The 56695-nt window shown below is 71.4% G+C and carries 51 protein-coding genes and 7 tRNA genes (1 of these 58 running past the window's edge); 39 read left to right on the top strand and 19 right to left on the bottom strand.

What is annotated here, in order from left to right; all coding sequences use genetic code 11:
- A protein-coding gene (cobA, locus tag ACH4S8_RS30115; protein WP_398399510.1) for a uroporphyrinogen-III C-methyltransferase crosses the window boundary here: on the top strand, positions 1-876 show its 3' portion. The gene continues 357 nt to the left of window position 1, outside the view; the window shows 876 of its 1233 coding nt (coding positions 358-1233); its start codon lies beyond the left edge, outside the window; its stop codon occupies positions 874-876.
- Positions 877-940: 64 nt separating this feature from the next.
- Positions 941-1759, top strand: a complete 819-nt coding sequence (locus ACH4S8_RS30110; RefSeq protein ID WP_389403078.1) for a TrmH family RNA methyltransferase — start codon at positions 941-943, stop codon at positions 1757-1759.
- 102 nt (positions 1760-1861) lie between these two features.
- Here the strand turns inward: ACH4S8_RS30110 and ACH4S8_RS30105 are convergent, their stop codons facing one another.
- Positions 1862-3166 carry a serine/threonine-protein kinase gene (locus ACH4S8_RS30105; protein WP_398399736.1) on the bottom strand — a complete coding sequence of 435 codons (1305 nt, stop codon included), beginning with the start codon at positions 3164-3166 and terminating at the stop codon, positions 1862-1864.
- Positions 3167-3362: 196 nt separating this feature from the next.
- Between ACH4S8_RS30105 and ACH4S8_RS30100 the strand changes: the two genes are divergently transcribed.
- From ACH4S8_RS30100 to ACH4S8_RS30085, 4 genes are all read left to right on the top strand, one after another.
- Entirely contained in the window at positions 3363-3596 is a 234-nt protein-coding gene (locus tag ACH4S8_RS30100) for a hypothetical protein (protein WP_326788867.1), read from the top strand.
- A 241-nt stretch (positions 3597-3837) separates the two neighbouring features.
- A complete protein-coding gene (locus tag ACH4S8_RS30095) occupies positions 3838-4044 on the top strand; it encodes a hypothetical protein (RefSeq protein ID WP_398399507.1) in 207 nt (68 codons plus the stop codon).
- A gap of 535 nt (positions 4045-4579) precedes the next feature.
- A complete protein-coding gene (locus ACH4S8_RS30090) occupies positions 4580-5539 on the top strand; it encodes a phosphotransferase (RefSeq protein WP_398399505.1) in 960 nt (319 codons plus the stop codon).
- 74 nt (positions 5540-5613) lie between these two features.
- Positions 5614-5925 carry a zf-TFIIB domain-containing protein gene (locus ACH4S8_RS30085; protein WP_398399503.1) on the top strand — a complete coding sequence of 104 codons (312 nt, stop codon included), beginning with the start codon at positions 5614-5616 and terminating at the stop codon, positions 5923-5925.
- Positions 5926-6053: 128 nt separating this feature from the next.
- On the opposite strand, the gene ACH4S8_RS30080 is transcribed toward ACH4S8_RS30085, so the two are convergent.
- From ACH4S8_RS30080 to ACH4S8_RS30060, 5 genes are all read right to left on the bottom strand, one after another.
- Positions 6054-6128: transfer RNA gene (locus ACH4S8_RS30080), tRNA-Val, on the bottom strand.
- 40 nt (positions 6129-6168) lie between these two features.
- Positions 6169-6240: transfer RNA gene (locus ACH4S8_RS30075), tRNA-Val, on the bottom strand.
- A 34-nt stretch (positions 6241-6274) separates the two neighbouring features.
- A tRNA-Val gene (locus ACH4S8_RS30070) sits at positions 6275-6346 on the bottom strand.
- 1 nt (position 6347) lies between these two features.
- A tRNA-Cys gene (locus ACH4S8_RS30065) sits at positions 6348-6421 on the bottom strand.
- 37 nt (positions 6422-6458) lie between these two features.
- Positions 6459-6531: transfer RNA gene (locus ACH4S8_RS30060), tRNA-Gly, on the bottom strand.
- Positions 6532-6687: 156 nt separating this feature from the next.
- On the opposite strand from ACH4S8_RS30060, the gene ACH4S8_RS30055 reads away from it, so the two are divergent.
- The 3 genes from ACH4S8_RS30055 to ACH4S8_RS30045 all read left to right on the top strand — a co-directional run bounded on the left by ACH4S8_RS30055 (position 6688) and on the right by ACH4S8_RS30045 (position 9563).
- Positions 6688-7734 carry a chorismate-binding protein gene (locus tag ACH4S8_RS30055; RefSeq protein ID WP_398399501.1) on the top strand — a complete coding sequence of 349 codons (1047 nt, stop codon included), beginning with the start codon at positions 6688-6690 and terminating at the stop codon, positions 7732-7734.
- Positions 7735-7821: 87 nt separating this feature from the next.
- A complete protein-coding gene (locus ACH4S8_RS30050; RefSeq protein ID WP_398399498.1) occupies positions 7822-8643 on the top strand; it encodes an aminotransferase class IV in 822 nt (273 codons plus the stop codon).
- A 95-nt stretch (positions 8644-8738) separates the two neighbouring features.
- Positions 8739-9563: a GNAT family N-acetyltransferase gene (locus tag ACH4S8_RS30045; RefSeq protein ID WP_398399496.1), complete on the top strand. Its 825-nt coding sequence runs from the start codon at positions 8739-8741 to the stop codon at positions 9561-9563.
- An 85-nt stretch (positions 9564-9648) separates the two neighbouring features.
- Here the strand turns inward: ACH4S8_RS30045 and ACH4S8_RS30040 are convergent, their stop codons facing one another.
- Positions 9649-10179, bottom strand: a complete 531-nt coding sequence (locus ACH4S8_RS30040; RefSeq protein ID WP_398399494.1) for a DsbA family protein — start codon at positions 10177-10179, stop codon at positions 9649-9651.
- A 172-nt stretch (positions 10180-10351) separates the two neighbouring features.
- Here ACH4S8_RS30040 and ACH4S8_RS30035 point away from each other — a divergent pair, with 172 nt between their 5' ends.
- Both ACH4S8_RS30035 and ACH4S8_RS30030 read left to right on the top strand, forming a co-directional pair.
- Complete coding sequence (locus tag ACH4S8_RS30035) at positions 10352-10798, top strand: hypothetical protein (RefSeq protein ID WP_398399492.1); 447 nt, start codon at positions 10352-10354, stop codon at positions 10796-10798.
- A 155-nt stretch (positions 10799-10953) separates the two neighbouring features.
- The gene (locus ACH4S8_RS30030) at positions 10954-11106 is read left to right on the top strand and encodes a hypothetical protein (RefSeq protein WP_398399490.1); all 153 of its coding nucleotides are present in this window, start codon (positions 10954-10956) and stop codon (positions 11104-11106) included.
- Between the two features lie 60 nt (positions 11107-11166).
- Here ACH4S8_RS30030 and ACH4S8_RS30025 read toward each other — a convergent pair whose 3' ends face one another.
- Both ACH4S8_RS30025 and ACH4S8_RS30020 read right to left on the bottom strand, forming a co-directional pair.
- On the bottom strand, positions 11167-11724 hold the full coding sequence (locus ACH4S8_RS30025; RefSeq protein WP_398399488.1) for a CGNR zinc finger domain-containing protein: 558 nt from the start codon (positions 11722-11724) through the stop codon (positions 11167-11169).
- Between the two features lie 473 nt (positions 11725-12197).
- The gene (locus ACH4S8_RS30020) at positions 12198-12611 is read right to left on the bottom strand and encodes an SsgA family sporulation/cell division regulator (protein WP_003959770.1); all 414 of its coding nucleotides are present in this window, start codon (positions 12609-12611) and stop codon (positions 12198-12200) included.
- A 191-nt stretch (positions 12612-12802) separates the two neighbouring features.
- Here ACH4S8_RS30020 and ACH4S8_RS30015 point away from each other — a divergent pair, with 191 nt between their 5' ends.
- The gene (locus tag ACH4S8_RS30015; RefSeq protein WP_398399486.1) at positions 12803-13237 is read left to right on the top strand and encodes a TIGR02611 family protein; all 435 of its coding nucleotides are present in this window, start codon (positions 12803-12805) and stop codon (positions 13235-13237) included.
- Positions 13238-13340: 103 nt separating this feature from the next.
- Positions 13341-13412: transfer RNA gene (locus ACH4S8_RS30010), tRNA-Val, on the top strand.
- A 1784-nt stretch (positions 13413-15196) separates the two neighbouring features.
- Here the strand turns inward: ACH4S8_RS30010 and ACH4S8_RS30005 are convergent.
- On the bottom strand, positions 15197-17620 hold the full coding sequence (locus ACH4S8_RS30005; protein WP_398399484.1) for an SCO7613 C-terminal domain-containing membrane protein: 2424 nt from the start codon (positions 17618-17620) through the stop codon (positions 15197-15199).
- A gap of 123 nt (positions 17621-17743) precedes the next feature.
- On the opposite strand from ACH4S8_RS30005, the gene ACH4S8_RS30000 reads away from it, so the two are divergent.
- Both ACH4S8_RS30000 and ACH4S8_RS29995 read left to right on the top strand, forming a co-directional pair.
- Positions 17744-18190, top strand: coding sequence for an SRPBCC family protein (locus ACH4S8_RS30000; RefSeq protein ID WP_398399482.1), 447 nt, complete (start codon positions 17744-17746; stop codon positions 18188-18190).
- A gap of 39 nt (positions 18191-18229) precedes the next feature.
- Positions 18230-18301 (top strand) — tRNA-Val (locus ACH4S8_RS29995).
- A gap of 82 nt (positions 18302-18383) precedes the next feature.
- Here ACH4S8_RS29995 and ACH4S8_RS29990 read toward each other — a convergent pair.
- Entirely contained in the window at positions 18384-19109 is a 726-nt protein-coding gene (locus ACH4S8_RS29990) for a 3'-5' exonuclease (protein WP_398399480.1), read from the bottom strand.
- A gap of 170 nt (positions 19110-19279) precedes the next feature.
- Here ACH4S8_RS29990 and ACH4S8_RS29985 point away from each other — a divergent pair, with 170 nt between their 5' ends.
- From ACH4S8_RS29985 to thrS, 3 genes are all read left to right on the top strand, one after another.
- Complete coding sequence (locus ACH4S8_RS29985) at positions 19280-19846, top strand: DUF4365 domain-containing protein (protein ID WP_351541617.1); 567 nt, start codon at positions 19280-19282, stop codon at positions 19844-19846.
- Positions 19843-21060: a hypothetical protein gene (locus ACH4S8_RS29980; RefSeq protein WP_398399477.1), complete on the top strand. Its 1218-nt coding sequence runs from the start codon at positions 19843-19845 to the stop codon at positions 21058-21060. The genes ACH4S8_RS29985 and ACH4S8_RS29980 overlap by 4 nt, the downstream gene beginning before the upstream one ends.
- Positions 21061-21231: 171 nt before the next feature.
- Complete coding sequence (thrS, locus tag ACH4S8_RS29975) at positions 21232-23208, top strand: threonine--tRNA ligase (RefSeq protein WP_398399475.1); 1977 nt, start codon at positions 21232-21234, stop codon at positions 23206-23208.
- 40 nt (positions 23209-23248) lie between these two features.
- Here the strand turns inward: thrS and ACH4S8_RS29970 are convergent, their stop codons facing one another.
- Entirely contained in the window at positions 23249-23908 is a 660-nt protein-coding gene (locus ACH4S8_RS29970) for a potassium channel family protein (RefSeq protein ID WP_398399473.1), read from the bottom strand.
- Between the two features lie 67 nt (positions 23909-23975).
- On the opposite strand from ACH4S8_RS29970, the gene ACH4S8_RS29965 reads away from it, so the two are divergent.
- Complete coding sequence (locus tag ACH4S8_RS29965) at positions 23976-24536, top strand: HIT domain-containing protein (RefSeq protein WP_103547824.1); 561 nt, start codon at positions 23976-23978, stop codon at positions 24534-24536.
- Positions 24537-24617: 81 nt separating this feature from the next.
- On the opposite strand, the gene ACH4S8_RS29960 is transcribed toward ACH4S8_RS29965, so the two are convergent.
- Complete coding sequence (locus tag ACH4S8_RS29960; protein ID WP_398399470.1) at positions 24618-26285, bottom strand: hypothetical protein; 1668 nt, start codon at positions 26283-26285, stop codon at positions 24618-24620.
- A 178-nt stretch (positions 26286-26463) separates the two neighbouring features.
- Entirely contained in the window at positions 26464-28659 is a 2196-nt protein-coding gene (locus tag ACH4S8_RS29955; protein WP_398399468.1) for an elongation factor G-like protein EF-G2, read from the bottom strand.
- A gap of 218 nt (positions 28660-28877) precedes the next feature.
- On the opposite strand from ACH4S8_RS29955, the gene pgsA reads away from it, so the two are divergent.
- From pgsA to ACH4S8_RS29880, 15 genes are all read left to right on the top strand, one after another.
- Positions 28878-29600, top strand: a complete 723-nt coding sequence (gene pgsA, locus ACH4S8_RS29950; RefSeq protein WP_339135355.1) for a phosphatidylinositol phosphate synthase — start codon at positions 28878-28880, stop codon at positions 29598-29600.
- On the top strand, positions 29597-30556 hold the full coding sequence (locus ACH4S8_RS29945) for a phosphatidylinositol mannoside acyltransferase (RefSeq protein ID WP_398399467.1): 960 nt from the start codon (positions 29597-29599) through the stop codon (positions 30554-30556). The genes pgsA and ACH4S8_RS29945 overlap by 4 nt, the downstream gene beginning before the upstream one ends.
- Entirely contained in the window at positions 30553-31713 is a 1161-nt protein-coding gene (locus ACH4S8_RS29940) for a glycosyltransferase family 4 protein (protein WP_398399465.1), read from the top strand. Before ACH4S8_RS29945 ends, ACH4S8_RS29940 begins: the two co-directional genes overlap by 4 nt.
- 543 nt (positions 31714-32256) lie before the next feature.
- Complete coding sequence (locus ACH4S8_RS29935) at positions 32257-32802, top strand: hypothetical protein (protein ID WP_398399463.1); 546 nt, start codon at positions 32257-32259, stop codon at positions 32800-32802.
- A 188-nt stretch (positions 32803-32990) separates the two neighbouring features.
- Positions 32991-33839 carry a pyridoxal 5'-phosphate synthase lyase subunit PdxS gene (pdxS, locus tag ACH4S8_RS29930; RefSeq protein WP_245173337.1) on the top strand — a complete coding sequence of 283 codons (849 nt, stop codon included), beginning with the start codon at positions 32991-32993 and terminating at the stop codon, positions 33837-33839.
- Positions 33840-33843: 4 nt separating this feature from the next.
- The gene (gene pdxT / locus ACH4S8_RS29925; protein ID WP_398399461.1) at positions 33844-34449 is read left to right on the top strand and encodes a pyridoxal 5'-phosphate synthase glutaminase subunit PdxT; all 606 of its coding nucleotides are present in this window, start codon (positions 33844-33846) and stop codon (positions 34447-34449) included.
- 76 nt (positions 34450-34525) lie between these two features.
- The gene (locus ACH4S8_RS29920; protein WP_386603110.1) at positions 34526-35278 is read left to right on the top strand and encodes a YebC/PmpR family DNA-binding transcriptional regulator; all 753 of its coding nucleotides are present in this window, start codon (positions 34526-34528) and stop codon (positions 35276-35278) included.
- A 140-nt stretch (positions 35279-35418) separates the two neighbouring features.
- Positions 35419-36015: a crossover junction endodeoxyribonuclease RuvC gene (ruvC, locus tag ACH4S8_RS29915; RefSeq protein WP_398399458.1), complete on the top strand. Its 597-nt coding sequence runs from the start codon at positions 35419-35421 to the stop codon at positions 36013-36015.
- Positions 36012-36623: a Holliday junction branch migration protein RuvA gene (gene ruvA / locus ACH4S8_RS29910; RefSeq protein ID WP_398399456.1), complete on the top strand. Its 612-nt coding sequence runs from the start codon at positions 36012-36014 to the stop codon at positions 36621-36623. The genes ruvC and ruvA overlap by 4 nt, the downstream gene beginning before the upstream one ends.
- A gap of 97 nt (positions 36624-36720) precedes the next feature.
- Positions 36721-37815 carry a Holliday junction branch migration DNA helicase RuvB gene (gene ruvB / locus ACH4S8_RS29905; RefSeq protein ID WP_398399454.1) on the top strand — a complete coding sequence of 365 codons (1095 nt, stop codon included), beginning with the start codon at positions 36721-36723 and terminating at the stop codon, positions 37813-37815.
- Between the two features lie 164 nt (positions 37816-37979).
- Positions 37980-38498: a preprotein translocase subunit YajC gene (gene yajC / locus ACH4S8_RS29900; RefSeq protein WP_398399452.1), complete on the top strand. Its 519-nt coding sequence runs from the start codon at positions 37980-37982 to the stop codon at positions 38496-38498.
- A 141-nt stretch (positions 38499-38639) separates the two neighbouring features.
- A complete protein-coding gene (gene secD, locus ACH4S8_RS29895) occupies positions 38640-40418 on the top strand; it encodes a protein translocase subunit SecD (RefSeq protein ID WP_398399450.1) in 1779 nt (592 codons plus the stop codon).
- A 1-nt stretch (position 40419) separates the two neighbouring features.
- Entirely contained in the window at positions 40420-41538 is a 1119-nt protein-coding gene (gene secF / locus ACH4S8_RS29890) for a protein translocase subunit SecF (RefSeq protein ID WP_398399448.1), read from the top strand.
- Positions 41535-42074 carry an adenine phosphoribosyltransferase gene (locus tag ACH4S8_RS29885; RefSeq protein WP_398399446.1) on the top strand — a complete coding sequence of 180 codons (540 nt, stop codon included), beginning with the start codon at positions 41535-41537 and terminating at the stop codon, positions 42072-42074. Before secF ends, ACH4S8_RS29885 begins: the two co-directional genes overlap by 4 nt.
- A gap of 230 nt (positions 42075-42304) precedes the next feature.
- Positions 42305-44869 (top strand): RelA/SpoT family protein, encoded by a 2565-nt coding sequence (locus ACH4S8_RS29880; RefSeq protein ID WP_398399444.1) that lies wholly within the window; start codon positions 42305-42307, stop codon positions 44867-44869.
- A gap of 103 nt (positions 44870-44972) precedes the next feature.
- Here ACH4S8_RS29880 and ACH4S8_RS29875 read toward each other — a convergent pair whose 3' ends face one another.
- Both ACH4S8_RS29875 and ACH4S8_RS29870 read right to left on the bottom strand, forming a co-directional pair.
- Entirely contained in the window at positions 44973-46202 is a 1230-nt protein-coding gene (locus tag ACH4S8_RS29875; RefSeq protein ID WP_398399442.1) for a DUF349 domain-containing protein, read from the bottom strand.
- A 135-nt stretch (positions 46203-46337) separates the two neighbouring features.
- Positions 46338-47159: a peptidylprolyl isomerase gene (locus ACH4S8_RS29870; RefSeq protein WP_398399440.1), complete on the bottom strand. Its 822-nt coding sequence runs from the start codon at positions 47157-47159 to the stop codon at positions 46338-46340.
- Positions 47160-47339: 180 nt separating this feature from the next.
- On the opposite strand from ACH4S8_RS29870, the gene ACH4S8_RS29865 reads away from it, so the two are divergent.
- Positions 47340-48053 (top strand): MBL fold metallo-hydrolase, encoded by a 714-nt coding sequence (locus tag ACH4S8_RS29865; RefSeq protein ID WP_398399438.1) that lies wholly within the window; start codon positions 47340-47342, stop codon positions 48051-48053.
- Between the two features lie 10 nt (positions 48054-48063).
- Positions 48064-49326, top strand: coding sequence for a histidine--tRNA ligase (gene hisS, locus ACH4S8_RS29860; protein WP_339128192.1), 1263 nt, complete (start codon positions 48064-48066; stop codon positions 49324-49326).
- 198 nt (positions 49327-49524) lie between these two features.
- Here hisS and ACH4S8_RS29855 read toward each other — a convergent pair whose 3' ends face one another.
- Both ACH4S8_RS29855 and ACH4S8_RS29850 read right to left on the bottom strand, forming a co-directional pair.
- Positions 49525-50370, bottom strand: coding sequence for an ABC transporter permease (locus ACH4S8_RS29855; RefSeq protein WP_398399435.1), 846 nt, complete (start codon positions 50368-50370; stop codon positions 49525-49527).
- Positions 50367-51233, bottom strand: coding sequence for an ABC transporter ATP-binding protein (locus tag ACH4S8_RS29850; protein WP_398399433.1), 867 nt, complete (start codon positions 51231-51233; stop codon positions 50367-50369). Before ACH4S8_RS29850 ends, ACH4S8_RS29855 begins: the two co-directional genes overlap by 4 nt.
- Before the next feature lie 139 nt (positions 51234-51372).
- On the opposite strand from ACH4S8_RS29850, the gene ACH4S8_RS29845 reads away from it, so the two are divergent.
- From ACH4S8_RS29845 to rpsD, 3 genes are all read left to right on the top strand, one after another.
- Positions 51373-52011: a vitamin K epoxide reductase family protein gene (locus tag ACH4S8_RS29845; protein WP_398399431.1), complete on the top strand. Its 639-nt coding sequence runs from the start codon at positions 51373-51375 to the stop codon at positions 52009-52011.
- Positions 52012-52097: 86 nt separating this feature from the next.
- Positions 52098-53453 carry a replication-associated recombination protein A gene (locus ACH4S8_RS29840; protein WP_398399429.1) on the top strand — a complete coding sequence of 452 codons (1356 nt, stop codon included), beginning with the start codon at positions 52098-52100 and terminating at the stop codon, positions 53451-53453.
- A 340-nt stretch (positions 53454-53793) separates the two neighbouring features.
- Positions 53794-54408 (top strand): 30S ribosomal protein S4, encoded by a 615-nt coding sequence (gene rpsD, locus ACH4S8_RS29835; protein WP_037621164.1) that lies wholly within the window; start codon positions 53794-53796, stop codon positions 54406-54408.
- Between the two features lie 39 nt (positions 54409-54447).
- On the opposite strand, the gene ACH4S8_RS29830 is transcribed toward rpsD, so the two are convergent.
- A complete protein-coding gene (locus tag ACH4S8_RS29830) occupies positions 54448-56616 on the bottom strand; it encodes an ATP-binding protein (RefSeq protein WP_398399426.1) in 2169 nt (722 codons plus the stop codon).
- Positions 56617-56695 lie beyond the last annotated feature (79 nt).

The raw sequence follows: 56695 nt of genomic DNA, 5'->3' as shown, positions 1-56695 counted from the left end.
GGCCACAGCGAGGGCGTGACCGTCGCCGTCCTCACCACCGACGCCAAGGGCCGCGACCCCCGCCACACCGCCGCCATCCGCGACGCCGTGGTCGAGGGACTGCGCGACGGCACGCTCGTCGCGCCGCACCACCGCACCCGTACCCCCGGCGTCGCCCTCGTCGGCGGCGGCCCCGGCGACCCCGATCTGATCACCGTCCGCGGACGCCGGCTGCTGGCCGAGGCCGACGTGGTCATCGCCGACCGCCTCGGCCCCCGCGACCTGCTCGCCGAACTCCCGCCGCACGTCGAGGTGATCGACGCGGCGAAGATCCCGTACGGCCGGTTCATGGCCCAGGAGGCCATCAACAACGCGCTCATCGAGCACGCGAAGCAGGGCAAGTCCGTCGTCCGGCTGAAGGGCGGCGACCCGTTCGTCTTCGGCCGTGGCATGGAGGAGGCCCAGGCGCTCGCCGAGGCGGGCATCGCCTGCACGGTCGTCCCCGGCATCTCCAGCTCGATCTCGGTGCCGGGCGCCGCCGGAATCCCGGTCACCCACCGGGGCGTCGCGCACGAGTTCACCGTGGTCAGCGGTCATGTCGCCCCCGACGACGAGCGCTCCCTCGTCGACTGGCCCGCGCTCGCCCGGCTGCGCGGCACCCTCGTCGTCCTCATGGGCGTCGACAAGATCGGCAGGATCGCCGACACGCTCGTGGCGCACGGCAAGCCGGCCGACACCCCCGTCGCCCTGGTCCAGGAGGGCACCACCGCAGCTCAGCGCCGCGTCGACGCCACCCTGGCCACCGTCGCCGAGACCGTCCGTACCGAGGACGTGCGGCCGCCCGCGGTCATCGTCATCGGCGAGGTCGTGGACGTCGGCCCCGGACTTCCCGAGTAACCACGGGTAACCCAACCCGTTCCCAGCCGTTGGCACCGCACCCAGGACAAGGCAGTATCACCCTGTGGCCGATCTCATCACCGTCGACAACCCCGACGACCCGCGTCTGCGCGACTACACGGGCCTGACCGACGTGGAACTGCGCCGCAAGCGCGAACCCGCCGAGGGCCTGTTCATCGCCGAGGGCGAGAAGGTCATCAGACGGGCCAAGGACGCCGGCTACGAGATGCGCTCGATGCTGCTGTCCGCCAAGTGGGTCGACGTCATGCGCGACGTCATCGACGAACTCCCGGCACCCGTCTACGCGGTCAGCCCCGAGCTCGCCGAGCAGGTCACCGGCTATCACGTCCACCGGGGAGCGCTCGCCTCGATGCAGCGCAAGCCGCTGCCCACGGCCGAGGAACTGCTGCGGACCGCGCGCCGGGTCGTCGTCATGGAGTCGGTCAACGACCACACGAACATCGGCGCCATCTTCCGTTCCGCCGCCGCCCTCGGCATGGACGCGGTGCTGCTCTCCCCGGACTGCGCCGACCCGCTCTACCGCCGCTCGGTGAAGGTCTCGATGGGCGCGGTGTTCTCGGTTCCGTACGCCCGTCTCGACACCTGGCCCAAGGGCCTGGAGTCGGTGCGCGACGCCGGGTTCAACCTGCTCGCCCTCACCCCGGACGAGAAGGCGAGGTCCCTCGACGAGGCGGCCCCGCACAAGATGGACCGGGTCGCCCTGATGCTCGGCGCCGAGGGCGACGGGCTGTCCACCCGCGCCCTGATGGCGGCCGACGAATGGGTCCGCATCCCGATGGCCCACGGCGTCGACTCCCTGAACGTCGGCGCGGCGGCCGCGGTCGCCTTCTACGCGGTGGCGACGGGCCGTCCCGAGAGCTGAGAGCCGTGCTTCCGGGGGCGCCGTGACGGGGCGCACTCCGGGGACGGACCGGGGGTCGCGCCGACTGGTGCCTGTCGCGGCCGGGGCCTGTCCGGCGAATTCCTAGGGCAGTGCCCCGGCCGCCGACTGTTCCTGGTGCACGACCTTGCGCGGGGTGTCGTCGAGCCCGCGGGACGGCCCCTGGCACCCCTGGGCCGCCGCGATGCCGAGCGCGACCAGCAGCGTCACCACCACGAACACGAAGAGCCGCTGGCGCAGCAGCCGCGGATTGGCGGGCCTGCGGCCCGCTCCGGTGGCGCGCGGACCGGGCCGTCCGGTGCCGCTGCGGGGAGCTGGCCTGTTCCCGGTGCGGCCGGTGTTGCGGGCGGGTGCCGGACGCGATCCCGACCGCGATCCGCCGTTCGTCCCGCCGGTGCGCGGCGGAGGAGTGGTCCCCCGCGGCGGAGGAGTGGCTCCTCGCGGCGGGGGAGTGGTCCCCGGCCGCCGTTGGGTGCGCTGCTCGGCGTACTGCTCGGCCAGGCGTCCCGTCGGCCGGTCCGGGTCCGAGCGCGGCGCGGGCGGCCGCGTGTCCACCATGCCCTGGGCCTCGCGGGCCGCGATCTCCTTCAGCCGCAGGGACAGTTGGAGGGTGCTGGGCCGCTCCTCGGGGTCCTTCGCCAGACAGGCGCGGACGAGCGGTGCGAGCGCGTCCGGAACCCCGTGCAGATGCGGCTCCTCGTGGACCACGCGGTAGAGCATCACCTCGGAGCTTCCCTGGCCGAAGGGCGAGTCCTGGGTCGCCGCGTACGCGAGCGTGGCCCCGAGCGCGAACACGTCCGTGGCCGGGGTGACGGCGACGCCGCGCACCTGCTCCGGCGCCAGGAAGCCCGGGGAGCCGACCGCGGTGCCGACATGGGTGAGCGTGCTCGCCCCGGTCGCCCACGCGATGCCGAAGTCGATGATCCGCGGCCCCTTCGGGGACAGCAGGATGTTGGACGGCTTGAGGTCGCGGTGGACCACCCCGGCCTCGTGCACCGCGACCAGCCCCTCGGAGAGGGCGGCACCGACGGCGGCCACGTCGGCGGCCGACAGCGGCCCCTCCTCGGCGACCTTGTCGTGCAGGGAGGGGCCGGGCACGTACTGCGTGGCGAACCACGGCCGGTCCGCCTCCAGGTCGGCGGCGACGAGCCGTGCCGTGCAGCCGCCCCTGATCCGCCGTGCCGCCGAGACCTCGCGTGCGAACCGGGAACGGAACTCCTGATCCTCCGCCAGATCAGGCCGGATCACTTTCAGTGCGACCCGCTGGCCACGCCGGTCGGAGCCCAGGTAGACCACACCCATGCCCCCCGCGCCGAGCCGTCGGTGAAGCCTGAACGAGCCGACGACACGCGGGTCCTCGCGCCTCAGGCGCATCATCGCCATGTCCATCCCCGCTGCCCGGTCCGTTTGACGAGCCACAGCTTACGTTTCCGCGGCCGGGTGCGCGCAGAGGCCGCGCCCTCTCGTCCCGATCGATTGTCAGTGCCGGGTGGGAAACTTGAGAGGTGGTCAGGGAGCGTGCGAACAACGCCTTCTTGACCTGCTCTTGATCCCAACCATCCATCGCTGAAGGGGGATTGAGCCCGTGAGGGGTGACCGCGTGGAGATAGTCGTGGACGCAGGGGACACGACGCGTACGTACGAGGTGGTGGCGAGCAGGGCGGGCCGCCGGGTGGAGACGGCGGTGCGCCGAGGTGTGGTGGAAGTGAGCGAAGTCACTCGAAACGGAACAGTGGTACGGACCGCCCGCTTCATGGCGACTCGGGTGCTGGCACTCGTCGAACAGCCGGTCCCCCGGGAGGACAGTTCGGAACAGTAGGGGCGCATCGGACGTCCCCTCGGGGAAGACCCTGAGACCCGGGCCCCCGTCTCCACCCACGGTAGTACTCGGCAGGTCACGGCTCATCCTCCGGGAGGCCCGGCAATCGGTACGAGGGCATGACGACCCGACGTCGTCGCGCGCCTAGATTTGAGGTCAAGCGGCGGGTGCAGCACTCGTCCCCCGAGGTCAGACACCCGCCGCTGCCAGGCACCAGAGAATCTCGGTCAGGAGAGGGACCATGGCCCACACGGCACCGCGGACGGAGCTCCGCGCGCAGGGACGCAGGGCGTACGCCGCCGCGTTCGGCACCCGTCAGGGTCAGCGCCACCCCTTGGTGGCGACAGCGATGGTCCTTCCTCTGGCGGCCCTGCTCGTGGTCGTCTTCGGCGGCTGGGACGCGGTGGTCACACAGGCGTCGTCCGTGGGCGTGATGCTGGGGCGCTGAGCGGCGCCCCAGGCCCGGAAGAGCGGTCCGGGCGGGGACATCCGGCCATGAAACCCCGTGGGGACGGGGGTGCGGCGGACGGCAGGAAGATGCCCGCGCAGCTGGGGAGCTGCGCGGGCATCTCTTTTGCCGGGGGCGGAGCGCCGTCCGGGGCGACGAGTGCGCAGGTACGACGACGCCCCGGTACGGGTGCCGGGTGGTGCAGCCGTGGCGCGGATCTGCCACGGGGCGGGGTGTCTCGCGCCGGCCGACGTGACCGCGGCCGCCGTCGACGGCCGCGGTGTCACGGTGCCGGCCGTCTGACGCCGGTGTCCCGGGGCCGGGGCGCGATTCTGTCCTGAGGGGTGCCTCGGGGCGGCTCTTCAGGGTGCGGCGCCTGCGACGCCCGGCTGCCGCTGTCGCTGCGGCAGCGTCGGGGTGCCGGGGTGCCGGGTGTCCGGGGTCGGCTTCGGCTGCGTACTCTCACCGGCAGGTGTCCGGCAGACGTTCTCGTCGGCAGCGTCGTACCGCCCCGTCGTGCAGCCCAGGGAGATCCGTGACCGTACCCAGCCTGCTGCCCGCGCTCACCGCCGCCGCGCGCGCGGCGGCTCACCCGGCGACGGCTGTGCCCGGCCCCCGCGGAGCCTGCCCCTGCGGCGCCGAGGACGCCCTCCTCGCGGACCGCGACGACGGCACCGTGGTCCGCCACGGCGACATCGTCGCCAAGGCCCACGCCCCGGACACGGAACCCCGCGGGCTCGCTCTCCGGGTCTCCGTGGCCACGAGCCTCCCCGGCGTCCTCCTGCCGCCGCTCGACCCCGCCCCGGCCGGTCTCCTCGGCCGCCGGGTGACCCTCTGGCCCTACGGCGCTCCCGTCGACCCCGACACTCCGGACGCGGCTCCCTGGGAGGAGACCGCGAACCTGCTGGCCCGACTGCACCGCGCTCCCGTCCCGGACGGGCTGCCGCCCATGCGGGGTCCGGTCAAGGCCGCCCGCGCACTGGCCAGGCTGCGCGCGGCCGGCCCGCACCCGGCCGCCGCCCCGGTCCTGCGCGCCTGGGCCGCCCTGCCCGCCTGGGCACGGGCCGAGGCCCCGATGCCGGACACCACGACCCTGTGCCACGGCGACCTGCACCTCGGCCAGCTCGTACGCCATCCCGCGCCGGACGGTCCCTGGCTCCTCATCGACGTCGACGACCTCGGCGTCGGCGACCCGGCCTGGGACCTGGCCCGCCCCGCCGCCTGGTACGCCTGCGGGCTGCTGCCGCCCGACGAGTGGCTCCGTTTCCTGACCGCCTACCGGGACGCGGGCGGCCCGGCCGTTCCCGCCGACGGCGATCCCTGGCCCGCCCTGGACGTCGCGGCCCGCGCCCTCACCGTGCAGACCGCGGCCCTCGCGGTCGCCAAGTCCGCCGCCGCGGAAGAGCCGTTGGACGAGGTGCAGCAGGCCGTGGTCGACGCCTGTGACCGAATGAGTGCCCTCCCGGCCGAGTTGACCCGAGGTTCGGCGACGTAGGGTGCAACCGACCGAGGCCGGGCAGTGTCTGTCCTGGCGGAAGCAGTACCGACCGGCGAGGAGTTGAGCCGAGCATGCAGTGTCCGAAATGTCATGCGCCGATGCACACGTACAACCGCAATGGCGTCCAGATCGAGCAGTGCAGCGGCTGCCGAGGGATCTTTCTCGACTACGGCGAGCTGGAGGCACTGACCCGCGTGGAGGCGCAGTGGTCCCAGCCCGCGCCGCCCCCGGGCGCGCCGCAGGCCTATCCGTCCGCCCCGGCCCCCGCGTGGGGCGCCCCGCAGCACGGTGGCCACGGAGGCGGTCACTACGGCGGTCATGGCGGTCACCACGGCGGTCACCACGGCCACAAGAGCTTCGGCCACATGCTCTTCTCGTCCTGAACGGCCCGAAGGGGCTCCTCCCGGGCGGAGGGGCCCCTTCGGCCGCAGAACGTCCTGGGAACAACGTCTTGAGAACGACGTCCCGGGAACGACGAAGCCCCCGGTCGTGAGACGACCGGGGGCTTTGCTGGTGCGCGATACTGGGATTGAACCAGTGACCTCTTCCGTGTCAGGGAAGCGCTCTCCCGCTGAGCTAATCGCGCAGGTCACGAGGCCGGAGCCACGCTTGCTGCTGGTACTGCGTGCGCGATACTGGGATTGAACCAGTGACCTCTTCCGTGTCAGGGAAGCGCTCTCCCGCTGAGCTAATCGCGCGGGGATCCTTGTGGATCAGGTCCATGCGGACCAGTGGACGATACTGGGATTGAACCAGTGACCTCTTCCGTGTCAGGGAAGCGCTCTCCCGCTGAGCTAATCGTCCTTGGAGGTGGAGACGGGATTTGAACCCGTGTAGACGGCTTTGCAGGCCGTTGCCTCGCCTCTCGGCCACTCCACCAGGAGTGCGGGTTCGGGAAGATCCCCCACTTCCTGCGAGCGGACGACCAGGTTCGAACTGGCGACCTCAACCTTGGCAAGGTTGCGCTCTACCAACTGAGCTACGTCCGCTTGTCGGTTCCGTTTCGCTTGCGCGTCCCGGCGACGAGTTGAACTCTAGCGGATTCCCGGGCCAGCACAAAAACGCGTTTGCGCAGCGTGCTGCGGTCTGTCCGCCCGAGGACATGGCCAGGGCACTCGGAGGACACCCGCCCTAGACTCGTCTGCGTGCTCGACCTCCCTCCTCTCGCCCGCTTCGGCGGCCTCGTCGCGACCGGTCTCCTCGATGTCACCAGCGATCCCGCGGCCCTGGACTCGACCGGCTTCTGGGCCGTCTCGGCCGACTTCGAAGGGCGTCTGACCTGCGCCCGCTTCCGGGACGTACGAGAGGAGCCGGTACCCGCCCCGGTGCCCGGACGGTGGCACGGGCCGGCGGCCGGTGACTGGACGTCGTCCCTCGACCGCGCCGCGTACACGGCCGGAGTGCGGCGCATCCGGGAGCACATCGCGGCCGGCGAGGTCTACCAGGCGAACCTCTGCCGCGTGCTCTCCGCGCCCGTCCCGGCCGACGCCGACGTCGACGCGCTGACCGCCCTGCTGGCGCGCGGCAACCCGGCGCCGTATGCCGGAACGATTCGGCTGCCGGAGCACGGCGTCGAGATAGCCACCGCCTCCCCGGAACTCTTCGTGCGCCGCGCGGGCCGTTCTGTCGAGTCGGGCCCGATCAAGGGCACCGGACGCACCGAGGCGGATCTCCTGGACAAGGACTACGCCGAGAACGTGATGATCGTCGACCTCGTCCGCAACGACATCGGCCAGGTCTGCGCCACCGGCACCGTGACCGTGCCCGACCTGTGCGTCGTCGAGAAGCACCCGGGGCTCGTCCACCTCGTCTCCACCGTCAGCGGCGAACTGCGCGAGGACGTCGGCTGGCCCGGCCTGCTGGCCGCGGCCTTCCCGCCCGGCTCCGTCACCGGCGCCCCGAAGTCCAGCGCCCTGCGGATCATCGAGGCCCTGGAGACCGCGCCGCGCGGTCCGTACTGCGGAGGCGTCGGCTGGGTCGACGCCGACCGCGGCACCGGCGAGCTGGCCGTGGGCATCCGTACCTTCTGGATCGACCGCGCCGACGGCGTCCTGCGCTTCGGCACGGGGGCCGGCATCACCTGGGGGTCCGACCCCGAGGGGGAGTGGCGGGAGACCGAGCTGAAGGCGTCCCGGCTGCTCGCGGTAGCGTCGGGAACGTACGACGCGGGTGACGGGACCCTCACGGACTGACCCGGTTTCGGGGACGGCGCGGGGACCGGGGCCGGAACGCCGTGCCGGACGACGCGTCCGGCACATTCACATGCGAGGTAGTGACCAGTGAAGCTTTGGCTCGACGGAGTGCTGCAGGACATCGAGGCCGCCCGCGTCTCCGTCTTCGACCACGGGCTGACCGTGGGGGACGGCATCTTCGAGACCGTGAAGGCGGTCGACGGCCGCCCCTTCGCGCTGACCCGCCACCTCGACCGACTGGCCCGTTCGGCGCGCGGCCTCGGTCTGCCCGAGCCCGACGCCGACGAGGTGCGCCGCGCCTGCGCCGCCGTCCTCGACGCCAATCCGATGCCGCTCGGCCGCCTCCGCATCACCTACACCGGTGGTCACGGCCCGCTCGGTTCCGACCGCGGGGAGCACGGTCCGACCCTCGTCGTCGCGCTCGGCGCGTCGGACCCGCGTCCCGACTCCACGGCCGTCGTCACCGTCCCCTGGACCCGCAACGAGCGCGGCGCCCTGACCGGCCTGAAGACGACCTCGTACGCCGAGAACGTCGTCGCCCTGGCCCGCGCGCGTGAACACGGCGCGTCCGAGGCGCTGTTCACGAACACGGTCGGCCAACTCTGCGAGGGCACCGGGTCGAACGTCTTCGTCGTCCTCGACGGTGAGATCCACACCCCGCCCGTCGCCTCCGGCTGCCTCGCCGGCATCACCCGTGCCCTCGCGGTCGAATGGACCGGTGCCAAGGAGACGGACCTGCCGCTGGACGTCCTGGAGCGCGCCGACGAGATCTTCCTGACCTCCACCCTGCGCGACGTCCAGGCCGTGCACCGGGTCGACGCCCGTGAACTGCCGGGCGCGCCGGGCCCGGTGACCGCCAAGGCGATGCGCGTCTTCGACGAGCGGGCCGGGGACGACCTCGATCCCTGACGGGCTCGGGAGCCCACCGGTTCGGGAGCCCGCCGGCCCCGGATCGCGGGGTAATTCGGCTGACGACGGGCGCGTCAGCGGGTACAACACCCCTGATGACCACGACCCTGCGGCCGACCGAGCCGCTTCACCGCGCCGCCGACGGGACCCTCTCGCGCCGCTACCGGGTGTGCGTGAACAGCCGTCCCGTCGGCCGGGTACACCTCACGACGGAACCCGGCTCGGGGCCGCCCGCCGCCAGGATCCACGAGCTCGGCATCGACGAACCGGACCGTGGCCGCGGCCGGGGCACCGTGGCCGCGCTGGCGGCCGAGGAGGTGGCCCGGGGCTGGGGCTGCCGGCAGATCGAGGTGACCGTTCCCGCGGAGGCCGCGGCAGCCCTGGGGCTCACCAGGGCGCTCGGTTACGTCCTGCGCAACCGCATCATGGAGAAGACGCTCGGCGGCCCCGCGCTCGTCCTGCCCCCGGGCAGCGCCGACCGTCCCATGACCCAGGGCGAGTACGAGATCTGGGACCGGGCGGGCAGACGGCACTACGCCGAGGACTGGATCCGGCGCGGCGTACCGGAGGCCGAGGCGCGCGCCAAGGCGGACCGCGACTTCGGCGGCGCGCTGCCGCAGGGCCCGGCCACCGCGAACATGTGGCTGAGCGTCCTGGAAGACGAGGGCGTCCCCGTGGGCGACCTCTGGCTGGGGCGCCGGAGCGGACACGCCTTCGTCTACGACGTCCAGGTCCGCGCCGACCAGCGCGGGCGGGGACACGGCCGCACGCTCATGCGGCTCGCCGAGGCCCGGGCGACGGCCGCCGGACTGGACCGCATCGCCCTCAACGTCTTCGCGGGCAACACCCCGGCCGAACGGCTCTACGAGTCGCTCGGCTACGAGACGACGGAGTACCACCTGTACAAGACGCTGCTTTAGCCGGGATCGCGCTGTCTCGGCCGAGGTGCTGCTGCGGCCGAGGCGCTCGGGCGGCCGGGAGCCGGCCGTCGTGGAACCGGACGGGTCAGCCCTGTTCGGCGAGCAGCCGGTCGGCGATCTCCTCGATCCGCTTGCGCAGCCCCTCCTGGCTCTTGCCGCCGTCCAGGCGCTCACCGCCGATGACGTACGTCGGGGTGCCGGTGACGCCGATCGCCTTGCCCTCGGCCTGGTCCGCGTCGACGATCAGGATGTGCCGTCCGTCGATCAGGGCCGTGTCGAACTCCTCGGCGTCCAGGCCGAGTTCCCGCGCGACCTCGAGGAGGAAGGCCTCGCCCCCGCGGTTCAGCTCCTCGACGCGGCCGAGTACGGCCTCGACGTACGGCCAGGCGGCACCCTGCTCGGCGGCCTCCTCGGCGGCCTGCGCCGCGGCGAAGGCGTGCTTGTTCTTCTCCAGGGGGAAGTGCCGCAGCCGCAGCTCCAGGTGGTCGCCGTGGCGTGCGCGCAGCGCGCGGAGGTCGGCGAGAGCGTCACGGCAGTCCGGGCACTGGAGATCGCACCAGACGTCCAGGACGACGGGGGCCGGGCGGGCGCTGGAGGAGGCGGAGGAGTCGCTCATGGGATCCAGTCTCCCAGCCGGGCGAGGGTGCGACGCCACCGGGACCTGAGGAGGACGGCTACCCCGAGATGTCCCTGAGGTCTGCCCGGACCGTGGCATACCGGGCATCGGGCGGTGCAGGATGGAAGGAACGAGGAACCGTGTCGCACCGAGCCCCGCCTGGAGGACCGGAATGATCGCAGAGACCGTCTGCTCCGCCGTCTCCGTCGCCGGCCTGGGCATCGCAGCGGTGACGGCGTACCGCAAGCGTTTCCTGGCGGCAGCCCGGATCGCCGCCTACTCCCTGGTGCCGATCGGTCTGGTCATGACCGGGGTGGTCGGCTGGCTGGCCGACACCGCGTTCAGTCCGACCGCGTGGGCCGGCTTCGTGGTGCTCGGTGGCGCCTGGGCGCTGTTCATGATCACCCGTGCCGTGGAGCGGCGCGGCGGCGGGACCCGGAAGGAACGCAGGGCGGCGAAGGCCGCCGCGCAGCGCGAGGCGGCGGCTCCCGCGGCTTCGGCCCCGTCGCTGGGCCAGGGCTCCGGCCTCGCCGCCCGACCTGCGGCGACACCGCGGGCGGCGGGCTCCGGGGACGACTTCAGCGACATCGAGGCCATCCTGAAGAAGCACGGCATATGAACGGCATAAGCGACACAAGATCGCATGTCTGACACCGGGAACGCGCGGAACCGTTCACGTTCGAGCGTGCCCGTCACATCATCCAGCGAACTCCCGTATATTCCGGGCGTGTTGATCGCGGAGCGGGCGCGCTCTGCGTCATCATCGCCCGCGAGATGCTGGACACAACAACGAGCGACACCGCTGCTCCGTCCGAGGAGCGGCGCGGTTGTCTCTTCGCGCTCTCCCAGCCGCCGCTGATGATCTTCCTTGCGGTGATCGGCTGTCTGCTGCTCATGGCTTCGCTGCACGACCTGCTGCTGCTCTGAGCTGTACACGGAGCCCCTGGCGCCACCCGCCGAGGGCTCCGTCGGTCCGGCCGAGGCGGGTCAGCCCGCGGCTTCCTTGCGGCGCGCCCGGTAGGCGGCCACATGGAGCCGGTTCCCGCAGGTGCGGCTGTCGCAGTAGCGGCGGGAGCGGTTGCGGGAGAGATCGACGAAGGCCCGTCGGCAGTCCGGAGCCTCGCAGCGCCGCAGTCGGTCCTGTTCTCCGGCGACCACGAAGAAGGCCAGCGCCATCCCGCAGTCGGCAGCGAGATGGTCGGCGACCGAGGCGCCCGGCGCGAAGTAGTGGACGTGCCAGTCGTAGCCGTCGTGGTCCGTCAGCCGGGGCGTCGTGCCGGCGGCCGCGACCAGTTCGTTGATGAGCGAGGCGGCGGCACGCGGATCGTCGGCGGCGAAGATCCCGGCGAACAGGCCGCGAACGTTCCGTACGGCCGCGAGATCGCGTTCCGACAGCACCCCGACATCGCTGATCTCGTGCTTTCGTACGAAATCGGCGAGTGACGGCACATCGGCGAGCCCGTCCGCCGTCTCGTCCTCCGGTGCGGTGTTCACCAGATCCACCACGGCGTCGAGCGCGCACCGGGTGTCGTGGGTGATCAGCACGTTTCGCTCCCTGGCCTGGGGGTCGGGCGAGGGCGCCCGCCCGATGCTGGCCGATGGTAGTGGCTTCCCGGCGCGACGGAGACGGGCGAGGGGGTGCGGGGGCCGGGAGCGCGGGCTCGGGAGGAAGGGGCGAGGAGGGGGTGAGGAGCGAGTGGGGGTGGGCGTGGAGGAGGGGCAGGGGTGGGTGCGGGGGAGGGGCAGGGGCGCGTGGGGGTGTGCCCGGGGGAGGGGCGGAGGCGCGTGGGGGTGTGCCCGGGGGAGGGCACGGGCGAGTGGGTGGTGCGGCCGGCCGTGGGGGAGGTGTCGCAGGTGGGGTGATCAGGCGGGCCATGGGGTTGGCTGCCGGGGGACGTGCGGCGGCGCCGTCACCGCGAACCCTCCGCGGTGTCGGCGCCGCCGCCTTCCCTGTGCGGTTGTCTGAGCCCGAGCCGTCTCCCCGAGTGGACGGCGCCGGGCGGCTCTGTCGTGACGCGTCAGCTCTCGGCCAGGATGTGTGAGAGCTCCGTGTCGAGATCGAAGTGCCGGTGTTCCGTGCCGGGCGGCACGGCTGCGTCCGTTCGCTTCAGGAATGACTCCAGGGCCCTCGCGGGGGCTTCGAGCAGGGCTTCACCCTCCGGAGAGCTCAGGGCGATGCATACGACGCCCTGGCCGTGGCTTCGGGACGGCCAGACTCGGACGTCGCCGGTACCGGTGGGCCGGTGGAGGCCCTCGGCGAGGAGGTCGCGGGCGAACACCCACTCGACGGTTTCCTCGGCTCCGGTGTGGAAGGTGGCGTGCACGGCATAGGGATCGGCCGTGTCATACCGCAGTCCTGCGGGTACAGGCAGTGAGGACTCGCTCGACACAACGAGGCGCAGGTGCAGCTCGCAGCTGACCGTGGTGTTCATAAGCGCCAGGGCCTTTCGCTCAGTGTGCGCTCGGGGATTCGCACGTCGGCGAAATCGACATGCCACCTACGGTGCCGTTGTAAACCCCTCTGAGGGTTTTGCATGTCTTTATGTAACTCATCCGGCCGAGGGCGCGTTCTCCGGATAGGGCCATTCCGGTGACTGGTTTCTCTCGGGTAGGGTTTGGTCGTATGAATACGGGGAGTGACGAGACGGGCGAGGTCGCCACGACGGACGACGGGGCGGGGAATGAGCGAGCGCTCGGTTCGCGGGCGCCCCAATTCATCAGGGCCCGCCGTGCACTGCACGTGAGCTGGCAGGTGGGTGTTTTCGTCGTCGGGCTCGCGGTGGTCGTCGCGGGCGTGGTCATGCTTCCGCTGCCGGGACCCGGCTGGCTGGTGATCTTCGGCGGCATGGCGATCTGGGCGACCGAGTTCGTCTGGGCCCAGCTGGTGCTCCGCTGGACGAAGCGCAAGGTCACCGAGGCGACGCAGCGGGCGCTCGATCCCAAGGTCCGGCGCCGCAACATCGTTCTCACCGTCGTCGGCCTCGTGATCGTCGCCGTTCTGGTCGGTGTGTATCTCTGGAAGTTCGGCTTCGTGATGCCCTGGAGCATCTCGCAGTGACGAGTCCGGGTGGGGTGCTCCCGGAGTGGCTCCAGGGCGGTCGCGGGCCGTCCCCGCTGGTCGAAGGCACTCCCTGACATGGGGTAATGTTCTTCCTGCGCCCGGGCGATTAGCTCAGCGGGAGAGCGCTTCGTTCACACCGAAGAGGTCACTGGTTCGAACCCAGTATCGCCCACACGTAGGAAAGACGGCTCCGGTCCACGACATCGTGGACCGGAGCCGTTCTCGTTGTGCGTCGGCGCTCGCGCCGGCGTCACCGGGGTCGGGTTCGGCGTCGGCGTCGGCGTCGGTGCGGGTTCGGGTGCGGTGCGGGTTCGGGTGCGGTCCGGGGAGTGGGTCGGGGCCGTGCTGGTACATCCGCCCGCATCCGAACGGATCCCACCGGCGATTCGAGGCGGGCGTGGCTGATGATCCGTCCGGCCTGCGGGCATCTGATGTACCGGCACGGCCCCTCCCGCGCGTACCCGACTGCGGGTGTGTCGCGGTGGCCGACCATGGCAGCCCCGTCCGGGGAGACCTGGCCCCTCCGGTCCGTCCTTCGGGCTAGGGGCAATGTTCAGCCCCTCCGGCGTTTGAGGAGCGGGGTCCGGGGCGGAGCCCCCGGATCGGGTAGGGGCGAACGAAGGTTTTGCCAGGGCGGTCGTCGGCGGTTGAAGGGGGGTAGGGGTGCGCGCCGGGGTGAGCCGGGGCGGGTGTCGGTCGGGGTGGCAGGGTTCGGTCTCCGGTGGGGCTCGGCCTGTCGGGCCCGAACGTCAACGGCCGCCCCCTCACGCTCCGTTCCCTCCACCCCTGCCGACACCCCGTCAGCCCCCCTCGCGGCAGTACATTTTCGGCCGCGCTCCGGACCTGCTCCGCCGCCCGGGAAACGTTCGGCCGGTCGGTCGCGGGGGCTCGACCTGCGTACTCCTGTGCGATTGCGTCGGAAGGTCGCGGAGGCCGCCGCGACGGGATCCGAGCGCCGCGCATCCGTTCCTGCCGCGACCACCGGCTGCGGTGGGAGCGGAAGGGGTGCCGGGGGCGGGACGGTGACGATCCGTTACGCCTGGTGGGGTGCGGACGAACGGGTGAAGCGGACCGACCGGTTCATCGGGCTCTTCGGGAAGAAGTGGCCGAAGACCAAGACGCAGGCGGACTTCCAGGATTACGTGGCCTTCTGGGAGAACTTCAGGACCCGGGCCGTGGGCGGAAATCCACCGGACGCATTCCGGAACACCGTCGGATTTCTGCGGAAGTACGACAAACGAGGGATCTGCTCGGCCTCAAGTCCCAGATGGATGCCGGAAATCTCGGCCTGGGAAATTTCCGCGCCGGGTGGAGAAGGCCGGCCGGGTCGGCGGAAAGCAGTTCGGAATTCCGGTCGGACCCGACACCGTGCCGCTCGTCGTCGACGAGAAGGTGTTCGAGAGGGTGGGCATCGAGCCGAGCAGGGCTGGACCTGGGACGAGTGCTTCGCCGCGTTCGAAGAAGACTCACGACACGCAGAACGTGGCGGGCGGCACCGGGTACTCCGGCAACATGTACCCGTACGGCCTCTGCCTTCGGCGGAACGGCAAAGCGTTCTTCACGAAGGACGGACTCGGTTTCGGCGAGGCCGATCTGACGGAGTGGTGGACCGATGGTCACAACCGTGTGAAGGCCGGCATCACGACCGATCTCGAGCGGGTCGAACAGGACGGGCCGAAGTCCTCCCTCTCGGCGGGACACACGGCCTCCGAGTTCACGTGGGACGACTTCACGGTCCGTTATACGGCCGAGTGCGACGGAGGTTACGGTCCGGCGCCGATCCCGATCATGGGTTATGACCGCGGGATCGACGCCACCGTCGAGCAGTTCGACGCGTTCAAGCACTCCGGCACGCCAGCAAGGCCGTCGCACGGTACGAGCAGGATGTCGCCGCGGCCCCCGCCCTCGGGCCGCGGCGGCCGTCGCCGTCGAGGGAGCGTCGGCGGTCACCGTCCGCTAGTCCATCCTTCCCAGCACCTCCCGCACCCGCCGTGCGTCACGGATCCGCTGCTCGTAGGTGGCACCCAGTGCGAGCAGCAGCAGACCGGCGAGTGCGGGAGGCGCCCAGCGCGGGAGCGCGTCCACCATCTGCACGATGTACGGGGCGAGTTCGTGCAGGGCGTCCAGGACGAGCACGGCGCCGCCGAGCACCAGCGGAGCCTGCAGTCGGTGCCGGGCGCCCAGCAGGGTCACGGCGAGCGCCGCCGCGCCCAGCAGCAGCGGACGCTGCCACCGGCCGTCGCCCCATGCCGCGAGCAGGCTCGGCGCGAGCGTCACGGACAGGCCCGGCGCGTACGCCGTCCACGACGACACCGAGGCGTCCGAACGGCGCCGGTACGCGCCCAGCAGCAGGGCCGCGGCGGTCACCGGCAGCGTGTACGCCTCCGGGGAGCCGACACCCCAGGAGGCGAGGCGCACCCAGGAGGCGAGCACGAACAGGGCGGTGGCCGCGTATCCGGCGGGGCGCCGGTCCTCCCGTACGGCCGTGCCCGCGGCGATCACACCGCACAGGGCCAGGACCGTGGCCAGCGCGGCCGGTTCGGCCACCGCGAGCCCGATGGCGAGCAGCCCGGCGACGGCACCGGCGATCTCGATCGACACCGTCGTCGGACCGTCCTCGGCGCGCGCGGCGAGCAGCGCGGCGGCCACGGGCACGACCAGCACGAGCAGCGCCGTGTGCCAGGGCTCCAGACCGAGCCGGGCGCCCGTCGCGACGGCGAGGGCCGTCGCGTACGCCAGGGCCGCGGGCGCCGCGACCGGGCCGAGGCCGGGGCGCGGGGCGGCCGCCGCGAACAGCGCGGTCAGTGCGGCGAACACGGTCAGGGTCGCGCTCTGGGAGGCGAGCGCGAGGAAGGCGAGGCTGACGGACGTGATCAGGGACAGGATCCGCGCCGTCAGGGGAGAGCCGGTCCGGTGGGCGTACCCGAGCAGGGCCGCCGTGGTGAGTCCCTGGGCGGACAGTGCGACCGCGTAGGGAAGTTCGAGGGCCGCCGGGAGGACGAGCACCGTCGCCCACGCCAGGGTCAGCGCGCAGGCCAGGGCGTGCGGACGCCACGCGGCGGCGCGGACGGCCACCACCAGGGCCGCGGCGACGAGGGCGAGCACGAGCGGTGCCGTGACCGCGTCCTGGGGCCAGGGCAGGCCGTTCGTCACCGCGTCCCGCGCGTTCGCCGGAACACCGGACCAGACGGAGTCCACCCGGCCGACCGGCCCCAGCAGGGAGATCGCGACCACGGGCAGGGCCCAGGCCGCGGCGAGGGCGCCCACGCAGCCCGAGGCCAGGGTGAGCCCGCGACGCACCGCAGCGGGCAGGCCCGTGCCGGCGACGGCCAGGAGGGCGATACCGCACACCAGATGACCGGGGACCGTCCATTCGCCCGGCAGGGACACGCGCAGCACCCCGCCGATCGCCGCGACGCCGACGAGTCCCCCGGCGGTCGTGAGGCCCGTCGCGGTGGCCGTCGTGAGACCCGGCTTCGGGGCGTTCCACGCGGCCGTCAGCGCGATCGACGCGGCGAGGAGGAGGAGCGCCGCCGCACGGGCGGCGGCGCCCGGGCCGGCCGCCGCCCAGGACAGGCAGCCGGCGGCGAAGGTGCCCCAGCCGCCCATGCCGTACGCCCCGACGGCGGCGACGGCACGGACGGGCTGCAGGCGCACGGGCAGGCGCAGGGCGAGCACGGCGTCGAGCGCGGCCGTGACCAGCAGGGCGGCCGTGACGGCGCTCGCGCCCGCGGAGGCGGCCACCGCCCACAGGAGCAGCGGCAGCTGCGCGGCGACCACGGCGGCGGGCAGCGGAAGCCGAGGCGACGGACGCTCACCGGCGTCGGCGTCGGCGTCGGCGTCGGCCGTCCGGACCGGTGCGCCCAGCGCGATTCCGTACGCCGCCCACACCGCGGCCAGCGCCGCCGAGGCGAGCGCCGCGTAGCCGACGCCGTCCGTGCGGGGGAGCGCGACCGCGTACAGCGCGTACGCGTCCAGGACCGTCAGCACGAGGCCGATCCCCGCCAGCGCCTCGGCCGTCGAGCGCAGCCCGCGCCGCAGCAGGGGCACGGGCGCGCCGAGCGCGGCCAGCGTCACCGCGCCGAGCACCAGCGACCGCCCCGTGATCCCCAGGTGCCCCCAGCCGACCAGGGTGAACGCGATCGCGGCGACGGCCAGCAGGACGCCGCCGAGGAGCAGAAGCGCGTTCTGCACGCCGGGCGCGGAGGCCTCGGGCCGCCGGGGTCCGGGTGCCGGGGCCGTGGTCCGTACGGGCGTCGGCCGGAGCATGTGGACCAGCCAGGCGCGGCGGGTCAGCAACACGGCCCGGCGCGCGTCGAGTTGCCGCAATTCGGCGTCGAGGAGCCGCAACTCCTCGGCCGGGGACGGGATCTGGGTCATGCTCCGGAGTGTGGTCCGGGTCACGCCTCCCGGACATGAGTGCGGGTACTCACGTCGTACTCATCCCGGGGACACGCGAGATCGGTACTTCCGCCGCCTCCGCCCCGTGGGCACACTCGGCCCATGGACTGGACCCACTACCGATTCCGCACCGTGTGGGAGCTGCCCGCGCCGCCCGCGCACGTCTACACGGTCCTGGAGCAGGCCGAGACCTACCCGCTCTGGTGGCCCCAGGTGCGCGAGGTGACCCCCGTCGACGAACACGGCGGCGTCATCCGGATCCGCTCGGTCCTGCCGTACGACATCACCGTCACCGCCCGCGCGGTACGCCGGGACCCGGCGGCCGGCGTCCTGGAGATCGGGATGTCGGGCGATCTCGACGGCTGGGCACGCTGGACCTGCGCGGCGGCCGGTCCGGGAACCCGCGCCCGCTACGACCAGGAAGTGCACGTCACCAAGCCCCTGCTGCGGCGGCTGGCGGTGCCGGGGCGCCCCTTCTTCCGCGCCAACCACGCCCTGATGATGCGCTCGGGACGGCGCGGACTGCAGGCTCGTCTCGAAGCGGTTTGAACCCCACCCGCCGGGACCTGTATTGTTCAGTCCGTTCCCGGGCGATTAGCTCAGTGGGAGAGCGCTTCGTTCACACCGAAGAGGTCACTGGTTCGAACCCAGTATCGCCCACCCGGAGGAGACCGGTCCGTCGCAGACGGACCGGTTTTTCGTTGTGCCCCGACGCCGTCGCGCCCGGTCAGGCCCCGCCCCGTCAGGCCGCCGCCGGAAGGTCCGGGCGCAGCGGCCACGCCGGATCCACCGCCTCCGGCGAACCGCTGCGCGCGAACCAGGCCTGCAGCCCGCGCGCCTGTGCCGCGTGCCACACCGCCTGGAGCGTGTGCAGCTCGGACGGCGACAGCCGCTCCAGCCGGGCCGAGAAGCGGCGCCCCACCGCACGCACGACCTCCAGCGAGGCGAGCGCGTCGGCGGCCGCGTCGTGCGCGCCCTCCAGTGCCACCTCGTAGTGCGCGCACAGATCGGTCAGGGTGCGGCGGCCCTTGCGATAGCGGTCCAGATGCTTGTCGAGGACGCGGGGATCGAGCACGCGCAGCGACGCCGACTCGAACCAGCGGTCGAGGGACGAGGCGCGATGTCTGCGCAACTCCCGGTCCAGCAGCGTCAGATCGAACGGGGCGTTCATCACCACCAGCGGCCGGCCCGCCGCGGCCTGTTCACTCAGTTCCCGCGCTATCTCCTCCATGACGGGCGACGGCCAGCGGCCGTTGCGCTGCAGATGTTCGTCCGTGAGCCCGTGCACCGCCGTCGCCCCCGCGGGCACCGGCACTCCCGGGTTCACCAGCCACCGGGTCACCCGCGGACGGGAACCCGGGGCGTCCTGGACGACGACGGCGGCCGACACGATCCGGTCGGTCTCGACGTCCACGCCCGTTGTCTCCGTGTCGAACGCGGCCAAAGGGCCCTCGTACCAGCACGTCATACGTACACAACTCCTCGTTCACCCACGGCAGCTGACGCGCCGTCTTCTGCCTGTTTGGTGATACCCGGGCTGTTTGCGGCGTACGCCGGTAGGAGACAACAGAGGTACGGGTCTTTGCAGTTCAGCGACCCGTCGCGGGGATACACCAAGCCTGGAAGGCTGTTGGACTCATGGCACTCGCGCAGCCCGAACGGGGCGGGCTGCTGCCCCAGCGGACGGCACCCCATCGCGGATCGCTCGCCACCACCGCCTGCATGGAGACGTTGCAGGTGGGCTACCTGCACGCCGTCGCGGCGGCCGCCGGCTGTTCGCTGTCCCAGCCGTTTCCCGACAACGGCATCGACTGGCACGTCAGCCACAGCGCCCCCGGGCACACGGTCGACGACGAAGTCACCATCAAGGTGCAGCTCAAGTGCACGTACCAGATCCCGCCCGACCCCCCGGGGCCCGCCTTCTCCTTCACGCTCGACAACGAGCACCTGGCGAAGCTCGCGCGCACCCCGGTCTCGGTGCACAAGATCCTGGTCGTCATGCTCGTGCCCAGATCCCAGGACGACTGGCTGCGGGCCAGCCACGACCGGCTCGATCTGCGGCACTGCTGTTACTGGATCAACCTCGCCGGGCATGCCATCACGGGCCGGCGCCGGACCACCGTCCGCATCCCGACGGCCCGGATCTTCGACGACCGGGCCCTGTGCGAGATCATGACGCGGGTCGGGACGGGAGGCAGACCATGACACACCGCCCCATCGACGAGCTCCTCCGGCCGGTCGGGCCGCACCCTGCCGAAGCCTTCTGGAACGATCCGCCGGCCCCCGAGCAGGTGGACCCGGTCGTTCTCGGCGCGCTGCTGCGGCGGCACGGCTGGCAGCGCCGCGGGGGAGCGGCCGGACGGTACGGCCGCTGGACCCCACCCGGGCCCGGGGGCGGCGGCACCAGCCTGCTGGTGCCGGAGAACCGGGCCTTCCCCGACAGCGACGACCTTTTGGGCGAGGCGCTCGTCGCGCTCTCCCGCAGCGCCTCCCCGTCCGCACGCGACGTCCTTCTCGCCCTCGCCGTGCCCAGCGACGAGATCCACTGGTGGCGCGATGTGCCGACCGGCCCGGTGGGCGCGGCGCCCTGGACCGTCGAGGAGCAGACGCGCGGGGCCGCCCGCCAGATGCTCCTCGCCGGCGCGCTCGCCGCACGCGCGCGTGCCGGCTACTACGGCGCCCGCCACCGCAGGGCCGCCACCGCCTCTCTGGAGAACGTCCTGGTCGGCGCGGAACCGGGCGGCCGCGGCCTCACCGCCTTCGTGCCCGTCACCACGGGCCGGCCGCTCGCCGTACGCCTGCACGAGGCGCTGTGCGCCGCCCGCGAGGCCATCGACTACCAGCGGGCCACCGGCGGCATGGACGCCTTCGACGCGGCCGTGGAGGCGGGCGTCAGTCATGAACTGATGGAAGCCCTGGTGGCCCTCGTCCGGGGCACCGAGGGGGCCCGGATCACCGTCGAGTGGTCACCCGCCGCGGGCGTCCCCGAGGGCGGTGCGAACCCCGCCGAGCCCGTCGAGTTCTCGCCCGGCGATCTGCCCGTGCTGCGCGAGGCCGGGGCCCGGTACCTGCGCGAGGAGCCCTCCGTGCCGGTGCGGCTCACCGGCGCCGTGGTCCGGATGCGCCGATCGGGCCCGCGCGGGCCGGGCACGGTACGGCTGCGGGTCATCGCGGGCGCCGAGGTCCCGCACGTCCGGACGACCCTCGACGAGGAGGCGTACCGGATAGCGGGCCAGGCCCATCTCGTCGGGCTGCCGGTCCGGGTGCACGGCCGCCTGGAGAGCCGCGGCGGCTTCCGCAGGCTCACGGACGCCACCGGTGTCGTCCCCGTCCAGGTGGACGAGGCCGAGCGGGACCGGCTGATGAAGTCGCTCCAGGAGAATCTGGACTTCTTCGAGGAGGCGTGCAGCGAGGACTGAGGTGCGCGTGCGGGGAGGGCCTGCCGGGTGGGCCCGGGGGTGCCTGCCGGGTGGACCGGGGCGGGGTTGTCCACAACCGTTTCGCGGAGGGGACCCCGGGCTCGGTAGGATTCGGGGCATTGCCATGCCATCCCGTATGTGGTGTGGGACCCCTTCAGTCAGGAGAGACCGGTGTCAGACGTCCGTGTGATCATCCAACGCGATTCCGAGCGGGAAGAACGCGTGGTGACGACGGGCACTACGGCCGCCGACCTCTTCCCCGGCGAGCGCACCGTCGTCGCGGCCCGTGTGGCGGGCGAGCTGAAGGACCTCGCGTACGAGGTGAAGGACGGCGAGGAGGTCGAGCCGGTCGAGATCTCCTCCGAGGACGGCCTGAACATCCTGCGCCACTCCACCGCGCACGTGATGGCCCAGGCCGTGCAGGAGCTCTTCCCCGAGGCCAAGCTGGGCATCGGCCCGCCGGTCAAGGACGGCTTCTACTACGACTTCGACGTGGAGAGGCCCTTCACGCCCGAGGACCTCAAGGCCGTCGAGAAGAAGATGCAGGAGATCCAGCGGCGCGGGCAGCGCTTCTCCCGCCGCGTCGTCACCGACGAGGACGCCCGCGAGGAGCTCGCGGCCGAGCCGTACAAGCTGGAGCTCATCGGCATCAAGGGCGCCGCCTCCACGGACGACGGCGCGAACGTCGAGGTGGGCGGCGGCGAGCTGACCATCTACGACAACCTCGACGCCAAGACCGGTGAGCTGTGCTGGAAGGACCTCTGCCGCGGTCCCCACCTGCCCACCACCCGCAACATCCCGGCCTTCAAGCTGATGCGCAACGCCGCCGCCTACTGGCGCGGCAGCGAGAAGAACCCGATGCTCCAGCGCATCTACGGCACCGCCTGGCCCTCGAAGGAGGAGCTGAAGGCGCACCTGGACTTCCTCGCCGAGGCCGAGAAGCGCGACCACCGCAAGCTGGGCAACGAGCTGGACCTGTTCTCCATCCCGGACCAGATCGGCTCCGGCCTCGCCGTCTTCCACCCCAAGGGCGGCATCATCCGCCGGGTCATGGAGGACTACTCGCGCCGCCGGCACGAGGAGGAGGGCTACGAGTTCGTCTACACCCCGCACGCCACCAAGGGGAAGCTCTTCGAGACCTCGGGCCACCTGGACTGGTACGCCGACGGCATGTACCCGCCCATGCAGCTCGACGAGGGCGTGGACTACTACCTCAAGCCCATGAACTGCCCGATGCACAACCTGATCTTCGACGCGCGCGGCCGTTCGTACCGTGAACTCCCGCTGCGCCTGTTCGAGTTCGGAACGGTGTACCGGTACGAGAAGTCGGGCGTCGTGCACGGCCTGACCCGTGCCCGGGGCTTCACGCAGGACGACGCGCACATCTACTGCACCAAGGAGCAGATGGCGGACGAGCTCGACAAGACGCTCACCTTCGTCCTGAACCTGCTGCGCGACTACGGCCTCACCGACTTCTATCTCGAGCTGTCCACCAAGGACCCGGAGAAGTTCGTCGGCTCGGACGAGATCTGGGAGGAGGCCACCGAGACGCTGCGGCAGGTCGCCGAGAAGCAGGGTCTCCCGCTGGTCCCGGACCCGGGCGGCGCCGCCTTCTACGGCCCGAAGATCTCCGTGCAGGCCAAGGACGCCATCGGCCGCACCTGGCAGATGTCGACCGTGCAGCTCGACTTCAACCTGCCCGAGCGCTTCGACCTGGAGTACACCGGCCCCGACGGCTCCAAGCAGCGCCCGGTCATGATCCACCGCGCGCTCTTCGGCTCCATCGAGCGGTTCTTCGCCGTGCTGCTGGAGCACTACGCGGGCGCGTTCCCGGCGTGGCTGGCGCCCGTCCAGGCGATCGGCATCCCGATCGGCGACGCGCACGTGGAGTACCTGCAGAAGTTCGCCGCCGAGGCCAAGAAGCAGGGCCTGCGCGTCGAGGTCGACGCCTCCTCGGACCGGATGCAGAAGAAGATCCGCAACGCGCAGAAGCAGAAGGTGCCCTTCATGGTCATCGCGGGCGACGAGGACATGGCGGCCGGTGCCGTCTCCTTCCGCTACCGCGACGGCTCGCAGGAGAACGGCATCCCCCTCGACGAGGCCATCGCCAAGATCGCGAAGGTCGTCGAGGAGCGCACCCAGATCTGATCGGTCGCCGCCGGGACCGAGCCCGAAGCCCCCGGGAAGCTCAGCTTCCCGGGGGCTTCACGTCGTCGCCCTCGCGCGCGAACACCTGCAGCAGCCAGGAGGAGAACGACCCCGTCACCGCGCCGAGCAGCCCCAGGCCGCACGCCATCATGGCGACCGCGATCGTCCGCCCCATCGGGGTCACCGGTGTCACGTCCCCGTAGCCGACCGTCGCGAGCGTGGAGGCGGCCCACCACACCGAGTCGCCGAAGGTGACGATCGTCGCGTGCGGCGCCTGGTACTCGGCCTGGTAGACGGCGAGGGCACCCGAGAAGCCGAGCAGCAGGACCGAGATGCTCGCGTAGAAGATCACCCGTGCGTACAGCGCGAGCCGGGGCTCTCCGCGGCGCCGCAGCACGGCGTCGTAGAGCTTGACGACCCTCAGCGGCCGCAGGAGCGGCAGGACGAGGACCACGGTGTCCAGCACATGACGCCGGACGAACCGCCGGCCCTGTCCGCTCAGCCGCCAGCGCACCACGTAGTCGACGAGGAACGCCGCCCAGGTGGCCATGATCACCGTGAGGCAGACATCGCGTCCGCCCGGAGGCAGATCGTGCGCCAGGACGTGGACCGCGTACGCGGCGAGGAACAGCAGCGACCCGACCGCCAGTGGTACCTCCGTGCGGTGCTCCCAGCGGGTCATCGGGCTGTCGTCGTCCATGGCCACAGCTTGGCCGCAGGCTCCTTTGCCCGGTACCCGCCGACACGCCGCGAACGGGCGAAGCAATATGCTGCAACACATGACGAGTGAGCCGGAGCAGCAGATCGGAGTGGGAACGCAGGACGCGTTCCAGCGCCTGTGGACCCCCCACCGGATGGCTTACATCCAGGGTGAGAACAAGCCCACCGGCCCGGGGGCCGACGACGGTTGTCCGTTCTGCTCGATACCGGCCAAGTCCGACGAGGACGGGCTGATCGTGAGGCGCGGGGAGCACGTGTACGCGGTGCTCAACCTCTACCCGTACAACGGCGGGCACCTCATGGTCGTGCCCTACCGGCACGTCGCGGACTACACGGACCTCACCGGGCCGGAGACCGCCGAACTCGGTGAGCTGACCAAGCAGGCCATGACCGCCCTGCGCACCGCCTCCGGCGCCCATGGCTTCAACATCGGCATGAACCAGGGAACCGTCGCGGGCGCCGGCATCGCCGCCCATCTGCACCAGCACATCGTGCCGCGCTGGGGCGGCGACACCAACTTCATGCCGGTCGTCGGTCACACCAAGGTCCTGCCGCAGCTCCTCGCGGACACCCGCAAGATGCTGGCGGAAGCCTGGCCCACCGCGTAACCGCGTCCGGGGCGCCCCACCGGGCGCCCCGGCGTCCGTCCGCCCGTCTGTCCGCTCGTCCGGGGTCCGGCGGCCGTGCGGCTACGCGTCGTACACGTCGGCCTTGCGCGGCGCGGGGTCCTGCACCGCCGTGCTGAGGAACGCCGAGCGGTTGCCGAACTTCTCCGTGTCGACGCCGTTCTCCTCCAGGACCTTGAGCGCCGCCGAGTGCACCACGCGCAGCACGGGCGTGGCGGCCCGCAGCGCGTCGTCCGCCATGAAACGGTGCCGCCACGGCTGGTCGGCCCAGGAGTGCCGCAGCCCGAAGGGCTCGGGCAGCCCCAGACTTCCGCCGAGCCAGTTCAGCAGCGGCGGATACCAGGTGAGGGGCGCCCGCGCCGCGAGCCGCACGACCTCGTCCGCGGTGACCAGCGGCAGGCTCACCTTGCGGGTCTCCCAGAACTTGACGGTCTTCGCGACCTCCTTGGTGGGAGCCTCCGGCTTGCTGGTGAACAGCGGGTTCACCGGCCCCAGGGCGTGCCCGGTCACCTCGATGCGCAGCGTCTGGTGCAGCACGGTCACCGTGATCATCATGGTGATGATCAACTGGCCGTCCCAGAGCGTCCACTGGACCCCGAGGTAGTGCCGGTCCCCGCTGCCGAACTGCTGCTTGTTGCAGATGTCCTGCACTGCGTGCGTCTTGATCGTGTACGCGTCCACGTCCGTGCCGCCCGGCCGGGACACCGCGGTCGCCTTCTCGCCGATCGGGGTGACGACCCAGTGCTTTATCGAAGGCGCGGGAAAACCACCGGTGTTGAGCGGACCGCGCTCCAGCATGCGCAGCTGGTCGTGGATGTTGCGGATGACGTCCCAGCTGCGGAACGGGTGGATCTCCTTCTTCGCGTCCAGCGCCACGAGATCCTCGGCGAGCTGCCAGCTGCCCCAGCGGGTGCCCATGCCGAGTATGCCCTTGGGGCCCGCGTAGAAGACCGAGTTGGACTGCTGCTCCGCGGTGAGCCGGGCGAGCGACTGGCGCAGCTGCTCCGCCGCCGTCTCACCGGGACTGCCGGGGACCGCCTCGGGAATCTTGGCACCGATGCCGCCGCCCGACAGCAGGCTGTCCCAGCGTTCGCGCAGATCCTTGGCGGTGCGCTCGCAGATCTGCTTCGCCCACAGCCAGCCGACGACCGGGAGGACCACGGCGGCGCGCGCGTACCAGGCCCAGAAGCCCGTGAACGGCATGCGGATGAGGAAGAGGACGGCCAGGGCGCCGACGGCGAACAGGAGAGTGGTGCCGAGCGCCGAGCCCCGCTTGTCGGTGCGCTTGGCGATCTGCGTACGGATCTGGAAGACCATCAGCCACACCAGCAGCCCCGGCAGGAACAGCAGCCCGCACAGCACCATGACGGCCGACAGCCAATTGTCGCGCTCCCGGCGGATGTTGGTGGCCGCGAGACAGTGCTCCACGATGACCTGCGGCTCCGTGCCGAAGGACTGGATGAGCGGAGCGCGGCCCGCGCCCAGCATCCGGGCCGTGACGGCACCCGCGAAGGCCTCACCGAGATTCGGCGCGAACAGCTTGATCCGCCCGGCCTTCACCGTGGACTGGTGCCATTCGTTGTCGGCCTTGAGGATCTCCTCGACCGGACTGTCGCGGTACGCCGCCGAGGCGAGGGCGAAGGTCGCCGCCGTCTGCCCCGCGGTGCCCGTGAGCGGCACCTGCGCCCCGGGAGTGAAATCGAAACCGTCGAATGCCACTTCCGCCCCCATCGCCGCCGCACCCGCTCCTGCGGCCTTCCCGACTTCGGTGTCCCGCACACCTGTTGATCAGGTCTTCGTCTTGATCAGTTCTCAGAGTATCGGCCGCGGCCGACATTCGTCGGTGGACGGCCGAAGCCGCCCACCGACGGATGAAACCCCCGGCGAAGTGTCCGAGGCCTCCCGGTCCTCAGGTACCCGCCTCCTGTTCGCGGAGCCGCTCGGCGATGTGCTGCGGCATGGGTTCGTGCCGCGCGTAGGACCGGTCGAAGCGCGCGGTGCCGTGCGAGACGGACCGCAGGTCGACGGCGTACCGCCCGATCTCGATCTCCGGCACCTCGGCACGGACGAGCGTGCGCCCGCCGGCCGCCTGCTCGGTGCCGACCACCCGGCCGCGCCGTCCCGACAGGTCGCTCATCACCGGGCCCACGTAGTCGTCGCCGACCAGCACGGTCACCTCCGCCACCGGCTCCAGGAGATGGATCACGGCGTCGCGGGCCGCCTCGCGCAGCGCGAGCGCGCCCGCCGTCTGGAACGCGGCGTCGGAGGAGTCCACCGAGTGCGCCTTGCCGTCGACGAGGGTGACCCGTACGTCGATGAGCGGATAGCCGGCGACCACGCCCTTGGCCGCCTGGGCGCGCACCCCCTTCTCCACGGAGGGGATGAACTGCCGGGGCACGGCGCCCCCGACGACCTTGTCCACGAACTCGATGCCCGAGCCGTTCGGCAGCGGTTCCACCTCGATCTCGCAGATCGCGAACTGGCCGTGCCCACCGGACTGTTTGACATGGCGGCCGCGTCCGGTGGACGGGTCGGCGAACGTCTCGCGCAGGGAGACCTTGTGCGGGACCACGTCGACCTGCACGCCGTACCGGTTGCGCAGCCGCTCCAGGGCGACGTCCGCGTGCGCCTCGCCCAGGCACCACAGGACGACCTGATGGGTGTTCTGGTTCTGCTCCAGGCGCATCGTGGGGTCCTCGGCCACCAGCCGGCCGAGGCCCTGGGAGAGCTTGTCCTCGTCCGCCTTGCTGTGCGCCTCGATGGCGAGCGGGAGCAGCGGGTCGGGCATCTGCCACGGCTCCATGAGCAGCGGGTCGTCCTTGGCCGAGAGGGTGTCCCCGGTCTCGGCGCGGTTCAGCTTCGCCACACTGGCGAGGTCGCCCGCGATGCAGTGCGTGAGAGCACGCTGCTGTTTGCCGAACGGCGCGGACAGGGCGCCGATCCGCTCGTCGACGTCGTGGTCCTCGTGCCCGCGGTCGGTCAGCCCGTGCCCGGAGACGTGCACCGTCGCGTCGGGGCGCAGGGTCCCGGAGAAGACCCGGACCAGCGAGACCCGGCCCACGTACGGGTCGGACGCGGTCTTCACGACCTCCGCGACCAGGGGTCCGTCCGGGTCGCAGGCCTTCACCTCGCGCGGCGCGCCGTCCGGTGTGGTCACGGTGGGCGCCGGGCGTTCCAGCGGGGTGGGGAAGCCGCCCGTGACCAGTTCGAGGAGCTCGACCGTGCCGAGACCCTGCCGGGCTCCCTCGGCGGCGGGCGCGGCGGCCAGCACCGGGAAGAAGCGCCCGCGGGCCACGGCCCGTTCGAGGTCCTGCACGAGTGTCGTGAGGTCGATCTTCTCGCCGCCGAGGTAGCGGTCCATGAGGGTCTCGTCCTCGCTCTCGGCGATGATCCCCTCGATCAGCCGGTTGCGGGCCGCCTCGATGAGCGGCTGCTGCTCGGGCCCCGGATCCGCCTCCTTGCGCTCCCCGGAGGAGTAGTCGAACAGCTGCTGGGTGAGCAGTCCGATCAGACCGGTCACGGGCGCGTGCCCGTCCGGTGCCGCGGTGCCGTGCAGTGGCAGGTACAGCGGCAGTACGGCGTCGGGGTCGTCCCCGCCGAACGCCTGCGCACAGACCGCGGTCATCTCCTCGAAGTCCGACCGGGCCGATTCGAGGTGGGTGATCACGATGGCCCGGGGCATGCCGACGGCCGCGCACTCCTCCCACAGCATCCGGGTCGAGCCGTCCACCCCGTCCGCGGCCGAGACGACGAAGAGGGCCGCGTCCGCCGCTCGCAGACCGGCCCTCAGTTCGCCGACGAAGTCGGCGTATCCGGGGGTGTCGAGAAGGTTGATCTTGAACCCGTCCCAGTCGACGGGTACCAGGGAGAGCTGCACCGAACGCTGCTGCCGGTGCTCGATCTCGTCGTAGTCGGAGACGGTGCCGCCGTCCTCCACGCGGCCCGCCCGGTTCACCGCTCCCGCTGTCAGCGCGAGAGCCTCCACCAATGTCGTCTTGCCGGATCCGCTGTGGCCGACCAGCACCACATTCCGTACGGACGCGGGGTGGTCGGCCGCCGTAGCCCTGCCGGCGGCTCCGGGGTGTGCATTCGCCTTGTCGCCCATGGCCTTGCCTCCCGTGCACGGTGAGGTCTCTGTGGGCGCGGGACATGCCGGGCCGCGTGCGATGGCGGCTCCGGTGACGCCCGCGGTGTCTTCGAGCTTCGCACTCGCGTCACTGTGCGTCCATACAGGGGACGCGATCGTGCCGTGACACCGGCGGCATCCGGTCGTGACACGGGGTGCGGGTGCCCGACCATCGCACAAGCGCACGCGTGGCTACGATGGGCCAGCCGACGGCCAGCAGGGGCCGCCCGGCGACACCGACCCTCGGGAAGGCCATGCTGAACAAGTACGCGCGTGCATTCTTCACGCGTGTCCTCACACCGTTCGCCGCGTTTCTCGTCCGTCGGGGGGTGAGCCCCGACACGGTCACCCTCCTGGGCACGGCCGGAGTCATGGCGGGCGCGCTGGTCTTCTTCCCCCGGGGAGAGTTCTTCTGGGGAACGATCGTCATCACGCTGTTCGTGTTCTCCGACCTGGTCGACGGGAACATGGCACGCCAGCTCGGCCGCTCCAGCCGCTGGGGCGCCTTCCTGGACTCCACGCTCGACCGGGTCGCCGACGGCGCGATCTTCGGTGGCTTCGCGCTCTGGTACGCGGGCAACGGCGACGACAACGTGCTGTGCGCCGTCTCGATCTTCTGTCTCGCCAGCGGCCAGGTGGTGTCGTACACCAAGGCCCGCGGTGAGTCGATCGGTCTGCCGGTCGCGGTCAACGGACTCGTCGAGCGCGCCGAGCGGCTGGTGATCTCACTGGTCGCGGCCGGTCTCGCGGGCCTGCACACGTTCGGTGTGCCCGGCATCCAGGTGCTGCTGCCCATCGCGCTGTGGATCGTCGCCGTCGGCAGCCTCGTCACGCTGATCCAGCGCGTCGTCACCGTCCGCCGGGAGGCCGCCGAGGCGGACGCCGCGGTCGCCGCCCAGAGCAGCGAGGCCACCTCGTGACCAGCCTGCGGGAGCGGCTGGTCGACGGTGCGTACGCCCTGGGCTGGAGCACCGTCAAGAAACTCCCCGAGCCGGTCGCCGTGCGCCTCGGCCGCACGATCGCCGACATCGCCTGGAAGCGGCGCGGCAAGGGGGTCCAACGGCTGGAGAGCAACTACGCGCGCGTGGTGCCCGACGCGACCCCCGAGCGGCTCGCGGAGTTGTCCAGGGCGGGCATGCGCTCGTACCTGCGCTACTGGATGGAGTCGTTCCGGCTTCCCGCGTGGAGCGAGGAGCGGGTGGCGGGCGGCTTCGAGGTCAAGGACGTGCACCGCCTCACCGACGGCATCGCCTCCGACCGGGGCGTCATCCTGGCGCTGCCGCACATGGCGAACTGGGACCTCGCGGGCGCCTGGGTCACCACCGGCCTGAAGACGCCGTTCACGACCGTCGCCGAGCGTCTGAAACCCGAGTCGCTGTACGACCGTTTCGTCGCCTACCGCGAGGGCCTCGGCATGGAGGTGCTGCCGCACAGCGGCGGTGCCGCGTTCGGCACGCTGGCCCGGCGGCTGCGCGACGGAGGACTGATCTGCCTGGTCGCCGAACGGGACCTGTCCGCCTCGGGCGTCGAGGTGGAGTTCTTCGGCGAGACGACCCGGATGCCCGCGGGACCGGCCCTGCTCGCCCAGCAGACCGGCGCCCTCCTGCTGCCCGTGACGCTCTGGTACGACGACTCGCCCGTGATGCGCGGCCAGGTGCATCCGCCCGTCGAGGTCCCCGAGTCAGGCAGTCGTGCCGAGAAGACGTCTGTCATGACACAGGCGCTGGCCGACGCCTTCGCCGACGGCATCGCCGAGCACCCGGAGGACTGGCACATGTTGCAGCGTTTGTGGCTCAAGGACCTCGACGCCGGGAAGGCTCCCCGTGAGGGGTCCGGCACACAGGATCCCGAGAAGCCCGAGAAGAGGGCCTCGTGAGGATCGGCATCGTCTGCCCCTACTCCTGGGACGTTCCGGGCGGCGTCCAGTTCCACATCCGCGACCTGGCCGAACATCTCATCGGCCTGGGGCACGAGGTCTCCGTCCTCGCCCCCGCGGACGACGACACGCCCCTGCCGCCGTACGTCGTCTCGGCGGGCCGCGCGGTCCCCGTCCCGTACAACGGTTCGGTGGCGCGGCTGAACTTCGGCTTCCTGTCGGCGGCCCGGGTGCGGCGCTGGCTGCACGACGGCACCTTCGACGTGGTCCACATCCACGAGCCGTCCTCGCCGTCGCTGGGCCTGCTCACCTGCTGGGCGGCGCAGGGCCCGATCGTCGCGACCTTCCACACGTCGAACCCGCGCTCCAGGGCGATGGTCGCCGCGTACTCCATCCTCCAGGCCGCCCTGGAGAAGATCAGCGCGCGGATCGCCGTGAGCGAGTACGCCCGGCGCACCCTGGTCGAGCACCTCGGCGGTGACGCGGTCGTCATCCCGAACGGCGTCGACGTCGACTTCTTCGCCCGTGCCAAGCCCAAGCCCGAGTGGCAGGGCGACACCATCGGCTTCATCGGCCGCATCGACGAGCCGCGCAAGGGCCTGCCGGTGCTCATGAAGGCGCTGCCCAAGATCCTCGCCGAGCGCCCGCAGACGCGACTGCTGGTCGCCGGGCGCGGCGACGAGAAGGAGGCGGTGGAGTCGCTGCCCGCCGAGATGCGCTCGCGCGTCGAGTTCCTCGGCATGGTCAGCGACGAGGACAAGGCCCGGCTCCTGCGCAGCGTCGACCTGTACGTCGCGCCCAACACCGGCGGCGAGAGCTTCGGGATCATCCTGGTCGAGGCGATGTCCGCCGGGGCGCCCGTGCTCGCCGCGGATCTCGACGCGTTCGCCCAGGTCCTCGACCAGGGCTCCGCTGGTGAGCTGTTCGCCAACGAGGACGCGGACGACCTGGCCGCCGCCGCGCTGCGCCTGCTTGCCGACCCGGAGCGCCGGGCCGCACTGCGCGATCGGGGCAGCGAGCACGTACGGCGCTTCGACTGGTCGACGGTCGGCGCGGACATCCTGTCGGTGTACGAGACGGTGACGGACGGCGCCGCCGCGGTGGCCACGGACGAGCGCACCGGCTTCCGCGCCCGCTTCGGCCTGGCCCGCGACTGACCCTCAGGGGGCCCACCGGCGACTGCCTGCGGGCTCGCCGGCGACGGGCGCCCCTCGCTCGGGCTCCGCTGCCCCGGGGGTGCCCACCTCGCGGGCTGCGGGCCGACGCGCTGTCGGGTGCCGGGGGTCCGTGCGTCCGGGGACGGGGGAGTCGGCCCCGCGGGGGAAGTTCCGCGAGCCTCACCGCCGGGCCGTGTCGGCCCGGTGCCGCGCCCGCGTGGTCCCGGAGGCTGGTCGGCGCGGCCCGCGGCCCGCGCCCTCGTGCACGGGCCGCCGCGCAACCTGCTCTCCCCGCGCGGGGAGCGTCGCATCGGCCACGCGCGCGTGCCACGGCGAAAGGGACCGTCCCCGCGCGCGGGGGACGCCGTCGGCCCTCCCGGCCGGACGCCCTTGGTCCCGGCGCGTGGAGAATGGCCGGAACACGAGGGTCCGGTCCCGTCCGTCCGGCGGTGGCGCCGCGAGCGGCCGGGTCCCCGGCGGGGCGGCTCACGGCGTGCGCGGGCCCCGGCGGACCGGCGACGCGCACGGGTAGCCTTGCGGCCCGTGACCGCAACCCTCATCTGGATCCTCGTCGGCCTCGTCGCGATCGGCCTCTACCTGAGCTGGACCGCCGGGCGTCTCGACCGGCTGCACGCCCGTATCGACGCGGCCCGCGCCGCTCTCGACGCGCAGTTGCTGCGCCGGGCCTCCGTGGCGCAGGAACTGGCCACCTCCGGAGTGCTCGACCCGGCGGCCTCGATCGTGCTCTACGAAGCGGCGCACGCGGCCCGGCAGGCCGAGGAGGAGCAGCGCGAGGTGGCCGAGAGCGACCTGAGCCAGGCCCTGCGGGCGGTGTTCGGGGAGGCACAGCAGGTCGAGGCGGTGCGCGAGGTGCCCGGCGGCGAGGAGGCGGCCGGCGAGCTGGCCCAGGCCGTACGCCGGGTGCCGATGGCGCGGCGCTTCCACAACGACGCCGTACGCGCCGCCCGCGCCCTGCGTCGGCACCGCAAGGTCCGCTGGTTCCGCCTCGCGGGCCACGCCCCGTTCCCGATGGCCTTCGAGATGGACGACGAGCCCCCCGTGGCCCTGGCCGACCGCCCGACGAACTGACGCGCGCCGGCGGACCGGAACGAAAACGAGCCACCGCCTCCCCATTGGCCCTTGCAGTGGACTGGTCGCTTCGCGTTTCCTCGGAGCTGCACAAATCCCCTTCCCCCGAGCGAGGTCAACCCGTGTCCAGCACCCTCTCCAACTCCGCCGAGAACACCGCCGTCGGTACCGCCCGCGTCAAGCGCGGCATGGCCGAGCAGCTCAAGGGCGGCGTGATCATGGACGTGGTCAACGCCGAGCAGGCGAAGATCGCCGAGGACGCAGGCGCCGTTGCCGTCATGGCCCTGGAGCGGGTCCCCGCCGACATCCGCAAGGACGGCGGCGTCGCCCGGATGTCGGACCCGAACATGATCGAGGAGATCATCGAGGCGGTCTCCATCCCGGTGATGGCCAAGTCCCGCATCGGCCACTTCGTCGAGGCCCAGGTCCTGCAGTCCCTCGGCGTCGACTACATCGACGAGTCCGAGGTCCTCACCCCGGCCGACGAGGTCAACCACTCCGACAAGTTCGCGTTCACCACCCCCTTCGTCTGCGGTGCCACCAACCTGGGCGAGGCCCTGCGCCGCATCGCGGAGGGCGCGGCCATGATCCGCTCCAAGGGCGAGGCCGGCACCGGCAACGTCGTCGAGGCCGTCCGCCACCTGCGCCAGATCAAGAACGAGATCGCCCGTCTGCGCGGCTTCGACAACAACGAGCTGTACGCCGCCGCCAAGGACCTGCGTGCCCCGTACGAGCTGGTCAAGGAGGTCGCCGAGCTCGGCAAGCTCCCGGTCGTCCTGTTCTCCGCCGGTGGTGTCGCCACCCCCGCCGACGCCGCGCTCATGCGCCAGCTCGGCGCCGAGGGCGTCTTCGTCGGCTCCGGCATCTTCAAGTCCGGCGACCCGGCCAAGCGCGCCGCCGCCATCGTGAAGGCGACCACCTTCTACGACGACCCGAAGATCATCGCGGACGCGTCCCGCAACCTCGGCGAGGCCATGGTCGGCATCAACTGCGACACCCTCCCCGAGACCGAGCGCTACGCCAACCGCGGCTGGTAGTCACATGAGCACTCCTGTCATCGGTGTCCTGGCTCTCCAGGGCGACGTACGGGAACACCTCATCGCCCTGGCCGCGGCGGACGCCGTGGCCAGGCCGGTGCGGCGGCCCGAGGAACTCGCCGAGATCGACGGTCTGGTCATACCCGGCGGCGAGTCCACCACCATCTCCAAGCTGGCCGTCCTCTTCGGAGTGATGGAGCCGCTGCGCGCGCGGGTCCGCGAGGGACTGCCCGTCTACGGCACCTGTGCGGGCATGATCATGCTCGCCGACAAGATCCTCGACCCGCGTTCGGGCCAGGAGACCATCGGCGGCATCGACATGATCGTGCGCCGCAACGCCTTCGGACGTCAGAACGAGTCCTTCGAGGCGGCGGTCGACGTCGAGGGCGTCGAGGGCGATCCTGTAGAGGGCGTCTTCATCCGCGCCCCCTGGGTCGAGTCCGTGGGCGCCGAGGCCGAGGTGCTCGCCGAGCACGGCGGCCACATCGTCGCCGTACGCCAGGGAAACGCGCTCGCCACGTCGTTCCACCCGGAACTGACGGGCGACCACCGTGTGCACGGGCTGTTCGTCGACATGGTGCGCGCGAACCGGACACCGGCGTCCTTGTAGGATCTGTGGGGTCTTCCCAGGCTTCCGAAGCCTGGGGGAGTCCGTACAGGTTGGGTTACGCGAAGGAGACAGGCAGATGTCCGGCCACTCTAAATGGGCTACGACGAAGCACAAGAAGGCCGTGATCGACGCCAAGCGCGGCAAGCTCTTCGCGAAGATGATCAAGAACATCGAGGTCGCGGCCCGCACCGGTGGCGCCGACGTGTCCGGCAACCCGACGCTGTTCGACGCCATCCAGAAGGCGAAGAAGAGCTCGGTCCCGAACAAGAACATCGACTCCGCGGTCAAGCGCGGCGCCGGTCTCGAAGCCGGTGGCGCCGACTACGAGACGATCATGTACGAGGGTTACGGCCCGAACGGTGTCGCCGTGCTCATCGAGTGCCTCACCGACAACCGCAACCGCGCCGCCTCCGACGTGCGTGTCGCCATGACCCGCAACGGCGGGAGCATGGCCGACCCCGGCTCCGTGTCGTACCTCTTCAACCGCAAGGGCGTCATCGTCGTCCCCAAGGGTGAGCTGACCGAGGACGACGTCCTCGGTGCCGTCCTCGACGCGGGCGCCGAGGAGGTCAACGACCTCGGTGAGAGCTTCGAGGTCCTCTCCGAAGCCACCGACCTGGTCGCGGTGCGCACCGCGCTCCAGGAGGCCGGCATCGACTACGACTCCGCCGACGCCAACTTCGTCCCGACCATGCAGGTCGAGCTCGACGAGGAGGGCGCCCGGAAGATCTTCAAGCTGATCGACGCGCTGGAGGACAGCGACGACGTGCAGAACGTCTTCGCCAACTTCGACGTCAGCGACGAGGTCATGGAGAAGGTCGACGCCTGATCCGAGGGCTTGCTCGACGCGACGGGCCGACGGGCCGACGGGACACCCCCGTCGGCCCGTCGCTCTGTCAGTGGCACCCGATAGCCTGCATGAACCGGGAAGACCCCCGGTGACGACCGGCGAGATCGAAGGAGGCCCGGGTGCGGGTGCTGGGTGTTGACCCCGGGCTGACCCGGTGCGGTGTCGGGGTGGTGGAAGGAGTCGCCGGCCGGCCCTTGACCATGCTCGGCGTCGGAGTCGTACGCACCCCCGCGGACGCCGAGCTGGGCCTGCGCCTGGTCGCCGTCGAACAGGGCATAGAGCAATGGCTCGACGAGTACGAACCCGAGTACGTCGCCGTGGAGCGGGTGTTCAGCCAGCACAACGTCCGGACCGTGATGGGCACCGCCCAGGCCAGCGCCGTCGCCATGCTCTGCGCGGCCCGGCGCGGCATCCCCGTCGCGCTGCACACCCCGAGCGAGGTCAAGGCCGCCGTCACCGGCAGCGGACGCGCGGACAAGGCCCAGGTCGGCGCCATGGTCACCCGTCTGCTCCGGCTCTCCGCGCCTCCGAAGCCCGCCGACGCGGCGGACGCCCTCGCGCTCGCCATCTGCCACATCTGGCGCGCCCCCGCCCAGAACAGACTCCAGCAGGCCGCCGCGCGGATCGGGCCCGACCGGGCCGTCGCGCAGAACAGACTCCAGCGGGCCGCGGCCGCGCACGCCCCGCACCCGGCATCGAAAGGCCGTACCGCATGATCGCCTTCGTCAGCGGCCCGGTCGCCGCCCTCGCCCCCGACTCCGTGGTGGTCGAGGTCGGCGGCATCGGCATCGCCGTCCAGTGCTCGCCCAACACGCTCTCCGGGCTCCGCACGGGCCAACAGGCCAAGCTCGCCACCTCCCTCGTCGTCCGCGAGGACTCGCTCACGCTCTACGGCTTCGCCGACGACGACGAGCGCCAGGTCTTCGAGCTGCTCCAGACCGCGAGCGGAGTCGGCCCGCGCCTCGCCCAGGCGATGCTCGCCGTGCACAGCCCCGACGCCCTGCGCCGCGCCGTGTCCACCGGTGACGAGAAGGCCCTCATCGCCGTCCCCGGCATCGGCAAGAAGGGGGCCCAGAAGCTGCTGCTGGACCTCAAGGACCGGCTCGGGGAGCCGCTCGGCCCCGGCGGCCCGGCCATCGGCACGGCCGTCACCGCGAGCTGGCGCGACCAGCTGCACGCCGCGCTCGTCGGCCTCGGGTACGCGACCCGCGAGGCCGACGAGGCCGTCGCCGCCGTCGCCCCGCAGGCCGAGGCCGCCGAGGGGACCCCGCAGGTCGGCCAGCTCCTCAGAGCGGCCCTGCAGACCCTGAACCGAGCACGCTGAACGGCCCCGGCCCCCGGGCCGGGCGCGCGCCCCGGAGCGGCCCGGGTCCGCCGGACCGCCGACCGCCCCACCACCACGAGACCACGAGGCACCACCGATGAACTGGGACGACACGACAGACGAAGCCGCCGACGAGCGGCTCGTCGGCCCCGCCGCGGACCGGCTGGTGCGATCCGTGGCCGACGGCGAGGACCAGGCCGTCGAGGCCGCGCTGCGCCCCAAGGACCTGGACGAGTTCATCGGCCAGGAGAAGGTCCGCGAGCAGCTCGACCTGGTCCTGCGCGCCGCACGCGCGCGGGGGGCCACTGCCGATCACGTCCTGCTCTCCGGCGCCCCCGGCCTCGGCAAGACCACCCTGTCCATGATCATCGCGGCCGAGATGGGCGCCCCCATCCGCATCACCAGCGGCCCCGCCATCCAGCACGCCGGAGACCTCGCCGCGATCCTCTCCTCCCTCCAGGAGGGAGAGGTCCTCTTCCTGGACGAGATCCACCGCATGTCCCGGCCCGCCGAGGAGATGCTCTACATGGCGATGGAGGACTTCCGCGTCGACGTGATCGTCGGCAAGGGCCCCGGCGCCACCGCCATCCCGCTGGAGCTGCCCCCGTTCACCCTGGTCGGCGCCACCACGCGCGCGGGACTGCTGCCCCCGCCGCTGCGCGACCGCTTCGGCTTCACCGCGCACATGGAGTTCTACGAACCCGCCGAGCTGGAGCGCGTCGTCCACCGCTCCGCCGGCCTCCTGGACGTCGAGATCGGCGCCGAGGGTGCCGCGGAGATCGCCGGCCGCTCCCGCGGCACGCCCCGCATCGCCAACCGCCTGCTGCGCCGCGTCCGCGACTACGCGCAGGTCAGAGCGGACGGGATCGTCACCCGGGAGATCGCCGCGGCGGCCCTGAAGGTCTACGAGGTCGACGCCCGTGGCCTGGACCGGCTCGACCGCGGAGTCCTCGAAGCCCTGATCAAGCTTTTCGGCGGCGGCCCTGTCGGATTGTCCACACTTGCTGTCGCTGTGGGGGAGGAGCGTGAGACCGTGGAAGAGGTCGCCGAGCCCTTCCTCGTACGGGAGGGACTCCTCGCACGCACTCCCCGTGGCCGGGTGGCGACACCCGCGGCATGGGCACATCTCGGCCTCACGCCACCCCGCCGGTCAGCCGGTGGAAACGGACAAGAAGACCTGTTCGGGGCGTGACGGCGTGCGTAGGCGCCGGGGCAGGAACCCCGGTGCCATGCTGAGCGTTGTTCCCTGAGTGCGGACTCGCTTAGACTCCGCCGATGCCGCCCATGTCGACGGCATACATACCCCCATCCAGCAGGCCGTTCACCATCCGCGGTCGAAGAAGGAAGTCCCGACCCGTGAGTCCCTACACCCTTCTCCCCTTCATCGTGCTCATCGGGGCCATGTTCCTGATGACCCGGTCGGCCAAGAAGAAGCAGCAGCAGGCGGCTGCCATGCGCAACGAGATGCAGCCCGGCTCCGGCGTGCGCACGATCGGCGGTATGTACGCCACCGTCAAGGAGGTCAACGAGGACACCGTCCTCCTCGACGCTGCTCCGGGTGTGGACCTGCTCTTCGCGAAGAACGCGATCGGTTCCGTCCTCACGGACGACGAGTACAACCGCATCGTTCACGGCATCGAGCACGACCTGAAGGCCGACGGCACGATCGTGCCGGACGACGCCTCCTCCCTCACCGAGACCGACGAGCCCGCCGCCGACGCCTCTTCCGACGCCTCCGACGACAAGCCCCTCGACCTCGGCAAGAAGGACGCGGCGGACAAGCCGGCCGACGAGGCCGTCGAGGCGAAGGCCGACGAGGCCGACACCGACGAGGCGGAGCCGAAGAAGACCGACGGCGGGGCCGAAGCGAAGTAGTCACGACCCGGGAGAGCGGCGCGATCCGATCGCGCCTCACACCTCCCGGGACGTGCTGTTCTCGCACGGAGTCCCGACACCATGGCATGGCCGTCCACGCGCTCACCCGGCGCAGGGCGGCCCGAGAGGGAGTACGAGAAGGTGGCAGCACCGAAGAAGGGCCGGAGCGCGAGCGCCCAGAGCAGGCCGGGGCGCTCGCTGGCCCTGATCCTGATCGCCATCGCGGCGCTCACCGGGGGGATGTTCGCGACGGGGCACCCCACGCCGCGCCTCGGCATCGATCTCGCCGGCGGCACGAGCATCACGCTCACGGCGCAGAACGAGCCGGGCCAGCCCAACGCGATCAACAAGACCAACATGGACACCGCGGTCGACATCATGAACCGCCGCGTCAACGGTCTCGGTGTCTCCGAGGCCGAGGTTCAGACCCAGGGATCCGACAACATCATTGTCAACATCCCCAAGGGCACGAACTCCAAGCAGGCCCGCGAGCAGGTCGGCACCACCGCCAAGCTGTACTTCCGTCCCGTGCTGGCCACCGACGTCTCCGGTGGCAAGGCGTCGGCCACCCCGTCGCCGAGCGCCTCCAGCAGCGGCTCCGCCAAGACCGGGGACAAGGCGACCTCGTCCTCCTCGGCCTCCGCCACGCCGTCGGCCTCCGCCACCACCCAGGGCCGCGCGGTCACCGATGCCCTGAAGGCGGGCTCCTCGCCGTCCGCGAGCAGCACCCCGAGCGCCTCGGCCTCCTCCAGCGCCTCGCCCTCCTCCAGCGCCTCGCCCTCCGCGAGCGCCAGCGTGGACCCGGCGGCCGCCAAGCTGCAGGCCGAGTACACCGCGATCGACTGCACCGACAAGGCGGTCCGCGCCAAGGCCGGCACCGGCACCAAGCCGACCGACCCCATCGTGGCCTGCGGCCAGGACAAGAACTCCTCCGGCCAGTGGCAGAAGTACATCCTCGGCCCGGCCGAGGTGGCCGGCACGGACATCAAGAAGGCCGGCGCGGTCTTCGACACGCAGAGCGCCGCGGGCTGGAAGGTCACCATGGACTTCACGTCCGGTGGCTCCAAGAAGTTCGCGGCCATCACCGGCAAGCTCGCCCAGAACCAGCCGCCGCAGAACCAGTTCGCCATCGTCCTCGACGGTCAGGTCGTCTCCGACCCCTCCGTGGCCCAGTCTCTGAGCGGCAGCGCGGAGATCTCCGGCAGCTTCACCCAGACCGAGGCGCAGGACCTGGCCAACATGCTGAAGTACGGCGCCCTGCCGCTGACCTTCCACGAGTCCAGCGTCACCACGGTGACCGCCGCACTCGGTGGCGAGCAGCTGCACGCCGGTCTGATCGCGGGCGCCATCGGCCTCGCCCTGGTCGTCCTCTACCTGGTGATCTACTACCGGGGCCTGTCGGTCATCGCCATCGCCTCCCTGGGCGTCTCGGCGATCCTCACCTACGTGCTCATGGCGCTGCTCGGCCCGGCCATCGGCTTCGCGCTGAACCTCCCGGCCGTCTGCGGTGCGATCGTCGCGATCGGTATCACGGCGGACTCGTTCATCGTCTTCTTCGAACGCATCCGGGACGAGATCCGTGAGGGCCGCTCCCTGCGCCCGGCCGTCGAGCGTGCCTGGCCGCGTGCCCGGCGCACCATCCTGGTCTCCGACTTCGTGTCGTTCCTCGCCGCCGCGGTGCTCTTCATCGTCACCGTCGGCAAGGTCCAGGGCTTCGCGTTCACCCTCGGTCTGACCACGGTGCTCGACGTCGTCGTCGTGTTCTTCTTCACCAAGCCGCTGATGACCCTCCTCGCCCGCAGGAAGTTCTTCGCGGAGGGCCACAGCTGGTCCGGCCTCGACCCGAAGCGACTGGGCGCCAAGCCGCCGCTGCGCCGCACCCGTCGCGCGTCCGCCCCCGTCGACACGAAGGAGGCGTGAGATGTCGAAACTCGGCACCCTCGGCGCCCGGCTCCACCGCGGCGAGATCGGCTACGACTTCGTCGGCAAGCGCAAGATCTGGTACGGCATCTCGATCCTGATCACCATCACGGCCATCCTCGGCCTGACGGTGCGCGGCCTGAACATGGGCATCGAGTTCCAGGGCGGCGCCGTCTTCACCACCACCGGCAAGAGCCCGGTCTCGGTGAGCCAGGCCGAGACGTTCGCGCGGGAGGCCTCCGGCCACGACGCGGTCGTCCAGGGGCTCGGCAAGGGCGGCCTGCGCATCCAGATCGCCGGCATCGACACCGACAAGTCGGACGCGATCAAGGAAAAGCTCGCCACGGACCTGAAGGTCAACCCCGAGCAGATCAACGCCGACCTGGTCGGCCCGAGCTGGGGTGACCAGATCGCCAACAAGGCCTGGGAGGGCCTGGCGATCTTCATGGTCCTGGTCGTGATCTACCTGGCGATCGCCTTCGAGTGGCGCATGGCCATCGCTGCCCTGGTCGCCCTGATCCACGACATCACCATCACGGTCGGCATCTACGCCCTGGTGGGCTTCGAGGTCACCCCGGGCACCGTGATCGGTCTGCTCACGATCCTCGGTTACTCGCTCTACGACACGGTCGTCGTCTTCGACAGCCTCAAGGAGCAGACGAAGGACATCACCAAGCAGACCCGCTGGACCTACAGCGACGTCGCCAACCGCTCGATCAACAGCACTCTGGTGCGTTCCATCAACACCACGGTGGTCGCGCTGCTGCCGGTCGCCGGCCTGCTGTTCATCGGCGGCGGTGTGCTCGGCGCGGGCATGCTCAACGACATCTCGCTGTCGCTGTTCGTCGGTCTCGCGGCCGGTGCGTACTCCTCGATCTTCATCGCCACCCCGCTCGTCGCCGACCTCAAGGAGCGCGAGCCGGCGATGAAGGCGCTGCGCAAGCGGGTCTTCGCCAAGCGGGCCCAGGCGGCCGCCACGGGCGAGTCCCTGGACCCGGTGACCTCCGAGCCGTCGTACGACGACGACCTGGACGACGTCACCCCGGCGGTCGTCGGTCCCCGCAACCAGCCCGCGTCCCGCACCCGCGGCCGCGGCCGCCCCTCGGGGAAGCGCCGATGACCGGCATCGAGGAGCTGCTGACCAGCCGCATCCGTGACGTGGCCGACTACCCGGAGCCGGGCGTGATGTTCAAGGACATCACCCCGCTCCTGGCCGACCCGGCCGCGTTCGGCGCGCTGACCGGCGCCCTGGCGGAGATCGCGGTGCGCAACGGCGCGACCAAGATCGTCGGTCTGGAGGCCCGCGGCTTCATCCTCGGAGCCCCCGTCGCCGTCCACGCCGGGATCGGCTTCATCCCCGTGCGCAAGGCGGGCAAGCTCCCCGGAGCGACCCTGTCGCAGGCGTACGACCTGGAGTACGGCTCCGCCGAGATCGAGGTGCACGCCGAGGACCTGAGCACGGGCGACCGCGTGCTGGTCGTCGACGACGTCCTCGCCACCGGCGGCACCGCCGAGGCCTCGCTCCAGCTCATCCGCCGGGCGGGCGCCGAGGTCGCGGGTGTCGCCGTGCTGATGGAGCTCGGCTTCCTGGGCGGCCGCGGCCGTCTGGAGCCGGCCCTGGCCGGGGCTCCCCTGGAGGCGCTCCTGACGGTCTGAGGACCGTGCGCCCCACCCGGGGGCTTCGGTTCCCGGTAAGGCCCCCGAAAGGCCTGGGGCACCCGTAGGACACCGCGGAGGCGGGCCCGGAGGAATCCGGCGCCCGCCTTCGGCGTTCCCTCTGTACGAGGCCGCCGTCGGCGGCCGACAGCGAGTCCGGCGCGAAGGATCGCTACCATGGGGTTTCCGGAGCCTGACCGGGGGACCCGGATCGCGCACGAGGAGCCCTCTTGCCAGACGAGGCCCAGCCACTCGCCCCCAGCGCGGAACGCCTGGGGCGAACCGCCTCCACCCAGCCCGAGCCCGCCTCGGGTGCCGCGGAGAAGCCCGCGCAGAACGGAGCGAGCGGGCCGGTCGAGCACGACCGGTCCGCCCCCGACGGCACGGCGGCCGGGGGATCTCGTCCCAAGCCGGCCTCGCCCGAGCGCCCCGCCGGCACCCCGGCGGTCCGTCCCGCGGCGTCCCAGCCCACGCGCTCCGGTGGCTCCTCCAACCGGGTCCGGGCCCGCCTCGCCCGCCTCGGCGTCCAGCGCTCGAACCCGTACAACCCGGTTCTGGAGCCGCTGCTGCGGATAGTGCGCAGCAACGATCCCAAGATCGAGACGGCGACGCTGCGGCAGATCGAGAAGGCGTACCAGGTCGCCGAGCGCTGGCACCGCGGTCAGAAGCGCAAGAGCGGCGACCCGTACATCACGCACCCGCTCGCCGTCACCACGATCCTCGCCGAACTGGGCATGGACCCGGCGACGCTCATGGCCGGTCTGCTGCACGACACGGTGGAGGACACCGAGTACGGCCTGGACCAGCTCCGCCGCGACTTCGGCGACGCCGTCGGCCTCCTCGTCGACGGCGTCACCAAGCTGGACAAGGTCAAGTTCGGCGAGGCCGCGCAGGCCGAGACCGTGCGCAAGATGGTCGTCGCGATGGCCAAGGACCCCCGCGTCCTGGTCATCAAGCTCGCCGACCGTCTGCACAACATGCGCACCATGCGCTATCTCAAGCGCGAGAAGCAGGAGAAGAAGGCGCGCGAGACCCTGGAGATCTACGCGCCGCTCGCCCACCGCCTGGGCATGAACACCATCAAGTGGGAGCTGGAGGACCTCGCCTTCGCGATCCTCTACCCCAAGATGTACGACGAGATCGTGCGCCTGGTCGCCGAGCGCGCCCCCAAGCGTGACGAGTACCTCGCCATAGTGACCGACGAGGTCCAGTCCGACCTGCGGGCGGCCCGTATCAAGGCGACCGTCACCGGCCGCCCGAAGCACTACTACAGCGTCTACCAGAAGATGATCGTCCGCGGCCGTGACTTCGCGGAGATCTACGACCTGGTGGGCATCCGCGTCCTCGTGGACACCGTCCGCGACTGCTACGCGGCACTCGGCACCGTGCACGCGCGATGGAACCCGGTCCCCGGCCGGTTCAAGGACTACATCGCGATGCCGAAGTTCAACATGTACCAGTCGCTGCACACGACGGTCATCGGACCCAACGGCAAGCCCGTCGAACTCCAGATCCGTACGTTCGACATGCACCGCCGCGCCGAGTACGGCATCGCCGCGCACTGGAAGTACAAGCAGGAGACCGTCGCCGGCTCCTCCAAGATCCGCACCGACGTGCCCCGGGCGGCCAAGGGCAGCGCCGGCCAGGACACCGTCAACGACATGGCGTGGCTGCGCCAGCTCCTCGACTGGCAGAAGGAGACCGAGGACCCCAGCGAGTTCCTGGAGTCCCTGCGCTTCGACCTCTCGCGCAACGAGGTCTTCGTCTTCACGCCCAAGGGCGACGTGATAGCGCTTCCGGCCGGTGCCACACCGGTGGACTTCGCGTACGCGGTCCACACGGAGGTCGGCCACCGGACGATAGGAGCACGGGTCAACGGACGCCTGGTGCCGCTGGAGTCCACCCTGGACAACGGCGACCTGGTGGAGGTCTTCACCTCCAAGGCGGCCGGCGCGGGCCCCTCCCGCGACTGGCTCGGCTTCGTGAAGTCGCCGCGCGCCCGCAACAAGATCCGCGCCTGGTTCTCCAAGGAACGCCGTGACGAGGCGATCGAGCACGGCAAGGACGCCATCGCCCGCGCGATGCGCAAGCAGAACCTGCCGATCCAGCGCATCCTCACCGGCGACTCCCTGGTCACCCTCGCGCACGAGATGCGCTACCCCGACATCTCGTCCCTGTACGCGGCGATCGGCGAGGGCCACGTCACCGCCCAGAGCGTCGTCCAGAAGCTCGTGCAGGCGCTCGGCGGCGAGGAAGCGGCCACCGAGGAGATCGACGAGTCCGTACCCCCGGCGCGGGGCCGGAGCCGCAAGCGGCGCAGCAACAACGACCCCGGTGTCGTCGTCAAGGGCGTCGACGACGTGTGGGTCAAGCTGGCCCGCTGCTGCACGCCGGTGCCGGGCGACCCGATCATCGGCTTCGTCACCCGCGGCAGCGGCGTCTCGGTCCACCGCAGCGACTGCGTGAACGTCGACTCGCTCTCGCGCGAACCCGAACGCATCCTCGAGGTCGAGTGGGCGCCCACCCAGTCCTCGGTCTTCCTGGTCGCCATACAGGTCGAGGCCCTGGACCGGTCCCGGCTGCTGTCGGACGTCACCCGTGTCCTGTCCGACCAGCACGTCAACATCCTGTCCGCGGCCGTCCAGACCTCCCGCGACCGGGTCGCCACCTCCCGGTTCACCTTCGAGATGGGCGACCCCAAGCACCTGGGACACGTCCTGAAGGCCGTCCGGGGCGTCGAGGGCGTCTACGACGTGTACCGCGTGACATCGGCCCGCAGACCCTCCGAGGCCTGACGCCCACCCGTCCGCCCGGCCACACACCGGGCGGACGGCGGCCAACGCGAAGGGGCTCCCGTACGGTGCGTACGGGAGCCCCTTCGCGCGGGTACGGCGGGAATCAGCCGCCGAACTCCTGAAGACCCTTCAGGGCCTGGTCCAGCAGCGCCTGACGGCCGTCCAGCTCCTTCTGGAGCTTGTCGGCCTTGGCGGTGTTGCCCGCGGAGCGCGCCGTCTCGATCTGGCCCCGGAGCTTGTCCACGGCGGCCTGCAGCTGACCGGTCAGACCCTCGGCACGCGCGCGTGCCTCCGGGTTCGTCCGGCGCCACTCGGTCTCCTCGGACTCCTGCAGAGCCCGCTCCACCGCGTGCATCCTGCCCTCGACCTTCGGGCGGGCGTCGCGCGGCACGTGGCCGATGGCCTCCCAGCGCTCGTTGATGGAACGGAAGGCCGCGCGGGCCGCCTTCAGATCCTGCACCGGGACGAGCTTCTCGGCCTCCTCGGCCAGCTCCTCCTTGAGCTTCAGGTTCTCCGTCTGCTCCGCGTCACGCTCGGCGAAGACCCCGCTGCGCGCCGCGAAGAACACGTCCTGGGCGCCGCGGAAGCGGTTCCACAGGTCGTCCTCGTGCTCGCGCTGGGCGCGGCCCGCGGCCTTCCAGTCCGCCATCAGCTCGCGGTAACGGGCCGCCGTCGGGCCCCAGTCCGACGAACCGGACAGCGACTCGGCCTCGGCGACCAGCTTCTCCTTGGTCTTGCGGGCCTCCTCGCGCTGCGCGTCCAGCGAGGCGAAGTGCGCCTTGCGCCGCTTGGAGAACGCCGAGCGGGCGTGCGAGAAGCGGTGCCACAGCTCGTCGTCCGACTTGCGGTCGAGTCGCGGCAGCCCCTTCCACGTGTCCACCAGCGCGCGCAGCCGCTCACCGGCCGCCCGCCACTGGTCGCTCTGCGCCAGCTCCTCGGCCTCGACGACCAGCGCCTCCTTGGCGTGCCGCGCCTCGTCGGACTGCTTGGCCCGCTGGACCTTGCGTTCCTCACGGCGCGCGTCGACCGTCTCCACGAGCTTGTCCAGGCGCACCTTCAGCGCGTCCAGATCGCCGACCGCGTGGTGGGCGTCCACCTGCTCACGGATGTGATCGATGGCGGTCTGGGCGTCCTTCGCCGACAGGTCGGTGGTCTTCACCCGCTTCTCGAGGAGGCCGATCTCGACAACCAGGCCCTCGTACTTGCGCTCGAAGTAGGCCAGCGCCTCATCAGGCGTGCCGGCCTGCCAGGAACCGACGACCTGCTCGCCGTCGGCCGTACGCACGTACACGGTCCCCGTCTCGTCGACGCGGCCCCACGGGTCGCTGCTCACAGCGCCTCCTCCACATGATGCCTGTGTGGGGCTTCAGCGCCCCCTGGCATCGTCCACAGTTTCGTCACGGCCAACATAGGCGACCGGCGGGGCGGCTGTCCGCATCCCGCGCGACCGAAATTCAGCAGCGTACGGTCAGGATTTCGTCACGGTCAGCTTGTTGATGACGACAGTCGCGTTCGGTGCGCCGTCGCCCTGGCCCGTGTTCTCACCGGCGGCCGCGATCTTCTTGAGGACCGTCATGCCGGACTTGGAAATAGTTCCGAACGGTGTGTAACTGGGCGGAAGCTGACTGTCCTGGTACACCAGGAAGAACTGGCTGCCGCCGGTGTGCTTCTGGCCGGTGTTGGCCATGGCGATGGTGCCCGCCGGGTACACGTTGCCCTTGAGCGCCTTGTCCTTGAGGTTCTCGTCCGGGAGCGTGTAGCCGGGACCGCCGTTGCCCTTGGCCGTCGGGTCGCCGCACTGCAGGACGTAGATGCCGTTGGTGGTGAGCCGGTGGCACTTGGTGTGGTCGAAGTAACCCTTGCCGGCGAGGAAGCCGAACGAGTTCACCGTGTGCGGGGCGGCGGACGCCTTGAGGGCGATGTCGATGTCGCCGCACGTCGTCGCCATCTTCATGGTGTAGGCGGCCGACTTGTCGATGGTGACCGCCGGCTCCTTCTTCCACGTGAGCGACTTCACCTGGCCCTCGGCGGGCTTCTCGCACGGATCGGGCGCCTTGCTCGTCGGCGTCGCGCTGGGCGTCGCCCCGGCGCCCGCTTCGGCCTTCTTGCCGTCGCTCTTGAAGGCCCCGGTCGCGTACGCCGTCGCACCGCCTGCGACGACCACGCCGACGACCGCCGCGATCACCGCGTTGCGTGTTTGGGTCCTTCGTCGAGCGGATGTGCGGCGCTGCTGCTGTCGCAAGAACTTCTCCCGGGCGAGCTGACGCCGCCGCTGTTCCTGGCTGACCACCGGGTTTCTCCTCGTGCGTCTCGTACGTCGAGTGGGACGCGAGCGTCTCGTGAGCCGACCGCCTGCGTGTGCCCCGTACCGTATATGGGTTAGCTGAGGAATCGGCAGCGCCGGTAGGCTCTGATCCACATCCGCCCGACCGTACGGCACATCGCGCGTACACCACCACGAAGGACGATCGTGCTCATTGCCGGGTTCCCCGCCGGGGCCTGGGGGACCAACTGTTACCTGGTCGCCCCCGCCGCGGGTGAGGAGTGCGTGATCATCGACCCGGGCCACCAGGCCGCCCAGGGAGTCGAGGACGCACTCAAGAAGCATCGGCTCAAGCCCGTCGCGGTCGTCCTCACCCATGGCCACATCGACCACGTCGCCTCGGTCGTCCCGGTGTGCGGAGCGCACGACGTGCCCGCCTGGATCCACCCCGCGGACCGGTACATGATGAGCGACCCCGAGAAGGCGCTCGGCCGTTCCATCGGGATGCCGCTGATGGGCGAGCTGACCGTGGGGGAGCCCGACGACGTGCGGACGCTGACCGACGGCGCGGAGCTGAAGCTGGCCGGCCTCGACCTGTCCGTCGCGCACGCCCCGGGCCATACGAAGGGGTCGGTGACGTTCCGGATGCCCGAGAGCGCGGACGTCCCGTCCGTGTTCTTCTCCGGGGATCTGCTCTTCGCCGGCTCCATCGGACGCACCGACCTGCCGGGCGGCGACATGGACGAGATGCTCGACTCGCTGGGCCGTGTGTGCCTGCCGCTCGACGACTCGACCGTGGTGCTCTCCGGCCACGGCCCCCAGACGACCATCGGCCAGGAGCGCGCCACCAACCCGTATCTGCGGCAGGTGGCCGCCGGGCTGGGAGCGGACCCGACCTCCGCTCCTCGACGAGGAATGTGACAAGACTTCCGTGAGCACCTTCAGGGCCCCCAAGGGCACGTACGACCTCATTCCGCCGGACAGCGCCAAGTACCTCGCGGTCCGCGAGGCCATCGCGGCCCCGCTGCGCAACTCCGGCTACGGCTACATCGAGACGCCCGGCTTCGAGAACGTCGAACTGTTCGCCCGCGGTGTCGGCGAGTCCACCGACATCGTGACCAAGGAGATGTACGCCTTCGAGACCAAGGGCGGCGACAGGCTCGCCCTGCGCCCGGAGGGCACCGCCTCCGTGCTGCGCGCGGCCCTCGAGGCCAACCTGCACAAGGCGGGCAACCTCCCCGTCAAGCTCTGGTACTCGGGCTCGTACTACCGCTACGAGCGCCCCCAGAAGGGCCGTTACCGCCACTTCTCCCAGGTGGGCGCCGAGGCGATCGGGGCCGAGGACCCGGCCCTCGACGCCGAGCTGATCATCCTGGCCGACCAGGCGTACCGCTCGCTGGGCCTGCGGAACTTCCGCATCCTGCTGAACAGCCTGGGCGACAAGGAGTGCCGTCCCGTCTACCGTGCCGCGCTGCAGGACTTCCTGCGCGGCCTGGACCTCGACGAGGAGACGCTGCGCCGCGCGGAGATCAACCCGCTGCGCGTGCTCGACGACAAGCGCGAGGACGTCCAGAAGCAGCTGGGCGGGGCACCGTTGCTGCGCGACTACCTGTGCGACGCCTGCAAGGCGTACCACGAGGAGGTGCGCGACCTGATCACGGCGGCGGGCGTCTCCTTCGAGGACGACCCGAAGCTGGTGCGCGGCCTGGACTACTACACGCGCACCACCTTCGAGTTCGTGCACGACGGTCTCGGCTCGCAGTCCGCGGTCGGCGGCGGTGGCCGTTACGACGGGCTGTCCGAGATGATCGGCGGCCCCGCGCTGCCGTCCGTCGGCTGGGCTCTGGGCGTCGACCGTACGGTGCTGGCGCTGGAGGCGGAGGGCGTGGAGCTCGAACTCCCCGCGGCCACCAGTGTGTTCGCGGTGCCGCTGGGAGAGGAGGCCCGCCGGCTGCTCTTCGGCGTGGTCACCGAACTGCGCAGGGCCGGTGTCGCCGCCGACTTCTCGTACGGCGCGAAGGGGCTCAAGGGCGCGATGAAGAACGCGAACCGCAGCGGGGCCCGCTTCACGGTCGTCGCCGGTGAGCGTGATCTCGCCGAGGGCGTCGTGCAGCTCAAGGACATGGAGTCCGGGGAGCAGGCGGCGGTCGCCACCGGCGAGATCGTGGCCGAGCTGCGGTCGCGCCTGGGCTGACCCGGCTCCTCCTGACCCGGTGGGCTTCCCGCCGGGGCAGGAGCGCCGGTCAACGGTGTTCGGCGGGCAGCGGCCTCGACCGGGTCCGGCGTCGCGGTCCGCCCCGAGGTCCCACTCCGGCAGTCCGCTCCCGGGCGGCCGGCACCCGGGTCCCGTCCGGTACCGGGCCGGCCCGCGCGGGGCTCGTGGCCGGCGGTGTCATCCGTCGCGGCGGTTCTTCCACCGGAAGGTCAGCAGGCACAGCAGCAGGCCTCCGGCGCACCACGCCCCGAGCACCAGGGCGATCCGTCCGAACTCCCAGTCCCCCGCCTGCTCGAGGACCTTGGCGGAGTCGGGCAGGAACACCCCGCGCAGCCCCTGGCACATCCACTTGAGGGGGAACAGCGCGCCGATGTTCAGCATCCAGTCCGGGATGGTGTCGACGGAGATGTAGACGCCGGAGATGAACTGGAGGACGAGGAAGGGCAGGACGACCACCGACGTGGCGCTCTTGCCCGACTTCGGGACCGAACTGATCGCTATGCCGAGCAGCGCGCAGGCGGTGAGACCCAGGACGAAGATCCAGCCGAAGTCGGCCCATCTGCCGGGGTCCGAGGGCAGGTCGACGCCGTACAGCGTGGTGCCGACGGCGAGCAGGATCGCCGTCTCCAGGGCGCCGGTCACGAGAACCAGCCATATCTTGCCGAAGAAGTACGCGGCCGGAGGCATCGGTGTGCCGCGCAGCCGGCGCAGCACCTTCTCGTCCCGTTCGATCGCGATCGAGATGCCGAGGGACTGGAAGCTGGTCGACATGATGCCGGCGGCCATCATCGCGGGGACGTAGAGCTGGGAGGCGGTGATGCCCGCGCCCTTCACGTCGTTGCTGAAGATCGACGCGAACAGGAACAGGAAGACGACCGGGAAGGCGAAGGTGAACACCACCTGGTCGCGCTGGCGGAAGAACTGCCTGATCTCCAGGGCGCCGCGGCGCAGCCCCAGTCCCCAGGCGCCGGGCAGCCGGCCGGAAGCGTCCTTGGTGCCCGGCCGTACGTCGGTGGTGGTCATCGCGCGTCCTCCAGGCCGGTCAGCCGCAGGTAGACGTCCTCCAGGGTGGGGCGGCTCACCCGCAGTCCCGGGATCTCCCCGTCGAAGCGGCGGGTGAGTTCGGCGACCGTCCTGGTGGGTGTGTCCGTGCGTTCGCTGCGCGGGCTGCCGTCGGCCTCCGTCCACTCGACCGTGGCCTCGCCGCCGAACCGCTCGCGCAGCGCGGCCGGTTCGCCCTCGGCGACGATCCGGCCCCGTGCGACGACCGTCAGCCGGTTCGCGAGCGCCTCGGCCTCCTCCAGGTAATGGGTGGTCAGGAGGATGGTCGTGCCCTCGTCGGCCAGCTTGCGGATCAGCTCCCAGAACTGCCGTCGTGCCGCCGGGTCGAAGCCCGTGGTCGGCTCGTCCAGGAGCAGCAGCTCGGGTCCGCCGATCACCCCGAGGGCCACGTCGAGGCGCCGGCGCTGACCGCCCGACAGCGATTTGATCCTGCTGCCCGCCTTCTCCCCGAGACCGACCAGTCCGATGACTTCCTCGGGGTCACGGGGATTCGGGTAGTAACGGGAGAAATGCCGCACCGTCTCGCCCACCGTCAACTCGGCGGGCGCTGATTCGTCCTGCCAGACGATTCCGACACGTGAGCGCCACGCGCGCGTGCCCGTCGCCGGGTCCGAGCCGAGCACCGACACCTCTCCCGCGTCCCGCCGGCGATTGCCCTGGAGGATCTCCACGGTGGTGCTCTTGCCCGCTCCGTTCGGTCCGAGCAGGCCGAACACCTCGCCCCGCCGGATGCCCAGATCGATGCCGTCGACGGCGGTCACGTCCCCGTACCGCTTGCGCAGCCCCCGTACGTCCACCGCGAGTTGATCCACGTGTGTTGTCATGCGGACGAGCTTCCCCCCGAACCGAACCTTCCGGGGAGACCGTGCGTACCTTCTTATGTCCACCGAACGGTGGACGGGTGACCGGGTGCGGCACAATGAGCCTGCCCACAGGCCCCTTCGAAGCTACGGAAACGGCGTGATGAACAAGACGACAGTCAAGGACGTCCCGACCGATCAGGAACGCCCCGCCGCCACCGTGCGGACGGTCGGCGCCAGTCGCGCCCTCGCCGTGCTGCTGGTGATCACGGGGGCGGCCGGTCTCCTTGCCGCGTGGGTCATCACGATCGACAAGTTCAAGCTGCTCGAGAACCCGAACTTCGTACCGGGATGCAGCCTGAACCCGGTGGTCTCCTGCGGCAACATCATGAAGAGCGCCCAGGCCTCGGCCTTCGGCTTCCCGAACCCGATGATGGGGCTGGTCGCCTACGGCATCGTGATCTGCGTCGGTGTGAGCCTGCTCGCACGGGCCACCTTCCCGCGCTGGTACTGGCTGACCTTCAACGCGGGCACGCTCTTCGGGGTCGCGTTCTGCACCTGGCTCCAGTTCCAGTCGCTGTACCGGATCAACTCGCTGTGCCTGTGGTGCAGCCTGGCCTGGGTCGCCACGATCACCATGTTCTGGTACGTGACCTCCTTCAACGTCCGAGCCGGCTTCCTGCCCGCCCCGCGCTGGGCGAAGAGCTTCTTCGGCGAGTTCACCTGGGTCCTGCCGACCCTGCACATCGGCATCATCGGCATGCTGATCCTGACCCGCTGGTGGGACTTCTGGACCACCTGACAGGCCCGTCGCGGCCGCGGCCGCGACGACAGCCGCGGTCCCCGGCCCGGAAGGGACTGTCAGCGGCGTGACATAGGGTTTCCGACGTGGAGCCCGACCTGTTCACCGCCGCCGCCGAAGAACGCCAGGAGAAGGGCCCGTCCGGCAGTCCCCTGGCCGTGCGGATGCGCCCGCGCACCCTCGACGAGGTCGTGGGGCAGCAGCATCTGCTGAAGCCGGGCTCTCCTCTGCGCAGACTCGTCGCCGAGGGGAGCGGCGGCCCGGCCGGACCGTCCTCGGTGATCCTCTGGGGGCCGCCGGGCACCGGCAAGACGACCCTCGCGTACGTCGTCTCCAAGGCCACCGACAAACGCTTCGTGGAACTCTCCGCGATCACCGCGGGCGTCAAGGAGGTGCGCGCCGTCATCGACGGCGCCCGCCGCGCGGCCGGCGGCTACGGCAAGGAGACCGTCCTCTTCCTGGACGAGATCCACCGCTTCAGCAAGGCCCAGCAGGACTCCCTCCTCCCGGCCGTGGAGAACCGCTGGGTGACGCTGATCGCCGCGACCACCGAGAACCCGTACTTCTCGGTGATCTCCCCGCTGCTCTCCCGCTCCCTCCTGCTCACCCTCGAACCGCTCACCGACGACGATCTGCGCGACCTGCTGCGCCGGGCCCTCGGCGCCGAACGCGGCCTCAAGGAATCCGTCGCCCTGCCCGGGGACGCCGAGGACCATCTGCTGCGCATCGCCGGCGGCGACGCCCGCCGTGCCCTGACCGCCCTGGAGGCCGCGGCCGGCGCCGCCCTCGACAAGGGCGAGCCGGAGATCACGCTCCAGACGCTGGAGGAGACGGTCGACCGCGCCGCCGTGAAGTACGACCGCGACGGCGACCAGCACTACGACGTGGCGAGCGCGCTCATCAAGTCCATCCGCGGCTCCGACGTGGACGCCGCCCTGCACTACCTGGCCCGGATGATCGAGGCGGGCGAGGACCCCCGTTTCATCGCCCGCCGTCTGATGATCTCCGCCAGCGAGGACATCGGCCTCGCCGACCCGAACGCGCTGCCCATAGCCGTGGCCGCCGCCCAGGCCGTCGCGATGATCGGCTTCCCCGAGGCCGCGCTCACCCTCAGCCACGCCACCATCGCCCTCGCGCTGGCCCCGAAGTCCAACTCCGCGACCATGGCCATCGGCGCCGCCATGGAGGACGTGCGCAAGGGGCACACGGGCCCGGTGCCGGCCCATCTGCGCGACGGGCACTACAAGGGCGCGGCCAAGCTCGGTCACGCCCAGGGGTACGTGTATCCGCACGACCTGCCCGAGGGCATCGCGTCCCAGCAGTACGCGCCCGAGACGCTCAAGGACCGGGAGTACTACGCGCCGACCCGGCACGGCGCCGAGGCGCGGTACGCCGACGCGGTGGAGTGGACCAGGAAGCACCTCGGTAGAGGGCGCGCCTGACCACCCTGTAGCATGGCTCGAAGCGCTGCGTCCCGTGTCCGGCTCCGGTCGGCACCACCAGAACGGGACATCCAGCCGGAGCCCCCGCCTCCACGGGGGGATTCCAGGAGCGTCGCGCACCGTCGAAGGTGTCGCGGGCAGCCCACCACCACCCGGATTCCCGGGAGCGGTCGGTGGGCCACTCGCGTGCTGCACGTATGTGCCCAGACCCAGGAGCGGCTGCCCGCCCCGTCCCCGTGGATCTCCACAGCGGCGAGGAGGGTTTCCCGGGCTGCGGATTGCGACCTCCCCTAACCCTGGTGAAGCCGTATTCGCATCAGAAACACGAGGTGTTTGGTTCATGGCGAACCAGTCCCGCCCCAAGGTCAAGAAGTCGCGTGCGCTCGGTATCGCGCTGACCCCGAAGGCTGTCAAGTACTTCGAGGCCCGCCCCTACCCGCCGGGTGAGCACGGCCGTGGCCGCAAGCAGAACTCGGACTACAAGGTCCGTCTGCTCGAGAAGCAGCGTCTGCGCGCGCAGTACGACGTGTCCGAGCGCCAGCTCGTCCGCGCCTACGAGCGTGCCTCCAAGGTCCAGGGCAAGACCGGTGAGGCCCTGATCATCGAGCTGGAGCGTCGTCTCGACGCGCTGGTCCTTCGTTCGGGCATCGCCCGCACGATCTACCAGGCCCGCCAGATGGTCGTCCACGGCCACATCGAGGTCAACGGCCAGAAGGTCGACAAGCCCTCGTTCCGCGTCCGTCCCGACGACGTCGTGATGGTCCGCGAGCGCAGCCGCAGCAAGACGCTGTTCGAGGTTTCCCGCGCCGGTGGCTTCGCCCCCGACGGTGAGACCCCGCGCTACCTCCAGGTGAACCTCGCCGCCCTGGCCTTCCGCCTGGACCGTGAGCCGAACCGCAAGGAGATCCCGGTGATCTGCGACGAGCAGCTCGTCGTCGAGTACTACGCCCGCTGATCTTCTTACAGCGGACGCGGTACCACCTGCGCGTCAGTGTCAGCCCGTCGTCTCCCCGCCCTTCGAGGTGGGCGAGACGGCGGGCTCTCGCACGTCCGGGGGCAGCCTGCGCGGCGAGGGCACCGCCCCGAGCGGCGGCACCCCGGCACCGCCCAGCGCCCGGGCGACCGCCGCGTCCTGCCCGAGCAGCCCTCCCGCTCGTACGCACTCCTCGTACCGCTCGTCGCCCAGCTCCTGCCGGGCAAGGGCCGCGCAGCGCTCGTGCGGCGCGTTGTAGTACGCCGAACCGAACAGCGGCAGGCCCACCGACGGCCACATCCGCGACGCCGCCCCCTGGAGCAGCGCGGCCTCGGCCGCATCGCCCTCCACCACCGTGACCAGGGCGAGCAGCTCGACCGTGAGCACCGCGCCGAGCAGATCGTGGAAGCCGTGCGCGATACCGAGCCCCTGTTCCAGCAGACCGCGGGCCGTCGCCTGATCGCCCTCGGCCTGGGCCTGGTAGGCGAGGACGTACAGCGCGTACGCCAGCGCCCAGCGCTCCCCGTGGTCCTCGCAGACCCTGCGGACGTCCTCGCACAGCTTCACCGCGCCCGGCATGTCGCCCTGGAACGCGAGCGTCATCGCGAGTTCGACCTGGCCCATCAGCACATTGCTGTTGAGCTCCCCGATCTCGTGATAGCGGTCCAGCGCCGAGCGCAGCAGCACCTCCGCGCGCGCCATGTCGTCCGTGACCAGCGCCAGACACCCGGTGCGATGCTCGGCGTAGGCGACCGCGACGGCGTTCTCGCACCGCTCCGCCTCCTCACGGCACTCCTGCAGCGCGGACAGCGCGGGCACCGAGTCGCCCTGGAGGACCGCCACATAGCCGAGCACCCACAGGGCCTTCAGCCGTGACTGGTCACGGTCGCCGTCGAGCTCGACACTGCGTTCCAGCCAGTGCCGGCCCTCGGAGAGCCGGCCGCAGCCGACCCAGTAGAACCACAGCGAGCCCGCCAGATACTGGCCCAGATGCGCCTCGTCGGGTTCGCCGAGCGAATACTCCAGCGCGCAGCGCAGATTCGGCAGCTCCGTCTCGACGCGCAGTGCCACCTCGCCCTGCCGCGGCGAGAACCAGTCCAGCTCGCACCAGGTGACCAGGCCCATGTACCAGTCGCGGTGGCGCCGGCGCAGCCGCTCCGCGTCCCCGGTCGCCGCCAGCCAGTTCGCGCCGTAGGCCCGGACCGTGTCCAGCATCCGGTAGCGCACCCCCGCCGCGGTCTCCTCGCGCGAGAGCACCGACTGCGCGAGCAGTTCGCCGAGCACGTCGAGCACGTCGTCGGCCTGCAGTCCCTCCCCGCTGCACACGTATTCGGCCGCCTCCAGGTCGAACTGCCCGGCGAACACCGACAGCCGCGCCCACAGCAGTCGCTCTCCCGGTGTGCACAGCTCGTGGCTCCAGCCGATCGCCGTCCGCAGCGTCCGGTGCCGCGGCGACGCGTCGCGCAGACCGCCGGTCAGCAGCCGGAACCGGTCCTCCAGGCGGGCGAGCAGCTGGGCGGGGGAGAGGGTGCCGACCCGGCCCGCCGCCAGTTCCAGCGCCAGCGGGATGCCGTCGAGGCGTCGGCACAGCTCCCGGACGTCGGAACCGTTCCCCTCGTCCAGGGCGAAGCCGGGCACCCGGGCCGCCGCCCGGTCCGCGAACAGCTCCACCGCCTCCGCAGCGGCCAGCGGAGCCAGCGGGAACACCCGCTCGCCCGCGATGTCCAGCGGTCTGCGGCCCACGGCCAGCACCCGCAGCCCGGGCGCCCGCCGCAGCAACTCGCCCACCAGCGAGGCGCTCACGTCCACCAGGTGCTCGAAACCGTCCAGGACCAGCAGGAGCCGGCGTCCGGCCACGTGGTCGAGCAGCACCTGGCGCGGCGGCTTCGCCGTGTGGTCCGTCAGACCGAGGGCCTCGGCCACGGCGTGGTCGACGAGCGCCGGGTCGTGCACCGCGGACAGGTCCACGCGCCACACCCCGTCGCGCACGTCCGCCCCCGCCGCCGCGCGCGCGGCGAACCGGGTCTTGCCGACGCCCCCCATGCCGGTCACGGTGACCAGCCGGACCGTCCCCAGTGCCTCGGCCAGCCGGGCGAGCTCGGCGGAGCGCCCCACGAACGCGTCGAGTTCCAGGGGCAGATTGCCGGGCGCGGCAGGGCCGGAGTGCCGGGCAGGGTGAGAACGTTGCATGAGATACGGAGCGTACTGACCCGTGAGCGCTCCGTACAATCGGTTCACGCAACTCCACACTCCGGAGCGCATTAATGCG

The organism is Streptomyces sp. NPDC021080, from assembly GCF_044333225.1.
Taxonomy (GTDB): Bacteria; Actinomycetota; Actinomycetes; order Streptomycetales; family Streptomycetaceae; genus Streptomyces.
The sequence above is the reverse complement of the archived record's forward strand: the minus strand, read 5'-3'. Positions and strand labels throughout refer to the sequence as shown.

Excerpts from the sequence above, each read along its gene's own strand:
- pdxS (WP_245173337.1), top strand. The coding sequence starts at position 32,991 with ATGGCCGAGCAGCTCAAGGGCGGCGTGATCATGGACGTGGTCAACGCC.
- secF (WP_398399448.1), top strand. The coding sequence starts at position 40,420 with ATGTCGAAACTCGGCACCCTCGGCGCCCGGCTCCACCGCGGCGAGATC.
- ACH4S8_RS30095 (WP_398399507.1), top strand. The coding sequence starts at position 3,838 with ATGGCCCACACGGCACCGCGGACGGAGCTCCGCGCGCAGGGACGCAGG.
- ACH4S8_RS29850 (WP_398399433.1), bottom strand. The coding sequence starts at position 51,233 with ATGACAACACACGTGGATCAACTCGCGGTGGACGTACGGGGGCTGCGC.
- ACH4S8_RS29985 (WP_351541617.1), top strand. The coding sequence starts at position 19,280 with ATGGCACTCGCGCAGCCCGAACGGGGCGGGCTGCTGCCCCAGCGGACG.
- ACH4S8_RS29845 (WP_398399431.1), top strand. The coding sequence starts at position 51,373 with ATGAACAAGACGACAGTCAAGGACGTCCCGACCGATCAGGAACGCCCC.
- ACH4S8_RS29920 (WP_386603110.1), top strand. The coding sequence starts at position 34,526 with ATGTCCGGCCACTCTAAATGGGCTACGACGAAGCACAAGAAGGCCGTG.
- ACH4S8_RS29830 (WP_398399426.1), bottom strand. The coding sequence starts at position 56,616 with ATGCAACGTTCTCACCCTGCCCGGCACTCCGGCCCTGCCGCGCCCGGC.
- ACH4S8_RS30030 (WP_398399490.1), top strand. The coding sequence starts at position 10,954 with ATGCTGGACACAACAACGAGCGACACCGCTGCTCCGTCCGAGGAGCGG.
- ACH4S8_RS29990 (WP_398399480.1), bottom strand. The coding sequence starts at position 19,109 with ATGACGTGCTGGTACGAGGGCCCTTTGGCCGCGTTCGACACGGAGACA.
- ACH4S8_RS30040 (WP_398399494.1), bottom strand. The coding sequence starts at position 10,179 with ATGAGCGACTCCTCCGCCTCCTCCAGCGCCCGCCCGGCCCCCGTCGTC.
- ACH4S8_RS30045 (WP_398399496.1), top strand. The coding sequence starts at position 8,739 with ATGACCACGACCCTGCGGCCGACCGAGCCGCTTCACCGCGCCGCCGAC.
- ACH4S8_RS30000 (WP_398399482.1), top strand. The coding sequence starts at position 17,744 with ATGGACTGGACCCACTACCGATTCCGCACCGTGTGGGAGCTGCCCGCG.
- ACH4S8_RS30085 (WP_398399503.1), top strand. The coding sequence starts at position 5,614 with ATGCAGTGTCCGAAATGTCATGCGCCGATGCACACGTACAACCGCAAT.
- ACH4S8_RS29955 (WP_398399468.1), bottom strand. The coding sequence starts at position 28,659 with ATGGGCGACAAGGCGAATGCACACCCCGGAGCCGCCGGCAGGGCTACG.
- ACH4S8_RS30035 (WP_398399492.1), top strand. The coding sequence starts at position 10,352 with ATGATCGCAGAGACCGTCTGCTCCGCCGTCTCCGTCGCCGGCCTGGGC.
- ruvA (WP_398399456.1), top strand. The coding sequence starts at position 36,012 with ATGATCGCCTTCGTCAGCGGCCCGGTCGCCGCCCTCGCCCCCGACTCC.
- ACH4S8_RS29970 (WP_398399473.1), bottom strand. The coding sequence starts at position 23,908 with ATGGACGACGACAGCCCGATGACCCGCTGGGAGCACCGCACGGAGGTA.
- ACH4S8_RS29885 (WP_398399446.1), top strand. The coding sequence starts at position 41,535 with ATGACCGGCATCGAGGAGCTGCTGACCAGCCGCATCCGTGACGTGGCC.
- ACH4S8_RS30105 (WP_398399736.1), bottom strand. The coding sequence starts at position 3,166 with ATGGACATGGCGATGATGCGCCTGAGGCGCGAGGACCCGCGTGTCGTC.
- ruvB (WP_398399454.1), top strand. The coding sequence starts at position 36,721 with ATGAACTGGGACGACACGACAGACGAAGCCGCCGACGAGCGGCTCGTC.
- ACH4S8_RS29980 (WP_398399477.1), top strand. The coding sequence starts at position 19,843 with ATGACACACCGCCCCATCGACGAGCTCCTCCGGCCGGTCGGGCCGCAC.
- pgsA (WP_339135355.1), top strand. The coding sequence starts at position 28,878 with ATGGGCCAGCCGACGGCCAGCAGGGGCCGCCCGGCGACACCGACCCTC.
- ACH4S8_RS30020 (WP_003959770.1), bottom strand. The coding sequence starts at position 12,611 with ATGAACACCACGGTCAGCTGCGAGCTGCACCTGCGCCTCGTTGTGTCG.
- pdxT (WP_398399461.1), top strand. The coding sequence starts at position 33,844 with ATGAGCACTCCTGTCATCGGTGTCCTGGCTCTCCAGGGCGACGTACGG.
- ACH4S8_RS30005 (WP_398399484.1), bottom strand. The coding sequence starts at position 17,620 with ATGACCCAGATCCCGTCCCCGGCCGAGGAGTTGCGGCTCCTCGACGCC.
- ACH4S8_RS30015 (WP_398399486.1), top strand. The coding sequence starts at position 12,803 with ATGAATACGGGGAGTGACGAGACGGGCGAGGTCGCCACGACGGACGAC.
- ACH4S8_RS29965 (WP_103547824.1), top strand. The coding sequence starts at position 23,976 with ATGCTGCAACACATGACGAGTGAGCCGGAGCAGCAGATCGGAGTGGGA.
- rpsD (WP_037621164.1), top strand. The coding sequence starts at position 53,794 with ATGGCGAACCAGTCCCGCCCCAAGGTCAAGAAGTCGCGTGCGCTCGGT.
- ACH4S8_RS29960 (WP_398399470.1), bottom strand. The coding sequence starts at position 26,285 with ATGGGGGCGGAAGTGGCATTCGACGGTTTCGATTTCACTCCCGGGGCG.
- ACH4S8_RS29855 (WP_398399435.1), bottom strand. The coding sequence starts at position 50,370 with ATGACCACCACCGACGTACGGCCGGGCACCAAGGACGCTTCCGGCCGG.